General features: G+C 71.3%; 53 protein-coding genes, 3 tRNA genes and 1 pseudogene (2 of these 57 cut by a window edge). 24 read left to right on the top strand and 33 right to left on the bottom strand.

Features of this window, described 5'->3' with window-relative positions:
* The 6 genes from OG285_RS23270 to OG285_RS23245 all read left to right on the top strand — a co-directional run.
* Positions 1 to 994, top strand: the 3' portion of a protein-coding gene (locus OG285_RS23270) for a hypothetical protein (protein ID WP_371792094.1). The gene continues 227 nt to the left of window position 1, outside the view; only the last 994 of its 1,221 coding nucleotides appear in the window; its start codon lies off the left edge, out of view; it ends in the stop codon at positions 992 to 994.
* Complete coding sequence (locus OG285_RS23265) at positions 985 to 2,586, top strand: hypothetical protein (RefSeq protein ID WP_371792093.1); 1,602 nt, start codon at positions 985 to 987, stop codon at positions 2,584 to 2,586. Before OG285_RS23270 ends, OG285_RS23265 begins: the two co-directional genes overlap by 10 nt.
* Positions 2,583 to 3,911, top strand: a complete 1,329-nt coding sequence (locus tag OG285_RS23260) for an AAA family ATPase (RefSeq protein ID WP_371792092.1) — start codon at positions 2,583 to 2,585, stop codon at positions 3,909 to 3,911. The genes OG285_RS23265 and OG285_RS23260 overlap by 4 nt, the downstream gene beginning before the upstream one ends.
* 278 nt (positions 3,912 to 4,189) lie before the next feature.
* Positions 4,190 to 4,528 (top strand): hypothetical protein, encoded by a 339-nt coding sequence (locus OG285_RS23255; RefSeq protein WP_356833696.1) that lies wholly within the window; start codon positions 4,190 to 4,192, stop codon positions 4,526 to 4,528.
* A 212-nt stretch (positions 4,529 to 4,740) separates the two neighbouring features.
* Positions 4,741 to 5,475, top strand: coding sequence for a bifunctional DNA primase/polymerase (locus OG285_RS23250; RefSeq protein ID WP_371792091.1), 735 nt, complete (start codon positions 4,741 to 4,743; stop codon positions 5,473 to 5,475).
* Positions 5,466 to 5,539 (top strand) — tRNA-Lys (locus OG285_RS23245). Before OG285_RS23250 ends, OG285_RS23245 begins: the two co-directional genes overlap by 10 nt.
* A gap of 88 nt (positions 5,540 to 5,627) precedes the next feature.
* Here the strand turns inward: OG285_RS23245 and OG285_RS23240 are convergent.
* Complete coding sequence (locus OG285_RS23240; RefSeq protein ID WP_371792090.1) at positions 5,628 to 6,851, bottom strand: M6 family metalloprotease domain-containing protein; 1,224 nt, start codon at positions 6,849 to 6,851, stop codon at positions 5,628 to 5,630.
* 375 nt (positions 6,852 to 7,226) lie between these two features.
* On the opposite strand from OG285_RS23240, the gene OG285_RS23235 reads away from it, so the two are divergent.
* A complete protein-coding gene (locus tag OG285_RS23235; protein WP_371792089.1) occupies positions 7,227 to 9,038 on the top strand; it encodes a putative bifunctional diguanylate cyclase/phosphodiesterase in 1,812 nt (603 codons plus the stop codon).
* A 74-nt stretch (positions 9,039 to 9,112) separates the two neighbouring features.
* Here the strand turns inward: OG285_RS23235 and OG285_RS23230 are convergent, their stop codons facing one another.
* From OG285_RS23230 to OG285_RS23220, 3 genes are all read right to left on the bottom strand, one after another.
* Complete coding sequence (locus OG285_RS23230; RefSeq protein WP_356833391.1) at positions 9,113 to 10,171, bottom strand: LLM class flavin-dependent oxidoreductase; 1,059 nt, start codon at positions 10,169 to 10,171, stop codon at positions 9,113 to 9,115.
* Positions 10,172 to 10,315: 144 nt separating this feature from the next.
* Positions 10,316 to 11,035 (bottom strand): decarboxylase, encoded by a 720-nt coding sequence (locus tag OG285_RS23225; RefSeq protein ID WP_356833389.1) that lies wholly within the window; start codon positions 11,033 to 11,035, stop codon positions 10,316 to 10,318.
* Positions 11,032 to 11,856, bottom strand: coding sequence for a decarboxylase (locus OG285_RS23220; RefSeq protein ID WP_356833387.1), 825 nt, complete (start codon positions 11,854 to 11,856; stop codon positions 11,032 to 11,034). The genes OG285_RS23225 and OG285_RS23220 overlap by 4 nt, the downstream gene beginning before the upstream one ends.
* 151 nt (positions 11,857 to 12,007) lie before the next feature.
* Here OG285_RS23220 and OG285_RS23215 point away from each other — a divergent pair, with 151 nt between their 5' ends.
* Together OG285_RS23215 and OG285_RS23210 are read left to right on the top strand one after the other, a co-directional pair.
* The gene (locus OG285_RS23215) at positions 12,008 to 12,979 is read left to right on the top strand and encodes a D-2-hydroxyacid dehydrogenase (RefSeq protein ID WP_371792088.1); all 972 of its coding nucleotides are present in this window, start codon (positions 12,008 to 12,010) and stop codon (positions 12,977 to 12,979) included.
* Complete coding sequence (locus OG285_RS23210; RefSeq protein ID WP_371792087.1) at positions 12,972 to 14,381, top strand: amidase; 1,410 nt, start codon at positions 12,972 to 12,974, stop codon at positions 14,379 to 14,381. Before OG285_RS23215 ends, OG285_RS23210 begins: the two co-directional genes overlap by 8 nt.
* Positions 14,382 to 14,423: 42 nt before the next feature.
* Here OG285_RS23210 and OG285_RS23205 read toward each other — a convergent pair whose 3' ends face one another.
* Complete coding sequence (locus tag OG285_RS23205; RefSeq protein ID WP_356833381.1) at positions 14,424 to 14,924, bottom strand: DUF3830 family protein; 501 nt, start codon at positions 14,922 to 14,924, stop codon at positions 14,424 to 14,426.
* A gap of 200 nt (positions 14,925 to 15,124) precedes the next feature.
* On the opposite strand from OG285_RS23205, the gene ehuB reads away from it, so the two are divergent.
* The 6 genes from ehuB (at position 15,125) to OG285_RS23175 (ending at position 19,217) form a co-directional block, all read left to right on the top strand.
* Entirely contained in the window at positions 15,125 to 15,952 is an 828-nt protein-coding gene (gene ehuB / locus OG285_RS23200) for an ectoine/hydroxyectoine ABC transporter substrate-binding protein EhuB (protein WP_356833379.1), read from the top strand.
* A complete protein-coding gene (gene ehuC, locus OG285_RS23195) occupies positions 15,949 to 16,620 on the top strand; it encodes an ectoine/hydroxyectoine ABC transporter permease subunit EhuC (protein WP_356833377.1) in 672 nt (223 codons plus the stop codon). The genes ehuB and ehuC overlap by 4 nt, the downstream gene beginning before the upstream one ends.
* Positions 16,617 to 17,270: an ectoine/hydroxyectoine ABC transporter permease subunit EhuD gene (ehuD, locus tag OG285_RS23190; RefSeq protein ID WP_356833375.1), complete on the top strand. Its 654-nt coding sequence runs from the start codon at positions 16,617 to 16,619 to the stop codon at positions 17,268 to 17,270. The genes ehuC and ehuD overlap by 4 nt, the downstream gene beginning before the upstream one ends.
* A 109-nt stretch (positions 17,271 to 17,379) precedes the next feature.
* Complete coding sequence (gene ehuA / locus OG285_RS23185) at positions 17,380 to 18,147, top strand: ectoine/hydroxyectoine ABC transporter ATP-binding protein EhuA (protein WP_356833399.1); 768 nt, start codon at positions 17,380 to 17,382, stop codon at positions 18,145 to 18,147.
* 164 nt (positions 18,148 to 18,311) lie between these two features.
* Entirely contained in the window at positions 18,312 to 19,070 is a 759-nt protein-coding gene (locus tag OG285_RS23180) for an IclR family transcriptional regulator (RefSeq protein WP_371792086.1), read from the top strand.
* 73 nt (positions 19,071 to 19,143) lie between these two features.
* Positions 19,144 to 19,217: transfer RNA gene (locus OG285_RS23175), tRNA-Lys, on the top strand.
* A gap of 109 nt (positions 19,218 to 19,326) precedes the next feature.
* Here the strand turns inward: OG285_RS23175 and OG285_RS23170 are convergent.
* A pseudogene (locus OG285_RS23170) lies at positions 19,327 to 19,410 on the bottom strand (DNA-binding response regulator); the annotation flags it as partial.
* Between the two features lie 170 nt (positions 19,411 to 19,580).
* Positions 19,581 to 20,339, bottom strand: a complete 759-nt coding sequence (locus OG285_RS23165) for an SDR family oxidoreductase (RefSeq protein WP_356833371.1) — start codon at positions 20,337 to 20,339, stop codon at positions 19,581 to 19,583.
* A 147-nt stretch (positions 20,340 to 20,486) separates the two neighbouring features.
* Here OG285_RS23165 and OG285_RS23160 point away from each other — a divergent pair, with 147 nt between their 5' ends.
* The 3 genes from OG285_RS23160 to OG285_RS23150 all read left to right on the top strand — a co-directional run bounded on the left by OG285_RS23160 (position 20,487) and on the right by OG285_RS23150 (position 24,984).
* Positions 20,487 to 21,122 carry a TetR/AcrR family transcriptional regulator gene (locus tag OG285_RS23160; protein ID WP_371792085.1) on the top strand — a complete coding sequence of 212 codons (636 nt, stop codon included), beginning with the start codon at positions 20,487 to 20,489 and terminating at the stop codon, positions 21,120 to 21,122.
* A gap of 296 nt (positions 21,123 to 21,418) precedes the next feature.
* Complete coding sequence (locus OG285_RS23155) at positions 21,419 to 22,975, top strand: MFS transporter (protein WP_371792084.1); 1,557 nt, start codon at positions 21,419 to 21,421, stop codon at positions 22,973 to 22,975.
* Positions 22,976 to 23,067: 92 nt separating this feature from the next.
* On the top strand, positions 23,068 to 24,984 hold the full coding sequence (locus tag OG285_RS23150; protein ID WP_371792083.1) for an SMI1/KNR4 family protein: 1,917 nt from the start codon (positions 23,068 to 23,070) through the stop codon (positions 24,982 to 24,984).
* Positions 24,985 to 25,064: 80 nt separating this feature from the next.
* Here the strand turns inward: OG285_RS23150 and OG285_RS23145 are convergent, their stop codons facing one another.
* From OG285_RS23145 to OG285_RS23130, 4 genes are all read right to left on the bottom strand, one after another.
* A complete protein-coding gene (locus OG285_RS23145) occupies positions 25,065 to 26,723 on the bottom strand; it encodes an AMP-binding protein (RefSeq protein ID WP_371792082.1) in 1,659 nt (552 codons plus the stop codon).
* Between the two features lie 78 nt (positions 26,724 to 26,801).
* Positions 26,802 to 27,401: a lytic polysaccharide monooxygenase gene (locus OG285_RS23140; protein ID WP_356833363.1), complete on the bottom strand. Its 600-nt coding sequence runs from the start codon at positions 27,399 to 27,401 to the stop codon at positions 26,802 to 26,804.
* A gap of 161 nt (positions 27,402 to 27,562) precedes the next feature.
* Positions 27,563 to 28,651 (bottom strand): SPFH domain-containing protein, encoded by a 1,089-nt coding sequence (locus OG285_RS23135; protein WP_371792081.1) that lies wholly within the window; start codon positions 28,649 to 28,651, stop codon positions 27,563 to 27,565.
* A gap of 176 nt (positions 28,652 to 28,827) precedes the next feature.
* Positions 28,828 to 30,342 (bottom strand): peptidoglycan-binding protein, encoded by a 1,515-nt coding sequence (locus OG285_RS23130; RefSeq protein WP_371792080.1) that lies wholly within the window; start codon positions 30,340 to 30,342, stop codon positions 28,828 to 28,830.
* Between the two features lie 176 nt (positions 30,343 to 30,518).
* On the opposite strand from OG285_RS23130, the gene OG285_RS23125 reads away from it, so the two are divergent.
* A tRNA-Lys gene (locus tag OG285_RS23125) sits at positions 30,519 to 30,592 on the top strand.
* Between the two features lie 366 nt (positions 30,593 to 30,958).
* On the opposite strand, the gene OG285_RS23120 is transcribed toward OG285_RS23125, so the two are convergent.
* Both OG285_RS23120 and OG285_RS23115 read right to left on the bottom strand, forming a co-directional pair.
* The gene (locus OG285_RS23120) at positions 30,959 to 31,627 is read right to left on the bottom strand and encodes a class F sortase (RefSeq protein ID WP_356833358.1); all 669 of its coding nucleotides are present in this window, start codon (positions 31,625 to 31,627) and stop codon (positions 30,959 to 30,961) included.
* A 1-nt stretch (position 31,628) separates the two neighbouring features.
* Complete coding sequence (locus tag OG285_RS23115) at positions 31,629 to 32,171, bottom strand: hypothetical protein (RefSeq protein ID WP_356833356.1); 543 nt, start codon at positions 32,169 to 32,171, stop codon at positions 31,629 to 31,631.
* Positions 32,172 to 32,455: 284 nt separating this feature from the next.
* On the opposite strand from OG285_RS23115, the gene OG285_RS23110 reads away from it, so the two are divergent.
* Positions 32,456 to 33,235 (top strand): HAD-IIA family hydrolase, encoded by a 780-nt coding sequence (locus OG285_RS23110; RefSeq protein WP_356833354.1) that lies wholly within the window; start codon positions 32,456 to 32,458, stop codon positions 33,233 to 33,235.
* Positions 33,236 to 33,302: 67 nt separating this feature from the next.
* On the opposite strand, the gene OG285_RS23105 is transcribed toward OG285_RS23110, so the two are convergent.
* The 10 genes from OG285_RS23105 to OG285_RS23060 form a co-directional block, all read right to left on the bottom strand.
* Entirely contained in the window at positions 33,303 to 34,796 is a 1,494-nt protein-coding gene (locus OG285_RS23105; protein WP_356833352.1) for an alkaline phosphatase family protein, read from the bottom strand.
* A 180-nt stretch (positions 34,797 to 34,976) separates the two neighbouring features.
* Positions 34,977 to 36,038: a 2-aminoethylphosphonate ABC transporter substrate-binding protein gene (locus tag OG285_RS23100; RefSeq protein WP_371792079.1), complete on the bottom strand. Its 1,062-nt coding sequence runs from the start codon at positions 36,036 to 36,038 to the stop codon at positions 34,977 to 34,979.
* A gap of 53 nt (positions 36,039 to 36,091) precedes the next feature.
* Positions 36,092 to 36,889 (bottom strand): ABC transporter permease, encoded by a 798-nt coding sequence (locus OG285_RS23095; RefSeq protein ID WP_371792078.1) that lies wholly within the window; start codon positions 36,887 to 36,889, stop codon positions 36,092 to 36,094.
* Entirely contained in the window at positions 36,876 to 37,751 is an 876-nt protein-coding gene (locus OG285_RS23090) for a 2-aminoethylphosphonate ABC transporter permease subunit (RefSeq protein ID WP_371792077.1), read from the bottom strand. The genes OG285_RS23095 and OG285_RS23090 overlap by 14 nt, the downstream gene beginning before the upstream one ends.
* Positions 37,744 to 38,898, bottom strand: coding sequence for an ABC transporter ATP-binding protein (locus tag OG285_RS23085; protein ID WP_371792076.1), 1,155 nt, complete (start codon positions 38,896 to 38,898; stop codon positions 37,744 to 37,746). The genes OG285_RS23090 and OG285_RS23085 overlap by 8 nt, the downstream gene beginning before the upstream one ends.
* Entirely contained in the window at positions 38,895 to 39,584 is a 690-nt protein-coding gene (locus OG285_RS23080) for a phosphonatase-like hydrolase (RefSeq protein ID WP_371792075.1), read from the bottom strand. Before OG285_RS23080 ends, OG285_RS23085 begins: the two co-directional genes overlap by 4 nt.
* 11 nt (positions 39,585 to 39,595) lie before the next feature.
* Positions 39,596 to 40,717 (bottom strand): TIGR03364 family FAD-dependent oxidoreductase, encoded by a 1,122-nt coding sequence (locus OG285_RS23075; RefSeq protein ID WP_371792074.1) that lies wholly within the window; start codon positions 40,715 to 40,717, stop codon positions 39,596 to 39,598.
* A gap of 148 nt (positions 40,718 to 40,865) precedes the next feature.
* Positions 40,866 to 41,627 carry a GntR family transcriptional regulator gene (locus OG285_RS23070; protein ID WP_371792073.1) on the bottom strand — a complete coding sequence of 254 codons (762 nt, stop codon included), beginning with the start codon at positions 41,625 to 41,627 and terminating at the stop codon, positions 40,866 to 40,868.
* A 46-nt stretch (positions 41,628 to 41,673) separates the two neighbouring features.
* Complete coding sequence (locus OG285_RS23065) at positions 41,674 to 42,684, bottom strand: hypothetical protein (protein ID WP_371792072.1); 1,011 nt, start codon at positions 42,682 to 42,684, stop codon at positions 41,674 to 41,676.
* A 130-nt stretch (positions 42,685 to 42,814) separates the two neighbouring features.
* The gene (locus tag OG285_RS23060; RefSeq protein ID WP_371792071.1) at positions 42,815 to 43,966 is read right to left on the bottom strand and encodes an ROK family transcriptional regulator; all 1,152 of its coding nucleotides are present in this window, start codon (positions 43,964 to 43,966) and stop codon (positions 42,815 to 42,817) included.
* Between the two features lie 56 nt (positions 43,967 to 44,022).
* Between OG285_RS23060 and OG285_RS23055 the strand changes: the two genes are divergently transcribed.
* Both OG285_RS23055 and OG285_RS23050 read left to right on the top strand, forming a co-directional pair.
* The gene (locus OG285_RS23055) at positions 44,023 to 45,096 is read left to right on the top strand and encodes a Gfo/Idh/MocA family oxidoreductase (protein ID WP_356833331.1); all 1,074 of its coding nucleotides are present in this window, start codon (positions 44,023 to 44,025) and stop codon (positions 45,094 to 45,096) included.
* Positions 45,093 to 45,575, top strand: a complete 483-nt coding sequence (locus OG285_RS23050) for a heme-degrading domain-containing protein (RefSeq protein ID WP_371792070.1) — start codon at positions 45,093 to 45,095, stop codon at positions 45,573 to 45,575. The genes OG285_RS23055 and OG285_RS23050 overlap by 4 nt, the downstream gene beginning before the upstream one ends.
* 28 nt (positions 45,576 to 45,603) lie before the next feature.
* On the opposite strand, the gene OG285_RS23045 is transcribed toward OG285_RS23050, so the two are convergent.
* The 7 genes from OG285_RS23045 to OG285_RS23015 all read right to left on the bottom strand — a co-directional run bounded on the left by OG285_RS23045 (position 45,604) and on the right by OG285_RS23015 (position 51,728).
* Positions 45,604 to 46,281 (bottom strand): TetR/AcrR family transcriptional regulator, encoded by a 678-nt coding sequence (locus OG285_RS23045; protein WP_371792069.1) that lies wholly within the window; start codon positions 46,279 to 46,281, stop codon positions 45,604 to 45,606.
* 256 nt (positions 46,282 to 46,537) lie between these two features.
* The gene (locus OG285_RS23040; protein WP_356833325.1) at positions 46,538 to 47,395 is read right to left on the bottom strand and encodes a fumarylacetoacetate hydrolase family protein; all 858 of its coding nucleotides are present in this window, start codon (positions 47,393 to 47,395) and stop codon (positions 46,538 to 46,540) included.
* A gap of 156 nt (positions 47,396 to 47,551) precedes the next feature.
* Positions 47,552 to 48,319, bottom strand: coding sequence for a YidC/Oxa1 family membrane protein insertase (locus OG285_RS23035; protein WP_356833323.1), 768 nt, complete (start codon positions 48,317 to 48,319; stop codon positions 47,552 to 47,554).
* A gap of 101 nt (positions 48,320 to 48,420) precedes the next feature.
* Positions 48,421 to 48,735, bottom strand: a complete 315-nt coding sequence (locus tag OG285_RS23030) for a DUF6412 domain-containing protein (RefSeq protein ID WP_356833321.1) — start codon at positions 48,733 to 48,735, stop codon at positions 48,421 to 48,423.
* Between the two features lie 300 nt (positions 48,736 to 49,035).
* Positions 49,036 to 50,583, bottom strand: coding sequence for a sodium:solute symporter (locus OG285_RS23025; protein WP_371792068.1), 1,548 nt, complete (start codon positions 50,581 to 50,583; stop codon positions 49,036 to 49,038).
* Positions 50,580 to 50,807 carry a DUF3311 domain-containing protein gene (locus tag OG285_RS23020; RefSeq protein ID WP_371792067.1) on the bottom strand — a complete coding sequence of 76 codons (228 nt, stop codon included), beginning with the start codon at positions 50,805 to 50,807 and terminating at the stop codon, positions 50,580 to 50,582. The genes OG285_RS23025 and OG285_RS23020 overlap by 4 nt, the downstream gene beginning before the upstream one ends.
* Positions 50,808 to 50,891: 84 nt before the next feature.
* On the bottom strand, positions 50,892 to 51,728 hold the full coding sequence (locus OG285_RS23015; protein WP_371792066.1) for a class E sortase: 837 nt from the start codon (positions 51,726 to 51,728) through the stop codon (positions 50,892 to 50,894).
* 65 nt (positions 51,729 to 51,793) lie between these two features.
* On the opposite strand from OG285_RS23015, the gene OG285_RS23010 reads away from it, so the two are divergent.
* The gene (locus tag OG285_RS23010; protein ID WP_371792065.1) at positions 51,794 to 52,789 is read left to right on the top strand and encodes a hypothetical protein; all 996 of its coding nucleotides are present in this window, start codon (positions 51,794 to 51,796) and stop codon (positions 52,787 to 52,789) included.
* Positions 52,790 to 52,914: 125 nt separating this feature from the next.
* Positions 52,915 to 53,394 (top strand): very short patch repair endonuclease, encoded by a 480-nt coding sequence (locus OG285_RS23005; RefSeq protein WP_371792064.1) that lies wholly within the window; start codon positions 52,915 to 52,917, stop codon positions 53,392 to 53,394.
* Here OG285_RS23005 and OG285_RS23000 read toward each other — a convergent pair.
* The 3 genes from OG285_RS23000 to OG285_RS22990 form a co-directional block, all read right to left on the bottom strand.
* Positions 53,332 to 54,543 carry a DNA cytosine methyltransferase gene (locus tag OG285_RS23000; RefSeq protein ID WP_371792063.1) on the bottom strand — a complete coding sequence of 404 codons (1,212 nt, stop codon included), beginning with the start codon at positions 54,541 to 54,543 and terminating at the stop codon, positions 53,332 to 53,334. The two genes, OG285_RS23005 and OG285_RS23000, sit on opposite strands and share 63 nt — an antisense overlap.
* A 92-nt stretch (positions 54,544 to 54,635) precedes the next feature.
* On the bottom strand, positions 54,636 to 55,274 hold the full coding sequence (locus tag OG285_RS22995; RefSeq protein WP_371793591.1) for a protein NO VEIN domain-containing protein: 639 nt from the start codon (positions 55,272 to 55,274) through the stop codon (positions 54,636 to 54,638).
* A 181-nt stretch (positions 55,275 to 55,455) separates the two neighbouring features.
* A protein-coding gene (locus OG285_RS22990; RefSeq protein WP_371792062.1) for a DEAD/DEAH box helicase crosses the window boundary here: on the bottom strand, positions 55,456 to 56,042 show its end. 1,237 nt of this gene lie beyond the right edge of the window; the window shows 587 of its 1,824 coding nt (coding positions 1,238–1,824); the start codon falls outside the window, past its right edge — the gene reads right to left on this strand; it ends in the stop codon at positions 55,456 to 55,458.

Here is a 56,042-nt window from a genome sequence, read left to right as displayed (position 1 = left end):
CGGCTCCCCCTCGGCCTTCGGCCAGTCCCAGTTCGCCTTCATGCGGGGCAACGCCTTCGAGGCGAGGGTCAAGGCAGACGGCGGCGCCGATCTGATGCGGCTGCTCGCGGAGCACATGGGCACGGCCGATCCGGTGGACGTCACGGTCCCCGATCTCACGGCGGCGGGCCCCGAGGGCCGCGCGGCCCGCACGGCGCTGGCCCTGCGCGAGGCGACGGAGGCCGGCGGGTGGACCCTGTTCGACCACCCGATGCTGGCGCTGGAGGTGGCGGGCTCGCCCGCCTATCTGGAGCCGGACGCGGTGGTGGTGGATCCGGCCGGGCGCTGGACGGTGATCGAGATCAAGTCGTTCCCGATGATCGACGCGTCGGCGGACGCGGCCAAGGTGGGGGCGGCAGCCCGCCAGTCCGCGGTGTACGTGCTGGCGCTGGAGCGGATCGCGGCACACATCAACAGCGCGGACAGCGCGGACAGCGCGACGGTGCACGACCGGATCCTCCTCGTCTGCCCGAAGGACTTCTCCAACCTGCCGACGGCCTCGGCCGTCGACGTGCGCAAGCAGCTCGCGGTGACCCGCCGTCAGCTGGCCCGGCTGACCCGTGTCGAGGACATCGCGGCGGCCCTGCCCGAAGGCACCACCTTCGACCCCGGTCTGCCGGCCGCCGAGCTCACGGCGGCGGTCGAATCGGTCGGTGCGGCGTACGCACCGGAGTGCCTGGCCGCATGCGAACTGGCCTTCCACTGCCGCGGCCGGGCCCGTGACGCGGGCGCGGTGGAGGCGCTGGGCCGGGGAGCCCGCGGCGAGCTGGGCGGGCTGACGACGGTCGACGCGGTGCTGGCCGCGGCACACGGCGAGGAGGGCGACCCGTCGGACCCGACGGTGGCCGCGCTGCGCAGGGCCGCGGTGCTGCGGGCGGAGGCGCTGGCGTCGGCATCGGCATCGGCATCGGCATCGGCATCGGCATCGGCGGGAGGAGCACCGGCATGTCGCTGATCAGCACGCTCGCCCGGCTGGAAGCCGTGCGGTCCGGCCGCGCGGAGCCCACCGCCACCGTCCGCCACCGGCACCTCTCCGCGCACCCGCTCGTGTTCGTCCCGCTCACCACGGCGGGCGAGGCCGGCGCCCCGCTCGGGGCGCTCGTCGGGACCGACCCCGGCGCGCCGAGGCTGCTGGTCGTCGCCCAGCCGCGCGACCGGGATCTGCGGTTCGCGTTCCTCGCCGAGCTGGCCGAGGCCGTCCTGCCCCACCTCGACGGGTACGCCGACGACGTGGAGGTCGCCGAGCGCTCCGAGACCGACCCGGAGACCAAGAAGAAGGTCAAGGTCGAGACCGAGCTGTGCGCGGACGCACCGCAGCTGATCGTGCCGGGCCGCGCGGGCATCGACTTCGTCCGGCTCCTCGGGCGGTCGATGCGCTTCCGGCGTACGGCGGAGGAGGACCCGGAGACGCCCTATCCGGCACCGCCCCGCGTGCCGCTGCTCGGCCGCTGGCTGACGCACTACGGTGAGCGCGCCCGGGTCCCCGGGTCCTCACTGCTGCTGGCCGCGACCGACCTGCTGAACCGTCACTGGGCCACCGGCCAGAGCAGCCTGGAGGACCAGCACCTCGGCGCACTGCTCGCCTGGATCGACCCGGCCGAGGGGGCGTCCGGCGCCGAGGCCGCGCTCCGGGCCGAGCTGGGGCGCGACCGGGACGGGCAGCTGCTCTGCCCGCCTGCCGGGCCCGCCACCGATCCGGCCTTCGACAACAGGCTGCTGGCCCCGGCGGTGGAGCGGTACGACGCGGCCCGTTCGGCACTGTCCGCCGCCGAGGACGGACCGGCGGCCGACGACCGGCTCGGTGAACTGACCACGGCCGAGCGGGAGATCCGCCGGCTCCTTGCCGGGCAGCTGCGCCCCACCTGGGACGCGGTGTGGCACGCGATCGGGCTGCTGCGCGAGCTGCCCGAGGGAGCCAGGGCCGGCGAGCGGTGGACCCGGGACCGCTGGTCGTTCACCGGCCACCGGGACCGGGTGCGGGCGGGCGAGCCGCCGCAGCCGCGCCGGGACGACGCGGTGACGGCGGCCCAGAAACTGGCCACCCGCGAGACCGCGCAGACCCAGCTGGAGGCGCAGGAGGCCCTGGACGACCCGCTGGTGATGGCCGGGCGGCGGCTCGCGGGCGAGGCGTTCGCCGGTGAGGTGACGGATGTGGTGATGGCGTGGAGCGAGTCGAAGCGCCCGAGCCCGCGCCCCCTGGTGACGCTCCGCACCGATGACACCCCGCACATCGGGGAGCGGGTCAAGGTCCACCGCGCGCTCCCGGGCGACCCGCCGAAGGCGCAGACGGCCGAGTTCGTCCGGTACGAGGAGGACGGCTCGCTGGTACTGCGGCTGACCAACGGCATGGGCCGCGCCAAGGATCCGGCCCCGGGGACCGTGCCGGAGAAGGGCGACCGGCTGTGCTGGACGCTGTTCGAGCACAGCTCGCGGGGCGGGCCCGAGCTGCCCGCGCAGGAGGACACCCCGTGGACCCACGGCGGGCCGCCGGACACCGCCGCCCCTGCGACACTTCCCGACCCCGTCACCCCCGAGGACCTGCTGTGACCTTCGATCCCGGCGCGGAGGCGGCCCGCGCGACGCGGGCCATCCTCGACGACACCCTGCACGGCACCGCCCCGGGAGTGGTGGTCGACTCCCCGCCGGGCGCGGGCAAGTCGACGCTCGTGGTGCGCGCGGCCCGTGAGCTGGCCGCCGCCGGGCGGCCCCTGATGGTGGTCGCACAGACCAACGCACAGGTGGACGACCTGGTCATCCGCCTTGCCGGGAAGGACCCGGAGCTGCCGGTCGGCCGACTGCACAGCAGCGACCCCGACCCGTACGACAGAGCCCTGGACGACCTGCCGAACGTCCGCAAGTCCGCCAAGGCGGCGGATCTCGCCGGGCTCGACGTGGTGATCTCGACGGCCGCGAAATGGGCGCATGTGAAAGGTGTCGAGCCCTGGCGGCACGCGATCGTGGACGAGGCGTACCAGATGCGCTCGGACGCGTTGCTGGCCGTGGCCGGCCTGTTCGAACGGGCGTTGTTCGTGGGCGATCCCGGCCAGCTCGACCCGTTCAGCGTGGTCGGCGCCGAGCAGTGGGCGGGGCTGGCTTACGACCCGTCGTCCAGCGCGGTCTCCACCCTGCTCGCGCACAATCCGGAGCTGCCGCAACACCGGCTGCCGGTCTCCTGGCGGCTGCCCGCTTCGGCGGCGCCGCTGGTCTCGGACGCTTTCTACCCGTACACGCCGTTCCGCAGCGGTACGGACCACGGCGACCGGCGGCTGACCTTCGGGGTGGCGTCGGACGGTTCGGGCCCCGACCGGGTACTGGACGAGGCGGCGGAGGCGGGCTGGGGCCTGCTGGAACTGCCCGCCCGGCACACACCGCGTACGGACCCGGAGGCGGTACGGGCGGTGGCCCTGGTCGTCCGGCGGCTGCTCGACCGCGGCGGTGCGGCGGTGAGCGAGCAGTCGCCGGATCCGGTGCCGCTGACGGCGGACCGTATCGCGGTCGGTACGGCCCATCGCGATCAGGCAGCCGCGGTACGGGCGGCGCTCGCGGAGCTCGGGGTGACGGGCGTCGCGGTCGATACGGCCAACCGTCTCCAGGGCCGGGAGTTCGACGTCACGGTGGTGCTGCACCCGCTGTCGGGCCGCCCGGACGCGACGGCCTTCCACCTGGAGACGGGCAGGCTCTGCGTCCTGGCATCGCGGCACCGGCATGCCTGCGTCGTGGTGTGCCGGGAGGGGGTGACCGAGCTGCTGGACGAACACCCGTCGACCGAGCCGGTGCAGCTGGGCGTGACGGTGAAGTTCCCTGACGGCTGGGAGGCGAACCACGCGGTACTGGCCCACCTCGCCGAACACCGGGTGCCATGGACCCCGTGAACGCCGGACGGAGTCCGGCACACCGCCGCAGGCGGCCAACAGACACAGCCCCGACGGCTGGGAGGCGAACCACGCGGTACTGGCCCACCTCGCCGAACACCGGGTGCCGTACCGGCTGTGACGCGGTGCGGCCGTCGCCGTGGGCGGCCTCTTGCGTGGGGCGGGACAATGGACGGTGGCCGGAATCCCGCGGCGGGGAACCGACCGCCGCACACCGCCCGGAGACCGGACCCGCCGGACCTCCGGGGAGACGCAGAACGGCACAGCAGGAGGCACACATGGCGGAGCCCGAACAGCGCGAGCGGAAGCCGCGGCCGGCGCCGCTGCTCTTCGAGCCTTCCGACGCCGCCGCCGATCCCGAGCACTTCTTCGACCTGGAGTCGATCGACGACCCGGCGGCGCTGCTCACCCGCGCCACCGAGCTGACACTGGCCTTCCGCGCGGCGACGGACCGGGCGGTCGAGTTCCAGGCGATCGCCGCCGCCCAGCTCGCCGACCCGCGCCGCTTCGACCGGTTGACGGCGGCGGACATCGCCGGGCGCGCGCAGTGGACCGAGGACTACGCGAAGAAGATGGTCGAGTTCGGCCGGGACCTGCTGCGCGGGCAGCCGACCTGACGCCCTGCCGACCTGTTGACGAGTTGGCCTGGTGAGGCTGTGCCCGTCCTGTCCGGGCCGCCCGCCCGTCCACTCCGGCCCGTCCGGCATATGCCGATGGGCAGGGCTCTTCGGCAAAGCCGGTGGGCAAGATACGCCTCCCCGCCCCCACCTGTCCCGGTTTCCACCAACCCAGCGGAGTGGTTCCCTCACTCCGGGTAGACCTGGTCGGCATGAGTGCATGGCAGCGAATCGACGACAGCGCGGGAATCCCCTCCGGCAGAAGCTCCGGCACCCGGGGCGCGGGCATCTGGAGCTCCGGCGTCCAGGGCTCGACCGTCCGCACCCCGGGTGCCTCTTCCCCCGCAGGGCTCAGCCGGATCCCCGACGAGCAGGACGGGCAGCACGCGACGGCGGTCACTCCGGCCGGCGCGGGGTGGCTCGCCTCCGCATCCCGGTATCCGCGCAGTGCGCTCTCGCTCTGGGAGTCCCGGCCCACCGCCCCGACCGTGCTGGACTGCGGCTCGGTCTTCGACGTGGTCAACGTGCCCGCGATCTTCGGCCGCCGGATGCTGGACACCCTGTGGTCGGAGGGCCCCGGATCGGGCCCGGTCGCGGGCCACCGGGGCCGGATGCTGCTCTTCGCCGCCCCCGGCACCGCCCAGCGGCTGCCGTCCCTGCTGCACTGGGAGGAGTGGGGCGACGCGGTGCCGCCGCTGCTCTGCCACGGCACCGGCGACGCGGTGACCGTACCGTCGCCGGCCTCCTCCGTTCCCCCGTCGGGCCCGCGCTGGCTGGTGGCCCCCGACACCCGACACCCCTGGCTCCCGGGCCCCGAGGTCATGCTCTGGGCCTGTGTCCGGGCGGCGCGTGCGGCGGCGGCCCCGGCGGCGAGGGCGGGCGGCTTATCGATTTTTCCCCGCGCCGATCAGGGTGCTAAGGTCTACGACGTCAGCAGGCGCCGCTAGCTCAGTTGGTTAGAGCAGCTGACTCTTAATCAGCGGGTCCGGGGTTCGAGTCCCTGGCGGCGCACAGACGGAAGAAGCCCCTCGCGGAAGCGGGGGGCTTCTTCGTCGTCCGTATCGGGCTTGTCCGGACCGGGCTTGTCCGGACCGGTCCCTCACACGACCGGCGTGATCTTGACCGTCCAGGCTCCCGACTGCGTACGGTCCGCCACCTCCACCTTCGTCCCGTTCCCGGGAACGGTGAACGTCTCCCCGACCCCGAGCGGCGCGTCGGCCAGCGGCGGGTAGACCGACTGCCCCCAGCAGCCCGAGCTGTGCGGATGGGTGTCGACCACCCGGACCGGTCCGTCCCCGGAGGCCAGCTCCGACTTCACCCGGTAGATGAGGATCCCCTCCGAACAGGTCGACGTGTCGTTGCCGGCCGCCGTGCGCGCCTCCATGACGAGGGCGCTCTCCAGCCCGGTCCGCAGGACGACGAGCCGGGTCCCTGCTGTGTCGCTGCCGCGTGGCGGGACCTCCTCCAGCGGTTCCAGCGTGAACATCTGGGCCCCGGTGCCGCGCAGACAGCCGATCTGCCGCCGGTCCAGCCAGCCCAGCTTCCACTTGTGCCAGCCGAAGAAGTCGGGGGCGAGCCCGAACTGGCTGCCCATGACGTCCCAGTCCCCCACATAGGTGTCCCAGTCGCCCTTGTCGTCCGACGGGCGGTGGTAGAGATCCGGCAGGTCGAAGACGTGCCCGGTCTCGTGGGCCAGCACATCCCGGTCCGGCGGATGCCGCTCGAAGCCGGTGACGAAGCGCCGGATCTCCGTACCGTCGGCGTGCAGCGGGGCATCCAGGTTGACCACCTTCGTGGCGTCCGAGTCGACGCCCGGGGCGTCCGGGTCGGCGATCAGATAGACGAGGTCGTACTTGCTGAAGTCCACCGAAGGATCGGCCGCGGCCACCGCGTCCCGCAGATACGCGTCGCGCTCGCCCGCGCTCCAGTCACGCCGTATCGCGTACGCGGAGGCCGGTTTCGGCATCATGGTCCAGTGCCGCATCGGATGCGGCCGCAGCGTGAACTTCCCGTACGAGGCACGCCGGAAGAAGGTACTGGTCGAGGGGAAGTAATCAGCCGTCAGCTCCCGCGGGGTGGTGTCCGGCGCGGCCCCCGGGAAGGACAGGAAGATCATGACCGCGTCGAGCGTCCCGACCGGCCGGGGGTAGGCGGAGTTCCAGCTGTCGAGACCGACCGAGTGGTGGACGTCGGCGCGTGGCAGCGCGCACGGCCCGGCGCCGCCCACGGTGGCCACGGCGGGCCCCGCCACCAGGGACGTCGTGGTGAGCGCCATGAACGACACGAAGATGGCGGCGGTCTGCCGCAGACGGCGTCGGTCCACTCGCCCGGGTGCCTGCGGACGCTGCACGTGGACCTCCGGGTTCGGGATGCGGGACACCCCACCCACCCTGGGCCGATTTATGTGTTTATGCCCTGTCCAGCTGCACCAGGCGAGTGATCGGCCCGACACCCCGGACCTTTACGGAAAGTCACAACCGATCACGTTGGAAAGACCCTGGACCACAGCCGCGCAGAAACGATCACCCTTGGGCGCGGGAGCGACCACCGTGCGCCAACGAGGCTGGAACGGTCCTTGCTTCAACCTCTATGATCGGCACACTTTCCCATGTGGACACGCGCACCGCCGTCCCTCCACCGCCCGCCCGACGAGCCCCGACCCCACCTGTTCGAGACGACTGCACCGCGGGAGCCAGCCGTGAACGGAACCCCTGAAGGACCGGCTCCGGTGCCGGGATCCGTCCGGCCACCGGTCACAGAGCGTCAGACCGTCGGCCGTACCGCAGCCGAGCTGCACGACTACCGCGCCGCCTTCAACACCGCACGGCTCGGCATGGCTGTCGTCGACCGCGAGGGACTGGTCGTCTCCGCCAACGCCGCACTCGGCGAACTGCTCGGCACCGAACCCGCCGCGCTGGCCCGGCAGACCGCGGCCTGCCTCGTGGACCTCGCGGCGGACACCCGCTCCTGGTACGCGTACCGCGAGGTGCTCCGGGGCCGCCGCTCCAGCTTCCGCTGCACCCGCCGCCTCAAGCACGCCGACGGCCACTCGCTCTGGGCCGAGGTCAGCGTCGCCCCCTTCCCGGACAGCTCGCAGGTGCTGCTGTCGGTCGCCGACGTCAGCGACCGGCGCGAACTCCGGGCCAGGCTGCGGCACCTCCAGATGCACGACCCGGTGACCCGGCTGCCCAACCGCACCCTGTTCTTCGAGCGGCTGTCGGCGGCGCTCGACCCGTCGGCGTGCGACCAGCAGGGCACCGGCCGGATCGGGCTCTGCTATCTGGACCTCGACGGTTTCAAGGCGGTCAACGACACGCTCGGCCACCGCTTCGGCGACCGGCTGCTCGGAGTCGTCGCGGCCCGGCTGACCCACTGCGCCGACCAGTCCGGTTACGGACGGGGCAGCGGCCATCTGGTGGCCAGGCTCGGCGGGGACGAATTCGCCCTGCTGGTCGAGGACTCGACCGGTACGGACCAGCTCGCCGATCTGGCGGCCGCCGTACTGGCCGCGCTCCAGGAACCGTTCGACCTCGGCGGCCAGCGGCTCTCGGTGTCCGCGTCGATCGGGGTGGTGGAGCGGCTCGCCGACGGCACCAGCGCCACCGGCCTCATGCAGGACGCCGACACCACGCTGTACTGGGCGAAGGCGGACGGCAAGGCTCGCTGGACGCTCTTCGACCCGGAGCGCAACGCGCACCGGATGACCCGGCAGGCGCTCTCGTCCACCCTGCGGCCCGCCGTGGACAACGGTGAATTCGTGCTGGAGTACCAGCCGTTGGTGGATCTGGCGGACGGCGAACCCAAGGGGGTGGAGGCGCTGGTGCGCTGGGACCACCCGCAGTTCGGCCGGCTGGCGCCGAACCGGTTCATCGGGCTGGCCGAGGAGGACGGCTCGATCGTCCAGCTCGGCGCGTGGGTGCTGCGCACCGCCTGCCGCCAGGCACGAGCCTGGCAGCTCGAACACCCCTCCCGCCCACCGCTGTTCGTGAGCGTCAACATCGCCGTACGGCAGGTGTGGGACTCGGATCTGGTCGCCGATGTCGCCGGGATCCTCGCCGAGACGGGCCTCGCGCCCGACCTCCTCCAGCTGGAGCTCACCGAGTCGGCGGTGATGGGTTCGGCCGGGCGCCCCCTCCAGGCGCTCCAGGACCTCAGCGACATGGGCGTGCGGATCGCGATCGACGACTTCGGCACCGGCTACTCGAACCTCGCGTATCTGAGCAGGCTGCCGGTGTCCGTACTGAAGCTGGACGGGTCGTTCGTGCGCGGATTCCGCTACGACGCGGGCGTGCACCCCAATCCGGCCGACGAGATGATCGTCGAGGCTCTGGTGCAGCTCGCGCACCGGCTGGGGCTCACGGTCACGGCGGAGTGCGTGGAGACGGCGGGGCAGGCAACGCGGCTGCGCAGGATCGGCTGCGACACCGGGCAGGGTTATCTGTACTCACGGGCGGTGGCCCCGGAGGAGATCGGCGCGCTGCTCGCGGGTCCGGCCGCACTGCGGAGCTGACCGCCGGGCGGACGCCGGGAGGGCGGGTGGCGGCCGGTCCGGCCGCCACCCGCCCTCCCGGCGGTTCCGCCGTACTATCCGGGCAGCCCGTAGGCGTCGGCGATCAGCTCGTACGAGCGCAGCCGCGCCTCGCCGCCGTGCGCGTTGGCGGTGATCATCAGCTCGTCGGCGCCGGTGCGCTTCTGGAGGTCGTCGAGGCCGGAGCGGACCTCGTCGGCGGTCCCGGTGATGATGTTGCTGAGCCAGCCGTCGACGAACTCCCGCTCCATCGGGCTGAATGCGTAGGCCGCGGCCTCTTCGGGTGTCGGGACGAGCCCGGGCCGCCCGGTGCGCAGCCGGACCATCGACAGCGCGCCGCTGAGGATCTGCCGGTGGGCCTCCTTCTCGTCGTCGGCCGCGAGTGCGGCGACGCCGATCACGGCGTACGGGCTGTCGAGCACCGCCGACGGCCGGAAGGACTCACGGTAGAGGTCGAGGGCCGGGATGGTGTTCTGCGCCGAGAAGTGGTGCGCGAAGGCGAACGGCAGCCCGAGGGTGCCCGCGAGGCGCGCGCTGAAGCCGGACGAACCGAGCAGCCACACCGGCGGCCGGCCGGCCGGGCCCTGGACCGGTCCCGGTACGGCGTGGATCCGGGCGTACCGGTGGCCGTCCGGGAAGCTGTCGTCCAGGAACCGGATCAACTCGGCCAGTTGCTGCGGGAATTCGTCGGCGCCCTCATGGAGCCGGTCGGAGCGGCGGAGCGCGGCCGCGGTGGCCCCGTCGGTGCCGGGGGCGCGGCCGAGGCCCAGGTCGACCCGGCCGGGGGCCATCGCCTCCAGCGTGCCGAACTGCTCGGCGATCACCAGCGGCGCGTGGTTGGGCAGCATCACACCGCCGGAGCCGAGCCGGATGCGGTCGGTGTGGGCGGCGAGGTGCGCGAGCAGCACGGCGGGTGAGGAGGATGCGACCCCGGGCATGGAGTGGTGCTCGGCCACCCAGTACCGGTGGAAACCGCGCCGCTCGGCGAGCTTCGCGATCTCCACTCCGGTACGGATGGCCTGGGTGGCGGTGCGCCCCTCCCCCACGGTCACCAGGTCCAGTACGGACAGGGGTACGGGGGCGGTTCCGGCCGCCTTGCCTTGAATCGGGTCCACCGCGCTCGGCCTTTCTGGTTGTCGGCCAGGTACAGCGTCGGCAACAGGGGACCGTCTCCGGTTATTCCCGCACCGCTCCCGGGCGGGTCGCACCCGCCGGGGACGGGGCCACGCCCGCCGGGGCCGCGCCCGCCCTGGTCACGGTCACGCCCGCCGGGCGAAGAGCTTTCCGAGCCGGTCCCCGGGGACCTTCCGGTCAGCCAGCCGCAGCCCCTCCCACACGGACACCTGGTTCGCCGTGAGTACCGGCTTCCCCAGGACCTGCTCCAGCTCCTGCACGTACGCCGCCGTGTGCAGCGCGGTGTCCGGCAGCAGCAGCACATCGGCGGAGGGGTGGTCTCCCGAAAGGGCCAGCTCGATGACCTCGTCCCGGCCCCAGGTGCCGACCTCGGCCGCGGTGATGACGCCGCTGCCGCGGGTCGCCGTCACCTCCACACCCGCCGACTTGAGGAACGCGGCGAAGTAGGCCGCCACGTCCTCCGGATAGGTCGCGGCGATGGCGACCTTCTCCGCGCCGAGGTACTGGATCGCGTGCGCGAAGGCGAAGGATGTACTGGACGCGGGCATTCCGGCCGTGCGTGCCAGGTCCCTGATCTGTTCCTGCGCGCCGTCCCAGCCGTAGACGAAGCTGCCGCTCGTGCACGCCCACACCACTGCCTCGGCCCCGGCGAGCCGCAGCTCCTCGACGCCTGCCGCGAGCCGGTCCGCCGCGCCCATCTCGATGAGCGCGTCCACCCGGTGCGCGTCCTCGCCGATGTCGGTGTGGACGACGGACAGTCTCACGTCGGACGCCAGGAGCTGCTCGATGCGCTCGTAGTCGTCCTCCGCTGAATGCCCCGGGTAAAGGAACCCGACCGCTGTCATGTCCAGCCTCCCTGCTCTTCGGGCGGATCTTCTGCCAGTGCGCTGGCGGGCTCCGGCTCGGGCAGGGGTGCCGGTTCGGGTACGGGCGCCGAGTCGATCAGCAGCCGCTGGTACGGACCGACGGCGAGGGCGCCGATACATCGCAGCGCCGCCCACATCGTGACCTGGTTCGCCGAAAGCACCGGCATCCGCAGCTCCGCTTCGAGCTGCGGGATCACGTCGTACGTCGGAAGGTTGGTACAGCTGATGAAGAGCGCGTCCGCCGAACCGACCACCGCCTGTCGAGCCATGTCCACCACATCGCGGTACGGGACCTTCCAGATGTGCCTGGTGAGGCCGAGAAAGGCCCGCCCGGTGACGACTGTCCCCGCTTCGCCGAGGTATTCCTCCAGGGAGGACGTCACAGATTCAGTGTAGGGCGTGACCAGCGCGATCCGCCGGACCCCGAGCTCCCGGAACGCCTCCAGCAGAGCGCCCGACGTGGTGATCGACGGCAGGTCGCTGGCCGCGGTCATCGCGGTGCACATGGCCCGTTCACCGGCGACCCCGCCGACGAAGCTGCCGCTGGTGCAGGCGTACGCCACGACCTGCGGCGCGACCGCGCCCAGGGCCCGGACCGCCTCGCGGAGCGTCTCGTGTTCACTGACCAGCCGGGCGAGATCCAGGGAGACTTCGACCGGTACGAAGGGGGTACGCGTCAGATGGAGCGACACGTCGTCCGGCACCCAGCGCCACAGCTCTCTGTCGAGAGCGAAGTCAAAAGGGGCGACGACTCCCACACCGCGTTGTGGCTGTGGTCCGCCGAGGAAGGAGATGTCCATGACTGCCCCCCAAGTGATGTGGGTGAGGCCGCTGTGTTTCTGCTGTCGACGGTAGGGTCACCGAGCGAGCCCGGTCAATCCGTACATGTCAGACGTTGCAATGTGCTTACTCCGACGAAACCCGGCCGACCCCAGTCGAAGGACCGCGCGCATGTCCGAACCCGCTGAACAGAGCGCTGAACCCACCGTTCTCGTACTGGATGCCGCCCCTCCTCCCCGTCTCGGACGACTCACCGGACGGGCGCATGTCGTGCACGCGGACGCACACACACTCGGCGATCAACTCCCTTACGCCGACGTCCTGCTGGTCTGGGACTTCCTCTCCGACGCGGTCCGCAGAACGTGGCCGGGCGAGGGCCCGCGCCCCCGCTGGGTGCATACCGCGAGCGCCGGGGTGGACCACCTCCTCAGCCCAGAGCTGGCCGCTTCGGACACCGTGGTGACCAACGCCCGCGGAATCTTCGACCAGCCGATCGCGGAGTACGTCGCGGGCCTCGTCATGGCCTTCGCCAAGGACCTCCCCGGCACCCTGGAGCTCCAGCGCCAGCGGCGCTGGCAGCACCGCGAGACCCGTCGCGTCGCCGGGACACGGGCGGTGGTCGTCGGGTCGGGGCCCATCGGCCGGGCGATCGGCGCCACGCTGACGGCGCTCGGTGTGCGGGTGGCGCTGGTCGGACGGACCGCGCGCGGTGAGGTGCACGGCGCGGACGAGCTCGACGGGCTGCTGCCCCACGCCGACTGGGTCGTCTGCGCCGCGCCGCTCACCGACGCCACCCGCGGCATGTTCGACGCGCGCGCCTTCGCCGCCATGCAGCCGTCCGCGCACTTCATCAATGTGGGGCGCGGGGCGCTCGTCGTCGAGACCGACCTCGCCGGGGCGCTCCGGGGACGCCGGCTGGCCGGCGCTGCGCTCGATGTCTTCGCGGAGGAGCCGCTGCCCCCGGGCAGCCCGCTCTGGGACGTGCCCGATCTGGTGATCTCACCGCACATGAGCGGCGACACCATCGGCTGGCGCGACGACCTCGGCGAGCAGTTCCTCGATCTGTACGACAAGTGGGCGAACGGCGAGCCCCTGCCGAACGTGGTCGACAAGAAACGTGGGTACGTCCACAGCCATGACTGAGCTCTGCGACCTCACCGCCCTTCACCTTCTGGCCGGCTACCGGAAGGGCAGCTTCACCCCGGTCGACGTGGCCCGCGCCGTGCTGCACAGGGCCGAGGCGGTGCAGCCCCGGGTGAACGCCTTCGTCCGGATCGACTCCGCCGCGGCCCTGCGGCAGGCCGGGGCATCGGCGGAGCGCTGGCGCGCGGGTGAGCCGCAGGGGCTGCTGGACGGGGTGCCGGTCACGGTCAAGGACATCCTGCTGCTGCGCGGGGAGCCGACGCTGCGCGGGTCGCGGACCGTACGGCAGGACGCCAGCTGGGACCAGGACGCCCCGTCGGTGGCCCGGCTGCGGGAGCACGGCGCGGTCTTCGTCGGCAAGACGACGACACCCGAGTTCGGATGGAAGGGCGTCACCGACTCCCCCCGGCACGGGGTGACCCGCAATCCGCACGACACCGCCCGCACATCGGGCGGCTCCAGCGGCGGGACCGCGGCGGCGGTGGCGCTCGGGGCCGGGCCGCTGGGGCTGGGGACCGACGGCGGGGGTTCGGTCCGCATCCCGGCGTCGTTCTGCGGGATCTTCGGGCTGAAGCCGACGTACGGGCGGGTCCCGCTCTTTCCGGCGAGCGCCTTCGGGACGCTCGCGCACATCGGGCCGATGACCCGGGACGCGGCGGACGCGGCCCTGATGATGGACGTGATCAGCGGCCCGGACCCGCGCGACTGGTCGCAGCTGGCACCGCCCGAAGGCAGCTTCCGTACCGGCCTCGACGGCGGGGTGAAGGGACTGCGGATCGCGTACTCACCGAGCTTCGGCGGCCAGGTCGCGGTCGAGCCCGCGGTGGCGGCCGCGGTCCGGCGGGCGGTGGAGCGCCTCGCGGAGCTGGGTGCGTACATCGAGGAGACGGATCCCGACCTCACCGATCCGGTCGCCGCCTTCCACACGCTGTGGTTCAGCGGGGCGGCCCGGGTGGCGGAGCATCTCGGCCACGAACAGCGCGAACTGCTGGACCCCGGGCTGCGGGAGGTCGTCGCGGAGGGCGAGCGGTACTCGGCGCTCGACTATCTGGCGGCCGTGGACGTACGGATGGAGCTGGGCCGGCGCATGGGCCTCTTCCACCAGCGGTACGACCTGCTGGTCACCCCGACCCTGCCGATCACCGCCTTCGAGGCGGGGCGGGAGGCCCCCCGGGGCTCGGGGCACCGGCGCTGGACCGGGTGGACCCCGTTCACGTACCCGTTCAACCTGACCCAGCAGCCCGCGGCCTCGGTGCCCTGCGGGGCGGACGCGGCGGGACTGCCCGTCGGCGTGCAGCTGGTGGGGGCACGGCATGCGGACGCGATGGTGCTGCGGGCCGCGCACGCGCTGTACGAGGCGGGGGTGGCCCCGACCGGCCCGGCCGGCCCGTCGGGCCTTTGAGCTGCCGGACCTTTGAGCTGAGGGCCGGGATCCGGAAAGGAACTACGCCCGGCGGAAGTTGAGGGTCTCGCCCGTGGCGCCCGAACGCCAGAGGTCCTGGCAGGCCTCCGCCATCCGGTCGAGCCCCTCCACCACCGTGCCCCACACGATCCCCGGTACCCACCCCGTGTCCCCGTTGATGAGCAGGTTGTTCCGCTCGTAGAACAGGGCCAGGTCGACCACCGTCGTACGCCCCCGGTGGTCGGCCGCCGTCTCGTATCCGTACGAGTCCGTCCCCAACACCGTCTCGGAGAAGGTGAAATAGCAGAGGTCCCCCGGAATGGGGGTGACCGTCGGGTTCTCCAGGGGCGGCTCCTGCGGCGCGAAGCCGGGGACCAGGGCGTAGATCTCGTTGCGCGCGTACTTCGCGTGGTAGACGTCGCCGCCCAGTGGCAGCGCGTCCCAGACGGCCGCACAGGTCACCGGCGCCTTGTCGTCGAGGAGCTTCGCCGTGCAGCTCACACCGCGCTTGTCGAGGGACAGTTCCACGAATCGATCGCTCATCCCCCCATGGTTTCCCCCGGAGCCCCCACACGGTCAAGGCCGCCCCTCCGTACAAGGGGCTGAAATTGACCGGCATACACCGGCTGTTGTCGGGTAGCCGCGCGCCCATGGCTTCACCACCAGGGAACGACTCAGGAAGCACCACAAGACGCCCCATTCGGCCCATCGAGTCCATACGCCGCCGTTCGGTCCTGCTCGGCATGGCGGGTCTGGGCGCCGCGGGGGCGCTCGGGGCGGCCGGCTGCAGCCGGGTACCGACCGGCGACACACTCGCCAGGCTCACGTCGCAGGGCACGGTCAGGCTCGGCATCGCGGGTGAGGTGCCGTACGGGTACATCAATGAGCAGGGGGACTTCACCGGCGAGGCCGTGGAACTCGCGAAGATAATCTTCAAACGGCTCGGTGTCGGCCATGTCCAGCCGGTGGCCACCGACTTCGCTTCTCTGATACCCGGGCTCAACTCGCAGCAGTTCGACTGCGTTTCGGCCGGGATGTACATCAACCACGACCGCTGCCAGCAGGTCATCTTCGCCGACCCCGAGTACCAGATGCTGGACGCCTTCATCGTCCGCAAGGGCAACCCGAAGAACCTGCACAACTACCAGGACTGTGTGAAGGCCAGGGCGAAGTTCGCCACCGGCACCGCGTACGCCGAGATCGCCTACGCCGTAGCGGCCGGATACAAGGAGAAGGACATCGTCATTCTCCAGGACCAGGTGGCGGGCCTGAACGCCGTCGAGTCCGGCCGGGTCGACGTCTTCGCCGGTACCTCGCTGACCGTTCGCGAGGTGGTGAAGAAGAGCCGCAAGGCCGAGGCCACCAAGGCCTTCGCGACCACGATCGACGGCAAGAAGAAGATCGACGGCGGCGGGTTCACCTTCCGCCGCACCGACACCTCACTCCGTGACGCCTTCAACGTCGAGATCCACAAGATGAAGAAGAGCGGCGAACTCTTCCGGGTGCTCAGTCGGTTCGGGTTCACCAAGGACGAGATGACCACGCTGACGGCCAAGGAGCTGTGCGCATGACGTCCGGACTGTGGCAGCACTGGGTGCTTCCGGGCATCTGGATCACCATCCAACTCACCCTCTACAGTGCCGCGCTGGCCGTCGTCGTGGCCTTCGGCATCGGCATGGCCAGGGCGCACCGCTCCCGCGTGGTGCGGTTCCTGGCGGGTTTCTACACGGAGATCTTCCGCGGCACCTCGTCCCTCGTGCTGATGTTCTGGATCTTCTTCGTGCTGCCGAACCTGTTCGGCTGGGCGCTGGTGCCGATGTGGGCCGCGGTGCTCGCCCTGGGTCTCTCGTACGGGGCGTACGGGGCCGAGATCGTCCGCGGCGCGCTGAACGCGGTCGCGCCCGCGCAGCGCGAGGCGGGTGTCGCGCTCAACTTCACCCCGTGGCAGCGGATGCGGCTGATCCTGCTGCCGCAGGCGATACCCGAGATGATGCCGCCGTTCTCGAACCTGCTGATCGAGCTGCTCAAGGGCACGGCGCTGGTCTCGCTGCTCGGCGTCGGAGACGTGTCGTTCGCCGCCTACCTGGTGCGGCTCGCCACTCAGGAGAGCTCCAAGATCTACTCCGTGGTCCTGGTCATCTACTTCGTCATCGCGTTCGTACTCACCCGTGGAATGCGGGCACTTGAGCGCAAGACCCGGGCCAATCTCGGCCTCACGGCCACCGGAGGTGCCCGATGAACAGCTGGGACTGGTCCGCGGTCGCGGACTTCATGCCACGTTTCTGGGACGGGCTGCTCACCACCCTCCAGATCCTGGTGCTCGGCTCGGTGCTCTCCTTCACGCTGGGTCTGGTCTGGGCGCTCGGCTACCGCGTGAAGACGCGTTTCGTACGGTGGCCGGTGAACTTCATCACCGAGTTCATCCGCAACACCCCCTTGCTGGTGCAGCTGTTCTTCCTGTTCTTCGTGCTTCCCGAGTGGGGCATCCAGTTCTCCGCGCTGACCACCGGCACGGTCGCGATCGGCGTGCACTACTCGACGTACACCGCCCAGGTCTACCGGGCCGGCATCGACGCGGTGCCGGTCGGACAGTGGGAGGCGGCCACCGCGCTCTCCCTGCCCCGCAGCCGCACCTGGACCGCGGTGATCCTGCCGCAGGCGATCCGCCGGGTGCTTCCCGCACTCGGCAACTACGTCATCGCGATGCTGAAGGACACTCCCCTGGTCGTCGCGATCAGTGTGCTGGACCTGCTGGGTCAGGCCCGCCTGGAGGGCGGCATGACCTTCCAGTACAACGAGGCGCTCACCGTCGTCGGCGTCGCCTTCATCGTCATCGCCTATCCGGCATCTCTTCTTGTACGAGCCCTGGAGCGCCGCCTTGTCCGCTGACGCGAACCCCCACAACACCGCGAAGCCCAACAACACCGAGCCCGCCGTACCCGCCGAGCACACGGAGCACACCGGCAGCCCCGAGAGCACCACCACGGCGGCCGAGGTCATCAAGACCCCGGCGAAGCCGGTCACCGCGAACGAACTGATCCGCTTCGACAACGTCACGAAGCGGTTCGGTGAGAACACCGTGCTCGACAATCTCTGCTTCTCGGTCCAGCCGGGCAAGCACGTCACCCTCATCGGCCCTTCCGGTTCCGGGAAGACGACGATCCTCAGACTCCTGATGACGTTGCTCAAGCCGGACGAAGGGGTGATCACCGTCAACGGCGACCAGCTCTTCCCGTCGAACGGCGAGAAGCAGATACGCGAGGTGCGCAAGAACATCGGCATGGTGTTCCAGCAGTTCAACCTGTTCCCGAACATGTCGGTGCTGCGCAACATCACCGAGGCTCCGGTCCGGGTCCTCGGGATGTCCAAGGACGAGGCTTCCGAGCGCGCCAAGGGCCTGCTCGACCTGGTCGGACTCGGTGACCGCGCGGACGCCAAGCCGAACCAGCTCTCCGGCGGCCAGCAGCAGCGCGTCGCCATCGCCCGCGCACTCGCGATGCGCCCGCAGGTGCTGCTCCTCGACGAGGTCACATCGGCGCTCGACCCGGAGCTGGTGGCCGGGGTGCTGGACGTGCTGCGCGACATCGCCCGCACGACCGACATCACCATGCTGTGCGTCACCCACGAGATGAACTTCGCCCGGGACATCTCCGACGACGTCCTGATGTTCGATTCCGGGAAGGTGATCGAGTCCGGTTCTCCGGAAAAAATCTTCAGCGACCCGGAGCACGAACGTACACGCGAGTTCCTCAGCGCAGTGCTCTGACCTCAGCCTCCCGTCCAGAATCATGACTCTGGCATATGCCACGGTGGCGCGCCCCAGCTTGACGGCGCGGGGCGCGCCAGCAAGTCGTCAACAGGCCCCCCACAACGGGTCCTTGACGGCTATCGTGGTACGCGAGCAAACGGTCACAACCTGTAGGGGGAACCGTGGCGCTGAAGCCCGAGCCGACCGCGCCGTTCCATTCGGTGCAGTACGCACTGCGCGTGCTGGAGACCGTCTCCAAGTACGGCGGCGGCGTGACCGACGCCGACATCGCACGTGAGACCGGCCTGCCCACCTTCCACCTCTCCGCACTGCTGCTGATGCTGCGCCGCGAGGGGTACGTCGAGCAGGTCAGTGACGGCGCGTACATCATCGGCGACTCGCTGGTCCTGCTCGGCTCCGGCGCCACCCGCGAGACGGCGCTCCAGGCCAAGCTCCAGAACACCCTGGACCAGCTGCGGGACTCGGTGGGTGCCGCCGTCTACATCAGCCGGTACATCGACGGCGAAATGAAGATCACCCAGGTCGCCGACGGCCCGCTGACGCCCGCGGTCCAGGAGTGGGTGGACTTCCGCTCGTCGGCGCACGCCAGCGCGGCGGGCAAGTGCCTGCTGAACCAGCTCGACCAGAACGCCCGCCGCGACCACATCTCGCGCCACAAGATCGCCCGGCTCACCTCGAAGACGATCACCAACGAGCGGGTCCTCTTCTCCAAGCTGGACTCCCAGCCGGCCACGGTTCCGGTGCTGGACATCCAGGAGTACGCGGTGGGCACGGTCTGCGCCGCGGTGCCGCTCACCGCGGGATCCACCGTCGGGTGCCTGGCCCTTTCGCTGCCGATCGAGCATGCCCACCGGCTGCGCGCGGCGGCGGATTCACTGAACCGGCAGGCCGCGCCCGTGGTGCTCTCGCTCGCCCTCTGAGGCCGGTTCCGGGGGTGATCTTGACCTGGTTTGGAGCACCCCGTCGGACCAGCTACTATTTCCGAGTCAGCAGGCGCCGCTAGCTCAGTTGGTTAGAGCAGCTGACTCTTAATCAGCGGGTCCGGGGTTCGAGTCCCTGGCGGCGCACAGACGGAAGAAGCCCCTCGCGGAAGCGGGGGGCTTCTTCGTGTGCGGGCAGGGGCGACCGGTCCTGGCGTCGGCCGCAGGACATGGCCCACGCCTTGAGGAAGGCGAGGGCGACCGCCGCGTCCGGCTTGCCCTCGGCCACCAGGGCCAGCACTTCGCGTGCGCGCGGAGTGAGCTTCTCCAGCGGGTCACGGCTACAGCCTCACCGCCATCCTTCCGGCCGCCGGCGCCCCGCGCCCGCTTCGGGACCCTGCCGCGCCAGAGCCGGACGAGGATGAGGACGAGTCGGTCGGCTCGGAGTCGGAGCGGGGCGGCGCCGTCACTGCCTGCTTCCCTAGCTTCCCTACCGACCGTCGCCCGGCGTCACAGGAGGGCGCCGCCGGAGACCTCGATGCGCTGGGCGGTGACCCAGCGCAATCCCTCGGAGGCCAGCGTAGCGATGGCGTCGCCGATCTCCTCAGGTTCGCCGACGCGGCCGAGCGCGGTCTGCCCGGCCAGAACCTGCCGCATTCCGGCGTCGTCCCGCATCGCCCCGCCGTTGAAGTCGGTGGCGGTCGGCCCCGGGGCGATGGAGTTGACCCGGATACCGCGAGGTCCGAGCTCTGCGGCGAGGGTGCGGCTCAGAGCTTCGACGGCGGCCTTCGAGGCGGAGTAGGCCGAGGTGGCAGGGCTGGTGTGGCGGGTCAGTGACGTCGAGACGTTGATGACCTGGCCACCCTGGGCCAGCAGTGGCACGAGCGACTGGATGAGGAAGAAGGTGCCCCGGACGTTGGTGCCCATCACCGTGTCGAAGTCGTCGATCGTGACAGTCTCCAGCGGCCCGAAGACTCCCACTCCCGCGTTGTTGACCAGGATGTCGAACCGCGAAGCACCCCATCGCTCCAGCTGCGCGCCCAGTTCGGAGGTGAAGGACGCGAAGGAGGAGACGTCGCTGATGTCGAGCCGGAGAACTGCGGCAGTCCCGCCCACGGCCCGGACCTGTTCCGCCGTTTTCTCGGCCCCGGCCACATCGCCGCGGTGGGTGACCACGACCCGCACTCCGCGTGTGGCCAGGGCGATGGCCGCGCTGCGCCCGAGGCCGCGATTCGCCCCGGTCACCAAAGCGATCTTGTCGATTGTCATGAACTTCCTCCACCGTGCGACGACCAGGATCCGCGCAGGTGCCACAGACCCGAGGCGAGTCACTCGACTCGCCTTGCTGGTGCACCGTAGGCGGGCCCGCCGAGGCGAGTCAAGTGACTCGCCTCGGGGCTACGGCATACTCTCCGCATGGCAGCAGAACTCACCGCGCATCACCGCAGGCTCGCCCAGCAGAAGCGCGAGGCGATCACCTCCGCGGCCACAGAACTGTTCTTGGACCGTGGCTACGACGGCACCTCCCTCGCCCGGATCGCCGAAGCGGCCGGAGTCTCGAAGTCCACCCTGTTCAAGCAGTTCCCCACCAAGGCGGCCCTCTTCGAGGCCATCGTCACCGAGTCCTGGCAGCGCGACGCCGGCGATACCGCCGCCCGGCCACAGGCGGGAGATCTGCGCTCCGGGCTGACAGCCATCGGCCACCGCTACGCCGACCTGATCGGCCAGCCCCGCATGTCAGGCCTGTTCCGGATCGTCATCGCCGAACTGCCTCGCTTCCCGGAGCTGGGACGGATGCAGTTCCAGCTCGGCAAACTGCCCTACTTCGCCTCCGTCCAGCACTACCTGGAATCCGAACATGAGGCGGGCAACGCTGATGTGCCCGATGCCGAGAGCGCCGCGAACCAGTTCCTCGGCATGATCGCCAACTACGTCCTGTGGCCCCGCATGCTGCTGACCGGCTGGAACCCCGCAGCCTCCGACATCCACAACGCCGTCGAACAGGCCGTCCAGACCATGCTCGCCAGATACACCCCCGACCCGCCGGCCTGACCCGAAGCCGACCCACGACGGACTGCGCGTGCACGACGGACTGCGCGTGTACGGCGAGGCCGGGCCACACCCTGCGCGTCAGCGCCGTTCCTCCGTTCCTCCGTGCACCGTCAGCTCCTTGCCCGCTCTTGCCCGCTGCCGGCCGCTCGACGGCGGCCAGGGCGTCCCGGCGGTCCCGGCCCGGCGCAAGGCCCGCCGCGAGTACGGGGACCGGGTCGGCGCGCTCGCGCCCTGACCATGATCGTTCTCAGCGCCGACCGCTGTACCGATGTCCCCCGAGGCCGTTCTCGCTGGTCGTGGACGCAGAGGCAAGCGGCACGCGGCTCGGCCCCACCGGCCCGGCGGGCCTGGCCGCCCGCGCCGGGCGCAAGGAGTGGACCGCCTTCGTCGTCCTGCTGCTGCCGCTCCTGCTGGTTTCGATGGATGTGTCCGTCCTGTTCTTCGCCATCCCGTCCATCACCCGGGAGCTCGACCCGAGCAGCACCCAGCAGCTCTGGATCTTCGACATCTACGCCTTCGCGCTGGCCGGGCTGCTCATCACGATGGGCTCGCTGGGCGACCGGATCGGCCGCCGGAAGCTGCTGCTGTTCGGGGCCGCGGCCTTCGGCGTGGCGTCCGTCGGGGCCGCGTACGCGCAGAGCGCCGAGATGCTCATCGCCGCACGGGCCGTGCTCGGCATCGGCGGGGCGACGCTGATGCCCTCCACCATGGCCCTGATCCGCACCATGTTCACCGACACGAAGCAGCGCTCAAGGGCGGTCGGCGTCTGGTCGGGTGCCATGGCCGGTGGGATCGCGCTCGGTTCGGTGATGAGCGGCGTCATGCTGGAGCACTTCTGGTGGGGCTCGGTCTTCCTCATCAACGTGCCCGCGATGGTGTTGCTGCTGGTCCTGGTCCCCTTCCTGGTGCCGGAGTTCAAGGACCCGCGCCCCGGCAGATTCGATCTGCTGAGCGTGCCGCTGTCGATGGGGGCCGTGCTTCCGGTGATCTACGGCGTCAAGGAGATGGCGGCGCACGGCTTCGGTGTCCCGATGCTGCTGTGCGTCCTGGCGGGGCCGGCCGTGGGCACGGTCTTCGTACGGCGGCAGCGCTCGGGCCGCTCCACGATGATCAGTCGTGCGCTGTTCCGCGAGCGCGGGTTCGGCGCCGGGATCACGCTCAACGCGCTGGCCGCGTTCGCCATGATGGGGTCCGCGTACTTCACCACGCAGTACCTCCAGTCGGTGCTGGGGATGAGCACGATGGAGGCCGCCCTCTGGTCCATGGCCCCCTCGGTCGCGGTGGGGATCGCCGCGCCGGCCGCCACCGCGGTCGCGCAGCGGGTGCGGCGGTCCTCTGTGGTGGCCGCCGGTTTCGTCATCGCGGCGGCCGGGTTCGCTGTACTGGATCTCACCGGTACGGATTCGCTGTGGCTGCTGCTGGCCGGTGCAGCCGTCAGCAGCTGCGGCATCGTGACCGTGATGGCGCTGGTCGCCGACATGGCACTCGCCACGGCCCCCGCGGAGAAGGCGGGTTCGGCTGCGTCGCTCCTGGAGACGGGGCAGGAATTCGGCGGGGCGATGGGGATGGCGGTACTCGGCTCGATCGGCACGGCGGTCTACCGCGCCGGCATTCCGGCGTCGGCGCCCGGCCAGGCACGGCAGACGCTGGGCGGGGCCCGCGCCGCGGGGGGCCCGGGTCTGGTGGATCTGGCAAGGGCGGCCTTCGTGCACGGGATGCACTTCGCCGCGGCGGGCGGCGCGGTGCTGCTGCTGGCGGGGGCGGTGCTGACCGTGGTGCTGCTGCGGGACCGGAGGAACGCGGTGGGGCACGAGGCCGCTGTGGCAGCGGCGCCGGCGGCTCAGAGGTCCTGACAGAAGTCGCCCGACGATGTGGCCGGCGGCCTGGCCCACCCGGACCTTGCTGGTCAGGGCGGCTGTCAGTGCCGGGTGCCAGGATCACCGGCATGAACGCGGAGACTTTCGACTGGCGGCGCTTCCTCACCCGGTGGAGCGAGGAATGGGCCGATGCCCAGGGCGACTTCGGGGAGCTGAGCCCGGACGATGCCGAGGACCGGCAGCGCAGATGGCTCGGCGTCGCCCCCGCCACGGGGGCGGACATCGCCGCCATGGAGGCACGGCTCGGGTATGAAATGCCGCCGTCCTACCGGGAGTTCCTGCGGGTCAGTGACGGCTGGCGGCACGCGGGCGGTTTCGTCTGGACGCTGGCCGGCACACGCGAGGCACGCTGGCACGAGGACACGAGCGGCCTCGGTGAAGACTTCGACGAGCTCTGGGGCGACGAGGACGGTCCGGAGGAGGTCCGGGCGCAGGTCGGACTCTGGTCCCGCGGGCTCCAGTTGGACGTCGAGTCGGACGCCACCTACGTACTGCTCGACCCGGAGGACGTGGGACCGGACGGCGAGTGGGCGGTGCGGGTGTGGGCGCACTGGCGGGCCTCCGACCCCGAGCGGTACCCGTCGTTCGCGGCGTTCATGGTCGCCATGCACCAGGAGTTCCACCAACTGGAGAGCGGCCGGGACGGGCAGGACGGCGCCCCCGCGTTCGTCAACGAGACGACCCGCGCGCAGGACGCCGCCGTGGACACGGCCCGGACGGCGGCGCTGCGCGGCCGTCACGAAGAGGCGGCCCGGCTCCTGGAAGAGGCCCAGAAGTACGGCCGGCCGCACGCCAGCGAGCTCCTGCACCAGATCGGGCAGCTGGGCGGGCGACACGCGAATGGCAGGCAGCTCCCGCACCCGGACAACCCCCGTTTCCTCACCGAGCTGCTCCCCCTGCACGCCACTGCTCACCCGGGCGGCGGCCGCCCCATGGATGGCCGGCACTTCGCCGACCCCGAGCTCTTCCCCGACACCGCGCAGGCAGCGGCGGACATCCTGCGCGAGGTGAGCGAGGGGACGTACCGCTACCGGCCCGGTGGCGGGTTCGGCGAGGCGGTCGACGAGGCGCGCGAGCTGGCCCGTTGGGGCGACACCGATGGCGCCTGGCGGATCCTGCGCGCCGCGGTCCCGGTGTGGAAGCCGCTCGGCCCCGACCACATCGCCCCGGTGGGCCTGCTCGCCGACCCTGTGCTCGCCCCACTGCTCACCACCCGGCGGCGCCTGGAACTGCTGGCGACCCCGCGCGGCGGCGAACGGGGCCCGGCCCCGGCCCCTGCCTGCGACAAGGACCCGGGCGGCCTGTCCTGGCTCGCACGGCCCGGAGGGCTGCGACCCGGCCAGTCATCACCCGGCGACTACCGGATGGTCCTGGTCGAGGGGGTCGCCCCGGAGGAACTGCCCGCCCTCCTCGGATCGGCACCCGGCACAGCCCTCTCTCCGCCACTGCGGCGCTGGGACGTCAGCCGTCACCACCGCCCCGGCCGGCGGAGTTCCTCCAGCTACGACGACAAGGCGCTGCTCAGCGTCGGACGGGCGGGGGCGGGCTGGAGCTTCGGAATCGACGACAGCCCCAACGGGTTCTCCACGGACCGGCTCGTCTCCCCCGCGCGGGCCGCCTCCGCCCGCGGCGGCCGGGCGATCGTGGTGTGGGGCCAGTCGGGCCGGGACACCCCGCTCTTCCATGTGTCGGCCGCCCGGGGCGGGACGCCGCTGTACGCGTTCACGGTGCGGGACGGGATGATCGAGGACAGTTCCGGTGACCTTCCCGCCGAACTGGCCCCGGGCCCGCTCGGTTTCGACTCCCCGGGCACGGCCGCCCACACGGCTGCGGCTGCCCGCGCCCTGGACGCCATCGCCGACCGGTACGGAGTCGCTCTGCCGCGCCTCGCCCTCACCAAGGGCCGGCTGCACTCCTTCGAGTCGATGTCCTGGATACGCCCGCCCGGCCCCGGTGAGCCCTACGTGATCATGGGCATCGGCTGACGCGCACCCGGGGAAGGGTGCGGCGGGCCCGACGTCCCCCCGCTTCCGCCTCCACCCGGCTCCCGGCGCGGCCGGAGCCACTACCGGGCCAGCAGGTCGGCGCGTCCCCGCGCCCCGTACTCCGCCACCAGCCGCTCCACGTCCTGCGCCGTCAGCCGTCCGTACGCGCCGTCCACCGCCCGCCACACCGGATCGCCGCAGCGGAACCCCTCCCTGCGCAGGCCCACACGGTGCACCTTGTTCGTCGCCGTGACCGGCATCGCGGGGACGATCCGTACGTAGGCGGGCGCCATCTTCGTTCCCAGGTCGGGCTGTTCGCCCAGGAAGTCCGCGAAGGCCACCGGGTCGAAAGCGGCTCCCTCGCGCAGGGCCAGCGCAGCCATCACCTGGTCGCCCGCCACCGGGTCGGGCACCGCGTACACCGCGACCGCCACCGCGTCCGTCCAGCGGGCGAGGATGTTCTCGATCATGGCGGCGGCCAGGTTCTCGCTGTCGACCCGCAGCCGGTCGTCCGTACGGCCCGCGAAGTAGAGGAAGCCCGCGGTGTCGCGGTAGAAGAGGTCGCCCGTCCAGTACCAGCCACCGCGCCTGCGGTCGGCGTCGGCGGCCTCGTTGCGCCAGTACCCCTCGAAGGGGTTGGGCCCCCGGTTGACCAACTCCCCTATCGCATCGGTCCCGTTGGTGAGTCGGCCGCGCTCGTCGAAGACGGCGCGGGGCCGCTCGCCGAGCGTGTCCGGGTCGACCACCGCCAGGTCGTCACCCGGCGCCGACCGGCCGATCGCGCCCGGGGGTGTGTCGGGGGTGCGCTGGACGGCCGCGCCGCCCTCCGACGATCCGTACCCCTCGACCAGCCGCACACCGAACCGTTCGGCGAAGCGTGCCGCGTCCACCGCCCCCGCCTCCGTACCGAAACCTGTCCGCAGTGGGTGCACCCGGTCGTCGGGGCGCTCGGGGGTGGCCAGCAGGTACTGCACGGCGCGGCCGACGTAGGTGAAGTACGTGGCGCCGTGGGCCCGTACGTCGTCCAGGAAGCGGGAGGCCGAGAACCGGGGGCGCAGCGCGACGGCCGCGCCGCCCGCCACGGCGGGGGCCCAGTTGGCGATCACCGCGTTGCCGTGGAACAGCGGCATGCAGATGTAGTGGACATCGTCCCGGTCGGTTCCGAAGTGGCCGACCAGGGACTGTCCGGCCGCCGCCAGCCGGCCCTGGGTGCAGATCGCGGCCTTGGGAGCGCCCGTGGAGCCCGAGGTGAAGTAGAGGAGCATCCGCGCGGCCGGGGAGACCGGCGCCGCGACGGCTTCGCCGGGGACGGCGTCCGCGTACGGGGCGAGCAGTTCGCGGTACGCGTCGGAGTCGGTGACCAGCATCCGTACGCCCGGCAGGTCCAGACCGTCGAGCAGCGGCAGCAGCTCCCGCGAGGTGATCAGCACGCGGCACTCGGTGTGCACGATGTCGCGGGCCAGTTCGGCCCCGCGCCGGGTGGGGTTGATCCCGGCGACGGCGGCCCCCGCGAGGGCCGCCGCGCTCAGCCAGAGCGGGAATTCCGGGGTGTTGTGGAGCAGCACCCCGATGTGGGGCTCGGCTCCGGCCGGGAGCAGGTCCACGAGAAGCGCGGCCCGCGCGGCAGCACCCGAGGCGATGCGATGGTGGCTCAGGACCAGGTCACCGGAGCTCAACCCGGGTCGCTGATCGCCCCATTGACGCTGTACGAGCTCCGCGAAGGTATCTGCGCTCCTCATGGCGCCGCAGGTTAACTGACTAACCGTCAGAACTGAACGGTCCGGAGCAGTCAGAAACACACGGTCGGAAACACACCGTCAGAAGCTGACGTCCGAGCAGGCATAGAACGCGTTGCCCGTGTCGGCGATGTTCCACACGGCCAGGATCATGTGGTGGCCGGTCTTCTGAGTGGGGATGGTGCCCTGCTGCGAGACGGTGCCGGGCGGCTGCCGATTGCCGTACGGGACCGTCATGAACGGCTGCGGGTCGAGGTCGGCCCGGGTGAGCGGCTTGGAGTCGTCCCAGCCGTTCTTGGTGATGAAGTACTCGAAGTCGGTCGTGGCGTGCCGGGCGGTGAACTGCCACCGGAAGGTGTACGCCTGACCACCCGTGAGCTTGGTGGTGGGCCAGGCGCCGCCGTTCGGTGCCTTCGCACCGTCGAGCTGGGCGAAGTCGTCGTGGGCGCCGGAGCAGATCTTGCCGTCGGCGGGCCCGGCGCCGGGGAACCCCTTGGGGCCCTCGACGCTCTGCGGTTCGTACTGGATGGCACCGCAGTTGGTCACGGTGCCGTTGGCACAGAGCTTCTGGCGGCTGATGGGCTGGTCGGTGTATCCGTGGCTGCTGGCGCTGCCGGTGGCGAGCAGAGAGACGCCCGCCACGGCGAGGCCGACCACGGCCGCACCTATTTTCTTGCGCATGCTGCACTCCTCGGAACGTGGGGAGTTCGGTGTGCCGAGCTGCGGTCTAGACCAAGGCTCAGAGTATGGACGTCAGTTCGCCGTGTCCATATCAAACACAGGTCTGCACCAATTCCAGGAGAAGTGCAGGGGTTCCCCGGCAGGAGGCTCAGGAAGAAGGCTCAGGAAGAAGTGCCGCCGCGCCCCGCGTAGAAGGCGACCGTCAGATCCCTGACGAGCGCGTTGCGCTCGTAGACGTCCAGCTCGACCAGGCCGCGCGTGGTCAGCCGGGTCACCGTGTCGTCCACCGCGTCCACCACCGAGGTCAGCACGGTGTCCCGGTGCCGGGCGTCGATCGCGGCGACCCGGCTCCGCTGCATCGCGCCCGCGACCTCAGGGGCGTACTCGATCCGGGTCGGCTGCGCCGAGAACACCTCGATGCCCACCGGGAACGCCTCCGCCTTCAGCATCCGGGTCAGCGCGTCACCGACCGCCTCGCTGTCGCGCAGCGTCGGCCCGTCCTCATGGAAGGCGTCGGCCGGCAGCTGGGAGAGGACCCGGGCCATCGCGGCCTCCACCAGCTCGCACAGATACGCCTCGTGGTTCTCCACCCCGTACGCGGCCCGTGCCGTGTCCTTGATCCGCCACACCACCAGGACGACGGCGCGCAGGGCCGTGCCGTCGGCGTCGACAGCGGGCAGCGGCTCGCTGCGCCAGTGCCGCAGCCGTACGTCGACCCGGCGGCGCAGCGCCAGCGGACTCGTCCACACCAGCCCGGTCCGCCGCACGCTCCCCCGGTAGTCACCGAAGAGCGAGAGGACCCACGCGTGGCCGACTCGTCCGCGCCCGAGCCCGCCGAAGGCGAGGAGCGCCAGCGCACCGAGCACGGCGAGCACCGCGCCCACCTCCGGCCCGATCCCGTCGTACGGCACCGCGTCCAGCCGCAGCAGTGCGGACACCGGCGCCGGAACCGCCCCGGCCCTCCAGAGCACCACCGCGAAACCGACGAGCGCGACGGCGCCGCCGAGCAGCGCGGCGGCGCCGGGCAGCGAGGCCCCGGGGCGCTCGGCCAGCCCGGGGTCGGCGGACGGCGCGGACCTGCCGGAGCCCTGGACGCGGCTGTCCGTCCGGGTCGGCTGCCGCTTCCGGCCGGCCGGACCCCCCGGGTGGCCGGCGGGCCGGCCGACCGTCCGGGCCGGTGTCGCCACGGCCCCGGGGGCATCGTCACGGAACAACAGGTGAACCGGGATCTCGGTCGTGGACTCGTTCATGATGACCGCGGTCCTGCGCATCGCCGGCCGGTCCCCGGCCGGCTCCCCGAACCACGTCGTCCCGGCCGGCTCGACGGGCTCGACCGGTGCAACCGGCCCCCTGGGAACGTCCGTTGGTCCGGCCGGTCCCGTCTGCCCCCCGAGCTCGGTGTGCCCACCGGCTGCTGTCGTCTCGGTCATGCGAAGAGTCGCCTCCATGTCTCGGGGCCGGGATATCCGTCGGCCGCCCTGCCGGTCCATCCCTGGGCCCGCTGGAACGCCTGGACATTGCGCCGGTCCGCCTCGGTCCACCGGGATCCGGGGCCGGCCGTGTAGTACTTGCCGAAGCCCTTCTTCACCAGCTGCTTGCCGAGCTGCTCCACGTGGGGGCCGGACCGCCCCGGCTTGAAGAACGCGGCACCGGGATAGGCAGGTGTGCTCACCGTGGTACGCGCCCCGGCACTGCTCGGGCCGGCGGTGCTGCCTGTACTGGCGGTGCTGGCGGTGCTGCTCGTACTGGCGGGACGGTGGTGAGCGTTGTGACTGCTGACCCCGACGCGACCGGCCGGGCCGCTCGTACCGGCCGGGCTGCCCGTACCCGCCGGGCTGCTGGTGCTGCTGGCGGTGGTGGCGGCACCGGCAGCAACGGCGGTACTGGTCGGGCCCGCCGCACCGCTGCCGCCGGTGGCACGGCCGCCACTCGCGCCGGTCCTGCCACCCGTGCCGGTCCTGCCACCCGTGGTGCCACTCTTCCCCCCGCCCGGGATGTTCTTGCCGCCGCCCGTCACGAGCAGAGCCCAGGTGGCGGGGCCGGGCCGCCCGTCCGCGTCGGAGCCGGTCCACCCCTGGGCCCGCTGGAACGCCTGCGTGGCCAGGCGGTCCGCCTCGCCCCAGCGCGGGCCGGGGCCCTGCCGGTAGAACCGGCTGCCGCCGCGTGCGACGAGCATCCGGCCGAGCCGGGTGACGTTCGCGTTCTTCGCACCCTTCCCGAAGGACTTCGCCCCGGGGTAGGCGGTGGCCGACCGGGAACCGCCGCTGCCGGTCCTGAGCCCCTTGTAGCGGTAGGGCACGTAGCGGCTGGAGTGGGACCAGTAGGCGTACGGAGTGGACTGCACGCGGGTGTGCGGCCGTGTCTGTTCGTACGCCCGGTAATAGGTGTGGGCCGAGTTGGTCCAGCCATCGAAGATGGTGACGTGGGAGCCCTTGTTGGGGTTCGCCGGGTTGTGGAACAGCAGGATGTCGCCGGGCTGGAGATCACTTTTGTCTATCCGCACCCCGTACTGGGCCAGGTTTCCGGTCCATTCGCTGCCCTCCAGACCCCAGGCCATCGAGACGAAGCCGGAGCAGTCCTGCCGGTATCCGTCCTTCCACTTCTTGTTCATGCGGTACGGGACCTTCGCCGCCACCCACTTCGCGGCGCGGCTGATGATCGCCGACCTGGTGGTGGCGGGCAGCTGCGTGGGCTCGACCGGCGCCGCGGACGGCTCCTGGCCCTGGCCGCCGGGGTCCGGCACGGCGGCGGCCGCCGTCCCCCCGCCGAGTACCACCCCGGCGGCGGTCGCCAGCACGAGCGCGCGCCGCGCGCCGTGGGCCGCCGGGTGGCCGCCCTCTCTCAGCGAGAGAGGGCGGGAGGCCGCGCGGCGGCGCTCGATGCACCCCGCACAGCCGCAGTCGTTCGCAGGCTCGTACTCCTCGAAGACCGGAAGCGTCATACCTGTCCCCTCCGTGTTGCTGAAGTTCTGGAAAGGCGCATCTGCATGACCGTCAGCTTCTCAACTATGGGGACACATCGCATTTTGACGTATTGAATGGGGAGAAAACGAACATATGACCCACCGTGAGGTTCGGAACACCTCCCCCCGTCCGGTAAAGTTCTCCAGGTCAGCAGGCGCCGCTAGCTCAGTTGGTTAGAGCAGCTGACTCTTAATCAGCGGGTCCGGGGTTCGAGTCCCTGGCGGCGCACGCGATACCGAAGCCCCGCACCTCACGGTGCGGGGCTTCGGTCGTTTCCCCCCTCCCCCGCCACCCCCTGCCCCCTCCCCCCCCTCGCCCCGGGCCCCCTTCATCTCGTGTGAAGGAAAAGGGAGTTGAGGCCGGAGCCGTTCCCTCACGCACCCCTGCCGCCCTCCCCCGGCCGGCCGCCGCACCGAGTACGCGAGAGGGGCGCCCGGCAGGGCGCCCCTCTGACCGGTCCCCCACGGGGGACCTCAGGTGGATCAGGCGAAACAATTCGGATGAGTAGGTCAAACAGGTCACGGAGCCCGGGCCGACCGGACGGCTCCAGACCGCACGGCCCATCCCCTCACCCCATCCCCTCACCTCATCCGCTCACGCCTTCGGCACACCCGTGAGGTACGCCGAGACCACCACATTCGCGCTGTACGCCCGCGTCGTACGGTCGAACGAGCCACCGCAGGTGATCAGCCTCAGCTCCGCGCGGCCGTGCACCCGCTCCCCGTAGACCTTCTTCGCGTTGAAGTGGCTGCGCTGGAAGACCTGGACATCGTCGATGGTGTACTCGCTGACCGAGCCGTCGGAGCCCGTTACCCGCACCTTCTCGCCGGGACGGACCGCACTCAGGCCGTAGAAGACCGCTTTCCTGGTGTTCGTGTCGACGTGGCCGACGAGCAGCGCGGCCCCGACGGCGCCGGGACGGACGCCGCCGCCGAACCAGCCGACCTCGTCCGGAGCCTCGAACGGCGGCGGGTCGACCGCGCCGTGGGCGTCGAGCCCGCGGGGCACGATCGGGGCGTTGATCCCCACCGAGGGGATCTGCACCCGCCGCGGCCGCACCCCGGCGAGCGGGTCATGGGCCGGTGGCAGCGTGACGCCCAGCGGGCGGCCCACCGCGGCCACATCACCGGTCTTCGGCCCCGAGCTCCCCTCGGGGCCCTCGGTGATCTGGCGGCCCCAGAGCCACAGCCCGAGCAGCAGTACGGCCCAGGCGACCCCGGTCAGCAGTCGTCCGCTCCCCGATGACGAGCCCTCGGACGACACGTCAGCTGCTGCGCCGGCGGCGGATGCTGCGCCCGGCGACCGCCACGGCGGCGATTCCGGCGAGCACCAGGCCGGCGACGGTGTGCCGGGTGCCCGGAGCGGACTCGTCGGCCGCGACCGTGGCCGTGGCTCCCCCACCCGCGTGAACGGGAGCGGTCGGGGTGATCAGCGGCCTGGGGTGATCGTGGCCGCCGCCTTCCCGTACGACGGTGATCGTGCCGGTGACGACCGTGCGCCCGCACCTGACCTGGACCGAGTAGTCCTTGGACTGGGCGTCGGCGCGGATCCGCGCGGCGGCGTACATGGAGCCCGCGTCGGCGGCGGGTGAGAACTGGGCCTGCGAGTCGAAGGCGTCGGACCTGCCGTAGGGCTTGCCGCTCTTGCAGCTCACTCTCAGGTCCACCTCCTCGCCGGGAGCGATGACGGACGGGCTGACCGTGACCGTCCCCGAGGACCCTTCGGCCGGGGCCGCGATCGCGGCTGCGGGGAACAGGGCAGCCGCGGCCGCCGTTGCGGCACAGAGAGTGATGGGTATGAGACGCATGGTGAACCTCCTGTTACGAAGGTTGCTGCCTGGCGGGCTGTCCCGCATCCCGGAAAGCCGCACATACGTCCGATCGGGGTGCGGCCCGGTCGACGCCGCCGGAACGGTCCCGACGGGCACCCCCGCACAGTCGGCCCGTGCGCGTACCGCCCGTGCGCCCGGGGGCCTCGGTGGACGGCCCATTCCGGCCACCGGACCGGCGTGAATAGGATGGCCGCCTCGGAGCGCCCGTACTGTTCGGATCTCCGGTGATCATCCCGCCGAGCCGCCAGGAGCCAGCCCGCATGACAGAGCGCAAGCCCATCGAATCGTGGCTCACGGACATGGATGGCGTACTGATGCACGAGGGCGTCCCCGTGCCCGGAGCCGATGCCTTCATCAAGAAACTGCGGGACACCGGGAAGCCGTTCCTCGTGCTCACCAACAACTCGATCTACACCCCGCGGGACCTGCACGCGCGGCTGCAGCGGATCGGCCTGGAAGTCCCGGTGGAGAACATCTGGACCTCCGCCCTCGCCACCGCGAAGTTCCTCGACAACCAGCACCCGGGCGGCACCGCGTACGTCATCGGCGAGGCCGGGCTGACGACCGCCCTGCACGACGCCGGATACATCCTGACGGACGCCGACCCCGACTTCGTGATCCTCGGGGAGACCCGGACCTACTCGTTCGAGGCGCTGACGCGGGCGATCCGGCTGATCAACAACGGTGCCCGCTTCATCGCCACCAACCCCGACAACACCGGCCCCTCGCCGGAGGGCGCCCTGCCCGCGACGGGTTCGGTCGCCGCCCTGATCACCAAGGCGACCGGCAAGGACCCGTACTTCGTCGGCAAGCCCAACCCCCTGATGATGCGCACCGGGCTCAACGCGATCGGCGCCCACTCGGAGAGCTCGGCCATGATCGGCGACCGGATGGACACCGACGTACTGGCAGGTCTTGAGGCCGGGATGGAAACCTTCCTGGTGCTCACCGGGCTGACCGGCAAGGACGACATCGGCCGCTACCCGTACCGGCCGACCACGGTCGTGGACTCCATCGCGGATCTGGTCGACCTCGTCTGACCGGTCCCGGCCCGGGGGCGTCCCGGCGGCACAGTTCGGTGCGGCCGGACGCCCCCGGGCCGCCTCTTCACCCCGCGGTGATGCCGACCCCGTCGACCGTCCAGTACCAGTTGTTGCCCCCGGTGTAGCGGAACCGCACCTGGGCGCTGGTGGCCCCGGCCGGGACCTGGAGCGTGAGGTTCTCGACGCGGGACGAGGTGTCCGCGGTGTACGTGCGCACGCTCACCGGGGCCGCGCCGTCGTAGCTGACCAGCACCTCGCCGCGCTGCGGGGCCTCCTGGCGGTAGTACGTCGTGTACGTGAGGGTCGCCGGGCGGCCGCCCCGCACCGGGTAGGCCGGGCTGACCAGGGTCGAGTCGAACGACCCCGTGACGGACTTGTCCGACCACTCGTCCCCGTCGGCGACCGCGAAGACGCCGCGCGCCCGGACATTGGACTCGCGCTGCTGGTCCGGCTCGGCCTTCGTCCAGAACTCGTCGGTGGTGAAGGACCAGCCGCGCCACTCGGTGACCCCGCCGGTGCCCATCGTCGAGTTGTCGACCGACCAGCCGGGCGGCGGGGTGTGGGTGAAGCCGATGACGCCGGCCCCGATGCCGCTCTCGTCGACCGGTCCGGTCAGCCGGGGGCGCAGCGCGTCGAACGCGTCGTCGCCGGGCTGCTGGAGCGGCCTGCCGTCGAGGCCCCAGGCGGGGTCGATGGCGATACCGAGGTGGGCGAGGGCGGAGGCGGCGACGTCCGGCATCCGGATGTCGTACCGCGTCGAACCGGCGCCGATCCCGGTGCCCCGCGCTATCAGGAAGGTCTGGCGCTCCTGCCAGCTGGAGCCGCCGTGACCGCCGGGGTCGGTGTGGCCGTGGTCGGCGGTGACCATGATCAGCCAGTTCTCCGACGCGTACGCCGAGCGGGACTCGACCGCCGCGACGAACTGCCCGACCGAGGTGTCCACGGCGTGGATCGCGTCGAGGTACTGCTGGCTCGCGGCGCCGTGTTCGTGGCCCGCCTCGTCCACCCCGTCGAGCTGGACGAAGTGCGCGTCGGAGTTGCCGGTGGCGAGTTGGGCGACGAGCCGCGAGGTGGTCCCGGTGTCGTACTCGGCGCTCGGGGTGTTGACGCGGGTGTCCACCTTCGAGGAGAAGACCGTCGTGGTGATCGGGTTCCAGGACGCGATGGCGTACGTGCCGAGCGCGGGCTTCGCCTTCTCGACGCGGGTCAGGAAGTCCGGGTACTGGGCGAAGTTCTGCCCGGCGAAGGTGTTGTCCATCACCTTGTGCTTGTCGGGCCAGACCCCGGTGATGATCGTCGACCAGCCGGGGCCGGAGAGCGTGGGGGCGAAGGGGGCGGCGTACAGCGGGCTGGCCGCGGTCAGACCTGCGGCCCGCAGCGCCTTGAGGTGCGGGGCGTCCGCCACTTCGATCTTGCTGAGCAGAGTGCCGTCCAGGCCGATGACCAGGACCTTGGGCTTTCTGGCGGCGGCGCGGGCGACCTGGGCGAGGGGGCCCGCCGCGACGGCGAGGGAGGCGGCGCCGATGAGGAGGGAGCGGCGCGACAGCTGCGAAGACACGTGATCCTCCGGTGAGGGGTGGGGTGGTGCGTTCGGTTCAACGCCCCTGCTCGTGACAGGGGCGTTGACGTCGGGACTAGACCCGTTATCTTTTCGCAATAGATCGTCGGCGACCAGAGGCGTGCGGTGACGTTCTCACCAACACCCGGTTCTCCGGCGGTCCTTCAGCGGTCGGCGTGCTCAGCTGTGGGTGGCCGACTTCCAGTCCTCGACGTACGACGTGAGGTTCTTCGCGATGTCGTCCCAGTCGGGCGCGAAGACCTCGACGCCCTTCATCAGCCCGCGCAGCGCGGTCGCGTTGGCGTCGGTGGCCTTGACGTCCCGGCGGGACGAGAAGCCGCCGCCGATCTCGCTGACCTGCTTCTGGGCCTGCTCGGCGAGCATGAAGTCCAGGAGCTTCCTGCCGTTCGCGGAGTGCGGCGCCTTGCTGACAAGACCGGCCGCGTACGGCAGCGCGAAAGTGGTCGGCCTGCCGCCGCCCGGCGCCGCCGGGAACCAGATGCCGAGGTTCGGCATGGTCTTCGACTGTGCGTAGCTCATCTGGACATCGCCGTTCGCGGCCAGGATCTCGCCCTTGTCGACCTTGGGGGCGAGTTTCCCGGTCGAGGCGGACGGGCCGACGTTGTTCGCCTGGAGCTTCCCCAGGTATGTCATGGCCGCCTTCTTCGAACCGAAGTCGTGCATCGCCTTGATGAGCACGGCGGTGCCGTCGCCCGCGACGCCCGGTGTGGAGTACTGGAGCTTGTTCTTGTACGGGGCGCCGAGCAGCTCGTCCCACGTGGTGGGCGCGGTCTTGAGCTGCTTCTTGTTGTAGATGAAGCCGAAGTAGTTGTTCACCACCGAGGTCCAGGTCCCGTCGGCCCCCTTGTCGGCCGGGGCGACCTGGCCCGAGCCCTTGGGCGCGTACTTCTGGAGCAGCCCCCTGGCGTCGGCCTGCTGGATGAACGGCGGGAGAGTGACGAGGACGTCGGCCTGGGTGTTGGACTTCTCGCGGACCGCGCGCTGCACGACCTCGCCCGAACCGCCCTCCACGTAATTGACCTTGATGCCGGTCTGCTTCTCGAAGTCCTTGAAGACCCGGTCGTACCAGCCGTCGTTGTTCTCGCCCTTGAGGCCGTCGGCGCTGTAGACGGTGACGGCCTTGGCGTCGGAGGCGGCGGAGGATCCGCCGCAGGCGGAGAGGGAGCCGGCGAGGACCAGGGCCCCGGCGACGGCGGCGAGCGGCTTGATGGAGTGGCGCATGACGTTTCGTATCTCCTGGGGATGAGGTGAAGCAGGGTGTCGGAGGCGGGAGTTCAGCGGTAGGACGCCCTGGTCCGGATACGGGAGACCCCGGACAGGACCAGCAGCGTCGCCGCCATGAGGACCACCGCGACCGCGGCGCCGGTGAAGAGCGAGCCCCGGTCGGTGGCGGCGAAGATCTGGACGGGGAGCGGTGTCCAGTCGGGCGGGTAGAGCATCATCGTGGCGCTCAGTTCCCCCATCGACAGGGCGAAGCAGAGCCCGGCCGCCGCTGTCAGGGACGGCAGCAGCAGCGGCAGCCTGACCTTCCACAGGACGTACGAGGGGCGGGCCCCCAGTGAGGCCGCGGCCTGCTCGTACACCGGGTCGAGACGCCGGATGGCGGCCGCGACCGACTGGTGGGCGAACGCCGTGACGAGAACGGTGTGCGCCAGGACCACGATCGTGGAGGTGCCGTTGAGCAGGACCGGCGGCTTGCTGAACGCCACCAGCACGGCGAGACCCACGACCACCGACGGCACCGCGACCGGCAGCATGAACAGCGCGTCCATGAAGCGCCGCCCGCGCTTCCCCAGTGCGGCGCCGGCGAGCGCCGACCAGGTGCCGACCGTCAGCGCGAGCACGCTCGCGCACCCGGCGGTGACCAGGCTGGTGGTCAGGGCCTGGAGGGAGTCCCCGCTGGTGGCCGCCGCGTAGTGGCCGACGGTCGCACCGGACGGGAGGGCGCCCGACCAGTCGGTGGCGAACGAGGCCAGCAGGATCACCAGGAGCGGCAGGGCGAACAGGGGCAGGAAGAGGGCGAAGAAGAGGACCCAGGTGGTCCACTTGCCCGTACGGCTATGCACCAGCACGGCGGGCCACCATCCGGTAGAGGGAGTAGAGCCCGACGGAGATCGCCACGTTGACGACGGCGACCACGCACGCGGCCGGGTAGTCGGATTCGAGGATCGCCTTGCCGTACACGAGCATCGGCAGGGTCGTCACGCCCTTGGCGCCGGTGAAGAGCACGATGCCGAACTCGTTGAGGCACATCACGAGCACCAGGCTGCCGCCCGCGGCCAGCGCGGGCAGCGCCTCGGGCAGGATGATCCGCCGTACGATCCGGGCCGGCCCCGCCCCCAGCGAGGCGGCCACCTCCAGCTGCGCGGTGTCGAGCTGGGAGAAGGCCGCGAGCAGCGGCCGCATCACGAACGGCGTGAAGTAGGTGATCTCCGCGAGGAGTACGCCCCACGGCGTACCGAGGAACTGGAACGGCCCCTGGTGCGCGCCGGTCACATCCGTCCAGGCCCCGTTGGCCATGCCCGCCGAGCCGTAGACGAAGAGCAGCGCGAGCGTGATCAGGAAGGACGGGAAGGAGAGGAAGACGTCGATGAAGCGGGCGACCGCCCTCCCGCCGGGGAAGGGTACGAAGGCGATCACCACGGCGAGCGCGAACCCGAGGACGAGACAGCCGGCGGTGGAGCCGACAGCCAGCCAGACGGTCGTCGTCAGCGCCTGCCGGAAGGCGTCGGATGCGAAGACCTGGGTGTACGGGGCGACCGACGTGCCGCCCGTGTCCGGGGTGAAGGACTGCTGGACCACGAGGGCCAGCGGGTAGAGGAAGACCAGCGCCAGTACGGCGACGGGTGGCAGTGCCCAGATCCACCGCGGCAGCGAACGGGTCGCGGCCGGGGCGGTATCGGCGGTCGCCGCGACCGCGGTGGCGCTAGCCATCGGACGCTCCGGCCAGGGCGCCCGCCGGTGCTTCCGCCCCGGCGCCCGGTGCCGCGGCAGCCGTCACGCCCGCGGTGAGCAGTACGGCGTCCTCGGCGGCGAAGTGCAGCGTCGCCGGGTCACCCAGCGCCGGGGTCTCGCGCAGTTCGCGCACATCGGCCTTGACCCGGTGACCGTCCACATCGACCAGCAGCCGGTGGGTGGAGCCACGCCACTGGACCTCGGCGATCCGGCCGCGCAGGATGTTCGGGCCCTCGCCGAGCCCGACCAGGTGGGGGCGTACGCACAGGGTGGCCGTGGCGCCGTCGGCGGCGCCGTCCGTACCGGTCACGGTCAGTTCCGTGCCGGCGAAGGACACCACGGCGCCGCCGGAGTCCGCTGCCGCGCTCCGTACCGTGACCGGCAGGAGGTTGGCGTTGCCGACGAAGGAGGCGGTGAACTCGGTGCGGGGGCGCCGGTACAGCTCCTGCGGGGTGCCGCAGTCCTGGAGGCGGGCGCGGTCCATCACGGCGATACGGTCCGCCAGGGTGAGCGCCTCGACCTGGTCGTGCGTGACGTACAGGATCGACACCTCCGGCAACTCCCGGTGCAGCCGGGCCAGTTCGGCCAGCATCCCGGAGCGCAGCTGGGCGTCGAGTGCGGAGAGCGGCTCATCGAGGAGCAACACCCCGGGCCGGATGGCCAGGGCCCGCGCGATGGCGACGCGCTGCTGCTGGCCGCCGGAGAGTTCGCGCGGGTAGCGCTTGGCGTAGGACGCCATACCCGTCATCCCGAGCGCCTCGGCGACGCGCTCCGGGATCTCGCCCTTGGGTACCTTCTGCGCCCGCAGGCCGAAGGCGACGTTGTCCTCGACGCGCAGGTGCGGGAAGAGCGCGTACTGCTGGACGACCATGCCGACGCCCCGCCGGTGCGGGGGCAGCCGTGTCACGTCGCGGCCGCCGATGAGGACGCGCCCGGCGACGGGCCGGACGAATCCGGCGACGGCGCGCAGGGCGGTGGTCTTGCCCGATCCCGAGGGGCCGAGCAGGGCCATCACCTCACCGGGCTCGACGGTCAGGTCCAGCGAGTCCAGGACGGTGGTCCCGGCACTCCTGCCCTGTGCGCCGTACGCCACCGAGACCCCGTCGAAGCGGATGCCGCTGCTCATGTCCCCACCGGCGGTGCCAACGCGGCGAGCAGGCCGGGCAGTTCGGCGACCGAGCCCAGGACGTGGGTGGCGCCGTGCTGCTCCAGCCGCCCCCGGTCGTGGGCGCCGGTGAGGACACCGGCCACGACGCGGGCCCCGGACCGTACGCCGCTGAGCATGTCGTACGAGGTGTCGCCCGCGACCGCGAGCTGGTCCACCCCGTCCACGGCCCGGGTCCGCAGGAACGCGGCGAGCACCATGTCCGGGTAGGGCCGTCCGCGGCCTCCGGCGTCGGCCGGGCAGAGCGTCAGCTCGACCAGGTCCTGCCAGCCGAGCGCGGCGAGGATCGCGTCCTGGGTGGCCCGGGCGAAACCGGTGCTCAGGACCACGGTCCGGCCCTCGTCCCGCATCCGCTCGATGGCTTCGCGCGCGCCGGGCACCGGGGCGATGTGCCCGGCGGTGACCAGCTCGCCGTACGCCTCCTCGAAGGCGGTGTTCGCCCGCCGGGCCTTCTCCTCGTCGCCGAAGAGGTGCCGGAAGACGGAGATCTTGGACTCGCCCATGGTGGCGCGCACGTGGTCGAGCATCGAGTCCGGCTCGGCGCCCATCCGCCGCGCGGCGGCGGCGAACGCCCGCTCGACGAGACCGCCGTCGGCGACGGTGGTGCCCGCCATGTCGAGCACCACCAGATTGATCGGTTTGTTCACGGTCAACTCACTCACCATCCAAGGTCGTTCGCGGTCTTTTCGGCTATCGCCGGGGAACAGGTCATGCCGCGCCCGCCGGGCCCGGTGACCAGCCACACGGCGTCGCGCACCTGCTCACGGTGGACGACACGGGTGGTGTCGGTGCACTGCGCGTACACCCCGGCCCAGCGGTGGCGGATCTTCGGCAGCGGCCGGCCGAGGAAGGACTCGGCGACGCGGGCGACGTGCTCGTACGGCTCCTCGCGCACGTCGAAGGCGAAGGGGTGCTCGTACTCATGGGTGTCGCCGATGGTCAGACCGCCGTCCGCGCGCTGCACCATCAGCAGCTGCATCCGGTGTGCGGCGGCCACCGGGTCCTGGGCCTGCCGCGCGTTGAGCGCGTCGAGGGCCCCGGAGGCGTACGCCGGGTAGTAGCGGAAGGAGTCGGCGTCGGCCACGGACGTGGTGAGGCGTTCGCCGAGCGGCTCGGTCTGCATCATCTGGAGGCGGACCCGCCGGACCGGCAGTTCGGGGGCGAGTTCGCGCACCAGACCGCCGAGCCAGGCGCCGGTGCAGAGGACGACGGCGTCCCCGGTGTGCACATCACCGTGGTCGTCGCGCACCGACCGGGCGCCGACGACCTCGCGGACCTCCCGCCCGCCGAGGTAGGTGTATCTCCCGCTCGCCAGCAGGGCCTTCTTCAGCTCCAGCTGGGCGGTGCGCGGCTCCACGGCCGCGTCCTGCCCGCACCACAGGGCCGCCTCGAATGCGCCCCGCAGGGCCGGGTTGGCCTCGCGCGCCTCCTGCGGGGTCAGCAGCCGGTACCCGCGCGCCGCCGCGTCGTCCCGCTTCAGCGCGGCCTCGGCGACGGCTCGTTCCAGTGCGTTCCGTACGGGGGTGAGCGAACCGGTGGCACGGAAGCCGATGCCGGGCACCCGCTTCCCGATCTCCTCCCACAGCTCCCGGGCGCGCAGCGCCGTCGCCAGCTCCTCCCCGCCGGCCCGTCCGCTGACCCACACCTGCCCGAAGTTACGGAGCGAGGCGCCCCGCGCCTCGGTCTCGCGCTCGATCTGTACGACCTCGTGGCCGCGTTCCACTGCGTGCCAGGCGTGCATGGTGCCCACCACGCCGGCTCCTACGACGATGACTCTCACGGCGGCAACGCTGCTGGGGGCGGATGGCCCGGCGCCGACCCGGAGGCAACGGCACGGTGAACAGCCCCGCAAGTCTGGACTAGACCCGTTACGTTTCCGTTACCCAGGCGCCCGGGTCGAGCCGCCCCGGGCGCGCTCCGTTCGCGGCTCAGCCCGCCCCGAGGCGGGTGGTGAAGCTGAACCGGTCGCCCCGGAAGAGGGTCCGTACGCGCTCCAGGGGCAGCCCCTGCGTGTCGCGGGAGACGCGGTGGATCAGGAGCATCGGCAGCGCGGGCGGTGTCCCGATGAGCAGCGCCTCGCGCGGTGTGGCCAGGACCGTCTCGATCCGCTCGTCGGCGTCGCCGAAGCCGATACCCAGCCGGTCGCGGAGGAAGCTGTAGAAGGAGGAGTCGGGATCGAACTCGCTCTCCAGGGACGGGACTCGGGCCACCGCGACATAGGTGCTCTCCAGGCCGACCCGCTCCTCGTCCGCGAGCAGCACCCGCTCCAGATGCCAGACCGGCTCGCCCCGGCCGAGCCCGGTCTCGGCGGCGAGTGCGTCGGGGCAGGGGAAGCGGTCGAGCGAGATGAGATGGCGCCCGGGGGTGCGGCCCTGACGGCGCACCCCCTCGGTGTAACTGGCCAGCGACAGCGGCTGTTCGAGCTTGGGGCCCGCGACGACGGTCCCCCGGCCCTGCCTCCGCAGCCGCCCCTCCAGGACCAGTTCGCGCAGCGCCTGCCGTACGGTCTCGCGGGACACCTCGTACCGTACGGCCAGATCGCGCTCGGTGGGCAGCGCCTCGCCCTCGCCCAACTCCTCCATGAGCAGCGCGACATGAGCCTTGACCGCGTAGTACTTGGGGATGCGGCCGTGCTCCGGGATGCCGGAGCGGATGGGTGCGCCAGGTGCCTGGCTGTGCGGGTAGTCCACGGGGCGATGGTCCCAGACCCGGGTGAACGGACCGGCGGAGCGGTGCCTACCTGCGGCGCTGGATCCTCGGGCGCCGTGATCCCACGACCAGGGCCGCGCCCAGCAGGACACAGGTGCAGGCGACGGTGCCCAGGGTGCGCAGCCGGTGCGAACCGGTCCTGGCGAGCTCATCGGCGAAGCGGTGGGCGCCGTTGCGGGGCCCCACTCCGGGGCCGTCACCGATCCGGCCGCCGACGAGCCCGTCGTGGTCCCGGCCCGGGATGCGCTCCCCGGGGACCCGCTCGCCGGGAACGTCCGTCCTGGTGGGGTCGGCGGGCGGGGTGGCGGTGATGGCGAAGCGGTAGTCGCCGGAGTCCCCGACCCAGTCCCCGTCGTCGCCGTGCCGCCGGACGACGGCCGCGTCGGCGGTGACCTCGTCCGGGGTGGTGCCGTCGGCGAACGCGAGCCGGACCGGGACGGAGACGGTCCGCCCCGCCGGAACGTCGAACCCACCGGCCGCGTCGGCCTCGCCGGACCCCTCAGCCCTGTCGGCCTTGCCGGACCCGTCGGCCCTGCCTGATTCGTCGGCCCTGCCGTCCCCGTCGCCGAACGGACCGATGTGCTCGTCCTCGTCGGTGGTCGTGAAGGGCACGGCCCGCCAGCGGTGTGCGGCGGGGTCGTTGAACTCCAGCCGGATCTGGCGGTCCTGCAACTTCCGGCCCCGGTCGACGATGACGACGACGGGGTGAACGTCCCGGCAGACGCCGTCGGAGGTGTTGGTCAGGTCGAGCGACCAGGTGTCGGGGTCGCCGCCGGGCACGTACGAGGTCGGGCCGCCGTGGATCCGGGCCTCGACCGGGAAGGCGGAGCCGTCCCGGTCGGCGCAGGGGATGACATGCGCCGCGAAGCCGTGGGCGGCGCCGCCCTGCGTGGTGAAGTCCCGGGCTGTGAAGTCCTGCGCCGTGCCGACCCGGGCCGTCGCCGGTGGTGCGGCCATGAGCAGCAGCAGGGAGGCCAGGGCGGCAGAGGTGGCGGCGGCCGGGGCCGCTCCGGTGGCGAGGGCACTGCGCAGTCGCATGGGGACGCCTTTGCTGATCGCGTAGGTCCGGGCTCCGCACACCGAACCGCACCGCCCCGCCCGGCCGGGCCCGCCACGACCGCGTACCGCCGAATGACCGGAGCCTTCCCGCCCGATCAGCCCATTGTCATCAGGGCCGACGGGCGCTGAACGGGGCCGCCGCCCGCCCGAAGTGCCCGAACACCGGGGCGAGCACCAGCTGCGCGGCCCCCTCGGCCACGAGCCGCCGCCCACCGCCCGCAGTGTCCACCGGGACCGCCTCCGGTCCGCCCTCGTGCCGGGCCCGCTCGGCGAGCACGGCGCCCACACCCCGTACGAAGACGTCCGGGGCCGCGTCGACCGTACGGCCGCCGAGCAGCACCCGGTCGACGTCGAGCAGCCGTACGAGATTGGCCGCGCCCACACCGAGGAAGCGTGCGGCTGCCGTGTGATCGCCCCCGGCCACGGCGGCCAGGCAGAGCGCCTCGATACAGCCCCGGCCACCGCAGCCGCACGGCGGGCCGTCGAGCTGCACGGTCTGGTGCCCGAACTCCCCGGCACCGGTGCGCGGCCCCCGGTAGAGCGCGCCCCCGAGTACCAGACCGGCGCCGAGCCCGGTCCCCAGATGCAGATACGCGAACGAATCGCCGGGCCCGCGCAGCGCCAGGCCGAGCGCGGCCGCATTGGTGTCCTTGTCGAGGACGACGGGCAGGCCGAGCCGTGCACGGAGTGCGTCCCGCAGCGGATGGCCGTCCCACTGCGGAAAGCCGGTGACCCGGCGCAGCACCCCGGTGTCGTGGTCGAGCGGGCCGGGGGCCGCGACCCCGACGCCCAGGACCGGCGGCCGGCCGCCGGAAGGACCCTCCTCGCCCGCGTCCGCGACCACGGCGGCCACCGCGTCGGCCGCCGCCGCACCCACCGCGTCCGCGCCCGCCCCGAAGTCCAGCTCCGCGCTCCGCCCGGCGACGACCGCACCCGCCAGGTCCACCAGTACCGCGCCCAGGCGGTCCCGGTCCAGATGCAGCCCGACCGCGTACGCGGCGGCGGGCACCAGCCGCAGCACCGTGCGCGGCTTGCCGCCGGTGGAGGCCCGGCGGCCCGCCTCCGCCGCGAACCCCTCCGCCCGCAGCCGGGCGGTGATCTTGCTGACGGCCTGCGGGGTGAGTCCGGTCCGCTCGGCGAGTTCGAGACGGCTGATTCCGGCCTCCCCCGCCGTACGCAGCAGTTCGAGCACGAGCGCCGCGTTGTGGCTGCGCAGCGCGGGCAGATTGGCGCCGGACCCGGCGGTGTCACTCCTGTTCACGTCCCCATTGTGCGGCACACTTGCACTTTGGCAACACCGTTGCTTAAGTGGTTCGCATGACTGCACACCCGCTCCGCGTCGGACTCGTCGGCTACGGCCTCGCGGGTTCCGTCTTCCACGCACCGCTGATCTCGGCCACCGACGGCCTCGTCCTCGACACGATCGTCACCTCGAACGAGGACCGCCGGGAGCAGGCGCGCGCCGAGTTCCCCGGCGTCCGGTTCGCCGACAGCCCGGACGACCTCTGGCCGCACGCGGACGAGCTGGACCTGATCGTGATCGCGTCCCCGAACCGGACGCATGTGGCGCTCGCGACGGCCGCGCTCACGGCCGGGCTGCCGGTCGTCGTGGACAAGCCGCTCGCGGGCACGGCCGCCGAGGCCCGTGAGCTGGCCGCGCTGGCCGGTGAGCGCGGGCTGCTGCTCTCCGTCTTCCAGAACCGCCGCTGGGACAACGACTTCCTGACCCTGCGGGAGCTCATCGCGGACGGCCGGCTGGGGGACGTCCAGCGCTTCGAGTCCCGTTTCGAGCGGTGGCGGCCTCAGCTCAAGGGCGGCTGGCGCGAGTCCGGCGACCCGTCGGACATCGGCGGGCTCCTCTACGACCTGGGCAGTCACATCGTCGACCAGGCGCTGGTGCTCTTCGGGCCTGCGGTCCGGGTGTACGCGGAGTCGGACGTCCGCCGCCCCGGCGCCCGCGCCGACGACGACACCTTCATCGCGATCACCCATGCGAACGGCGTCCGTTCCCATCTGTACGCCTCCGCCACCACCGCCCAGCTCGGCCCGCGCTTCCGGGTGCTCGGCTCGGCGGCCGGCTATGTGAAGCACGGGCTGGACCCCCAGGAGGCGGCGCTGCGCGAGGGCGCGCGCCCCGCGACCACGGCGGGCTGGGGCGAGGAGCCCGAGTCGCTGTGGGGCCGCATCGGTGCGGGCGAGTCCCCGCTGACGGGTGGCGGTTCACCCGTACCGACCCTGCCCGGCGCCTACCCGGCGTACTACGCGGCTGTCGCAAGGGCCCTGCGCGACGGCACCCGGCCGCCGGTCACGGCGGACGAGGCGGCGGCGACGCTGGACGTCATCGAGGCAGCCCGGACCTCCGCACGCGACGGCGTCACGGTGGAGCTGTGAGCGCCGACCGCCCCGCGCTGCCCGGGGTCGCGGAGCTGGAGGAGCAGGAACGCCGGCTGGTTCTGCGGCAGTTCGGCCCGGACGACGCATGGGCGCTCGGCACCCTGCTGACCGGACTCGCCCGGGAGCGCGGCGCGCCGGTGGCGATCGACATCCGGCACGGCGCGCAGCAGCTGTTCCACTGCGCGCTGCCAGGGGCGAGCGCCGACAACGACGCCTGGATCGAACGCAAGCGCCGGGTCGTGGAACGGTACGCGGCGAGTTCCCTGCTGGTCGGCGCCCGGTTCCGCGCCAAGGGGACGACGTTCGACGACGCGTCCCGGCTGGACCCGGACCGGTACGCGGCGCACGGCGGTTCGTTCCCGCTGACGGTCGCGGGCACCGGCGTGGTCGGTACGGTCACGGTCTCGGGCCTGCCGCAGGCCGAGGACCACGCCCTGGTCGTGGAGGCACTGACCCGCTTCCTCGCGGCCGGCTGATCCGGGCCCGCCCGCCGCCGGGCCCGGATCAGCGGCCGTACGCCCGCAGGAAGACCTGCACCCCGACCGCCGTGATCCGGTCGGTCTCCTCCGGGGGCAGCGGGCTGATGCCCCAGTACGACCGGTGCACAATGTCGGTCGACGTCAGCGCCATGAAGTGCGCGGCGGCCAGGGCCGGGTCGCCGCGCACGTCGATCAGCTCCGCCGCGTCCAGCGCGGCCATCGCGACGGCGAACTGCCGGTTCACCGCGCGCGGCCCCGCCTCCTGCCAGGCGTCCAGGACCTCGGCGGGGACGTGTCCGGCCTCCGCGTAGATGTGCCGCACCAGCGAGAAGTGGTCGCGGAACTCCGCCATCAGGCCGACCAGGGCACGGGCGAGAGCGAGCAGATCCCGCTCCAGGTCCGCCGCGCGTGGCAGCCGGTCCACCTCCAGATACCGTGCCAGCAGGGCCAGTTGGGCGTCCCGCATCTGTCCGGAGCTCCACTGCACCACCGTACGGAAGAGCTCTTCCTTCCCGCCGGGGAAGTGGTTGTAGAGGGTGCGGGTGGAGGCGCCGGCCTCGGCGGCGATCGTGTCGATGCTCGCGCGCGAGTAGCCGTCCCGCCCGAACACCTCACAGGCGGCGTACGAGATCGACGCCGCCTTGTCGGTCCTGGCCCGGCGCGGCGCGGCCGCCGCCTTCCCGCCTGCACCCGTGCTGGTCATCGGCGCTCCTTCGTCATGGGCGTCCCGTGCCGTCGGGGAGCACGGTGCTGAACATCGTCTCCCAGGCCGGTCGGCACACCGGCCGGGACGCCGCTGGACGGCGGGGCACGGGGTTCGCACCCGGTTCATCCCACAGGGCTCAGCGCACCGGGCGCATCGCACGGCGGGGGCCTGCGGGCCGGTGTCCGGACGGTCACCGGCCCGCAGGCTTCGCACGGGCAGCACCCGGGCCCCCGCAAAAGGGCCGTACCGGCCGCTACGCGTCCTTGAGCGGCTGGCGCTGCCGTCCGAGCCCTTCGATCTCCAGCTCCACGACGTCCCCCGCCCGCAGGTACGGCTTGGGGTCGGGCTGTCCCATCGCCACCCCGGCAGGCGTACCGGTGTTGATGACATCGCCCGGGTACAGCGTCATGAACTGGCTCAGGTACCGCACCACCTCGCCGACCGGGAAGATCTGGTCGGCGGTCGTGCCGTCCTGCTTCAGCTCACCGTTCACCCAGAGCTTCAGCGGGAGCGCCTGCGGGTCGGCCACCTCGTCGGCGGTGACCAGCCAGGGGCCGAGCGGGTTGAACGTCTCGCAGTTCTTGCCCTTGTCCCACTGGCCGCCGCGCTCGATCTGGAAGGCACGCTCCGACACGTCGTGCGCGACCGTGTACCCGGCGACGTGGCCGAGCGCCTCCTCCGCCGACCCGAGGTAGCGGGCCGTACGCCCGATGACGACGGCCAGCTCGACCTCCCAGTCGGTCTTCTCGCTGCCGCGCGGTACGAGCACGGTGTCGTCGGGGCCGACGACGGTGTCCGGCGCCTTCATGAAGACGATCGGTTCGGCGGGGATGTCCGCGCCGGTCTCCGTGGCGTGGTCGTGGTAGTTCAGCCCAATACAGACGATCTTGCCGATCCGGCCGACCGGCGGCCCGATGCGCGGCGCCTCGCCGTCGAGGGCGGGCAGCACCCGGGCAGCCGCGGCGGCCCGTATCCGGTCGAGTGCCGCCTCGTCGGCGAGCAGTGTGCCGTCGATGTCCGTGACCAGCGCGGAGAGGTCACGGAGGGTTCCGTCGGCGTCGAGCAGTGCGGGGCGCTCGGCCCCGGCCGTTCCGACACGCAGCAGCTTCATGGTCAGTCTCCCAACGATTGGACCGGTCCGGCCGATGGGTTGCGGCCATCGGGGGATTGGCTGATCCTCCAAGTTCGAGGTCCAGGCCGCAAGACCCCGTTCACAAGCTGGACCACTCGCTCCCTCCGCGGCGCCCCGTGAACCGCAGCTCAGGCGCTAGACGGGGCTGGCGACGGCCGCCGCGGCGGGCAGCGTGTCCCGGTAGAGGAAGGCGCGCTCGACGGCGGTCCAGGTGGTGCTGGTGACGACGTACAGGGCGGCGGCGAGCGGCACGTAGGACACCGTGAGGAGCGTCGCGAACGACATCAGCGGCATCACCTTGGTCATCGCGCCCATCGCTCCGGCGCCGGGCCCCTCGACGGCGGCAGGGGCCGGAGCGGCGGCCATCATCCGCTTGGTGCGGCCGTAGTTGAACGTGGCGACGGCGGCGACGATCACGAAGAGCACCAGGTAGACGACGCCCTGCTCGCCGAAGAGCCCGCCGTGCCCGATCGCGTCCTTCAGCCGGCCGCCGAGGGGGCTGCCCAGGAGGGTGTGACCGAGCAGTGAGTTGGTCGAGCCGCCGATGTGCGTACTGGAGAAGAGGTGGTACGTCACGAAGAACGCGGGCATCTGCAGAAGGCTCGGCAGGCAGCCGCTGAGCGGGGAGATCTTCTCCTCGGCATGCAGCTCCATGATGGCCTTCTGCATCTTCTGCGGGTCCTTGGCGTGCTTCTTGCGCAGTTCGGCCACGCGCGGGGCGAGTTTGGTGCGGGCCTTCTGGCCCCGGGCAGTCGCCCGCGAGAGGGGGTGCACGGCGAGTCGCACGCAGGCGGTGAAGAGGATGATCGCGGCGGCCGTCGCCGAACCGTGGAAGAGCGGCTGGAGCAGGTCGGCGATGTGCGTGACCAGGCTGGCGAAGGCAGCGAAGAAGGAAGAGAACACGGGAAAACCCTCCGGGGGGTCTCGTCGCGGGCCGGACAGGAAGACATGTCGGCGTGACGGCCCGCGGCGGAAACCGGGGGGAAGGTGGTGCGGAGGGTGTCCTACGCGGCCGTCGGGACGGGACGGCCGGGTGCTCGGGGCCTGGGCCTGCCCGAGGCGTCGGGATCGCGTTGCGGCAGGAAGGCCGTACGCCGCTCACGGTCGCGGATGGCCGTACGGATCCGGGTGCGCGGCACGGCCGGCGCGTTGCGCGAGGTGATGAGCGCACACGCGGCGAGCGCGGACCCGACCGCGGCGGTGGCGGCGAGCGCGACGGCGGAGGAGAGCGTGCCGCCCTCGACGAGCAGGGCCTCGGCGAGGAGGAAGAAGAGCAGCGCGATGATGGGCCGGGGCAGACGCATGAGCCGAGCGACCATGTCTTCCACCCCTTTCCGGTGTCTGCTTCTCTCCGGTGCCTGCGTCTGTCTGCGTCGCGTTTCCGGTGGCTGCGTCGCATGGGCACGGCGTGCTCCAGGCTGAAAAACGTACTCCAGCCGTTATACACGACCCGCTTCGATCGGCTCCAGCAGCCTGCGGGGCTCCAGGAGCACGCGGCTGACCGGATTGTCCGGCTCCGGGGCGACCCCGCGGCCGGGCGCATCCCCCCGTCCCCCGGCGGTGCTGCTCCGCCCGCGCCGCCCGCTTCACTGACACGTACCGCCCGAGCCCGCCCGGCTTCAGGCGAGAACGTCCGCTCCCCCGCCGCTACCGGCGCCACCGCCGTCAACCGCACCGTCCGCGGGCCCGATCGGATCGCGGGCGAGCAGCTCCCCGTCCGGCCGTGGGTCGCGGTCGCGCGGCCCCGCGTACGTCACAGCCAGCGCCACCACGAGGTTGGCGCCGAGCGCGACGATGCCCGCGTTCACACCCCACACCGGATCGTGATCGCTGAACACGAAGGCGCACACCACCCCCACCCCGACGACCAGACCACTGCCCGCGCCGAGCAGCGTCAGCCGCCGCCACACCAGCCCGAGCAGCAGCATCGGCAGGAGCTGCGCCATCCCCTCGTACGAGATGAGCGACAGCCGTACCAGTGTGTTGGGCGCGGTGTACGTCAGGACCAGCGCCAGCGCTCCCGCGACGACGACCACACACTGCGAGGCGCCCTTCTGCCGCTCGCGCCAGCGCGGTACGAGAGAGAGCACGCTGCGGCCCCACATCGTGCCGATGACCAGCATGAAGATGGCCATCGGCACGATCGAGGAGAGCGCCGCGGCGACCCCGATGACGCCGACGGCCCAGGCGGGCAGCGAGTCCACCACCAGCTTGAAGAGCGCCAGATTGGAGTCGGCGCCGGTCAGGTGCGGCACCACGAAGAGGGCAGCCAGGCCGAGGAACATCGGGACGAAGAGCAGGATGTTGTACGCGGGCAGCCAGACCGCGTTCTTGCGGAGCACGTCGGCGCTGCGCGCCCCGAGGTACCCGGCGACGGTGGTCGGGAAGATCACCACGGTCAGCGAGTTGAGCAGTGAGGTCGTCACGTACCAGGCCTGGCCGAGCCCGCTGCCGCCCGGCCCGCCGCCCCCGTGACCGGGGAAGGTCAGCCAGTCGCCCTTCTCGGTGACGACGCGGTGCAGGAAGTCCCCGTACCCGTCGAAGTAGTGCAGCGGCACGTAGAACGCGAGGAAGGCGAGGGTGCCGATGACGAGCGCGTCCTTGAGGACGGAGACCCAGGCGCTCCCCCGGAGTCCGCTGATCACGACGAACCCGGTGGTGACGGCGAAGGCCACGAAATAGGCCCAGTTGAGGCTGATCGCCCCGTACGAGATGGTCGAGACGACGACGCCCATGCCGGTGATCTGGAGCTGGATGTACGGCAGCAGGAAGACGGTCGCGAGGACGGCGACCGCCGCACCGAGCCAGGGTCTGCCGTACCGGTGCGCGATCATGTCCGTGATCGAGACGAGGCCGTGCCGCCTGGCGTACGCCCAGAGCGTCGGCCCGACCACGTACCCGAGGGCGTAGCCGCAGGACATGTACGCGACCACGTAGAGCACCGGGGCCCCGTAGTTGTAGCCCCAGCCGGCCGCGCCGAGATAGCTGAAGCTGGTGTAGCCCTCGCCGGCCATCAGGACCCAGATGAAGACCGGGCCGAGACTGCGCCCGCCGACGGACCACTCGGCGAGCCCGCCGGTCCGGCCGCCGCGGACGGCGACCAGGCCGAGAACGACGGTCGCGACCATGAAGACCGCGAAGATCGAGGTGGCGACAGCGGCGTTCACCGGCGACCACCCGGCCGATCCGCGCGCCGGTCCGCGCGATGGTGGTCCGCCCGGTGGGTGAGCCAGACGGCGAGCGGCGTGAGGAGCGTCGCCGCGATCATCCAGAGGAAGAGGAAGGGCAGTCCGAGCAGAACGGGCCGTACGCGATTCACGAACGGCACCGCCCCCAGGAACAGCACAAAGGGCACAAGCAGCCACAACAGCTGAGGACGACGTCTGAGCACGTCAGTGACCTTAGGCGGTGTCGGGGGCGGACCGGGAGGGCGCCGGGCCGGTCGGGAGGGCGGCGGGCCGGTTCCGGTGCGCGCTCAACGGGGGCGCATGGACCGCAGGGTGGCCCAGACGGCGAGCCGGTAGCGGGAGGTGTACTCGGGGGTGCAGGTGGTCAGCGTGAGGTAGTAGCCGGGCGCGCTGTACCCGTACTGCGGCTTGACGGTGCTGCGCGGCACGGCGGCGATCACCCCGCTGTCGCGCGCGGAGGTCTGCGGAAGGCTCTTGTCGACGACGTACGTGTAGACAGCGCTGCCGGTCTCGACGGTGACCGTGTCGCCGTGCCGGAGCCGGTTGATGTAACGGAACGGCTCACCATGGGTGTTGCGGTGCCCGGCGAGCGCGAAGTTCCCCGCCTGGCCGGGCCCGGCAGTCTGTACGTAATGCCCCACATAACCCTTGTTGAGGACATTCTGCTTGCTGACTCCCTGCGCGATCGGCGCGGTGATCCCGATACGCGGGATCCGGATCACCGCGTACGCCTTGTCCCAGACGGGCCCGCGCGCGGCCGGCCGGCCGGCCGCGGAGCCCGACCGGCCACCCGGACCGGCACCGGTACCGGGGCCGCTGTCCGGACCGGGCGACGGACCGGCAGGAGACGGAGTGGCGGGAGTCACATCCCCGTCGCCCGCGCCGCTTCCGCTCCCCCGCCCGCCGTCCCACTTCCGCTCCAGCGCCTGCACTTGACGCGCGGCGCCCTGCCGGGCCTCGCGGTTGGTCCACCACAGCTGCTGCACGACGAACAGCAGCACGATCAGCCCGAGCGTCACGGTCACTTCGGCGCCGGTCCACAGCCCGCGCGCGAGGACGGTACGGCCCCGTGAGGCCGCCCACTGCACCACTACCGGAATCGCGTCCCGCCTCGGCTGCTGCACGGGCGGCACCATAAGCGCTGGATCCGGAAGTCTCCAGAGCCCCGCACGGCAGTACGGTGTGGAGCATGCGCCCCGACACTCCCGCCGATCACATCGCCGAAGCCGAGCGCCTGCTGCGCACGGCCGAGCAGTACCCGGAGGACCAGGAGCCGCTGCTGCTCCAGGCCGCGGCCCACCTGGAACTGGCCGGCGACCGCGCCCGCGCCACGACGCTCTACGACCGGCTGCTGGCAGGCCCGGCCGAGAACCTCGCCCTGATCAAGGCCCTGCAGGCGGCCAACCTCTGGGAGTACGGCCACGAGGCCGAGGCCCGCGCCATGATCGACGGCATCCGCGCCTCGACCCCGCGGGATCCGGCCCCCTGGGCGATCGTCGCGGAGACCCTGGAGGCCCACGACGAACCGGACGCCGCCCACGCCACCTTCACCAAGGCCCTGACCCTGCTGGTCGACCCGGCGGAAGAGGTCCCGTACGCGGCCCAGGCCCTCCTCACGGGCCGCCACCGCGTGAGCAGGGCCCTGGGCAACGAGCACGACGCGTGGGACGCCCTGGCGGACTCCGTCCACACGGGCGACATCAGCCTCGACGAACTCCACGACCCGAACCGCCTGTGGGCGCTCGGCTCGGACGACCCGGCGGTGCTGCGCGCGGAAATCGCCCGCCTCCAGTCGGAGTTGGGCACCTACCGGGCGGCCCTGTCCCGCCCGTTCCCGGTGGCGGTCCTGCACTGGCAGGCCGAGGAACTCACCGAACTCCTGGCGGCGTACCCGGCCCTGGAGGCGGAGTACCCCTCCCACGCGACGCACCTGATCGAAATCGAGTCGGCGCTGCGGGAACTGTCGGCGGCGGGCACGAAGAACCTGGGCATCGTGACGGGAAGCATCCCGTCGTACGAAGCCTTCGCAGCCTCGGAGTCGGCATCCCCATCGGAAACGGCCCTGCTCCCCCAGTACGCGACCACGCTGGCAGCCCGAGGCCGAGCCGTCTCCTGGCCCCCGGCCCGGAACGCGGCGTGCTGGTGCGGGGCGGGGGTGGCTTATCGGGGGTGTCATGGGGCGTAGGGGGCAACGCCCTTGTCCGAAGACTGCCCGGGCCGAACGCCGGGCCCCGCAAGCAGGAAGGTGGTCGCGAAAGCCACCTTCTTCCCGCCTCGCGGTGGGCAGAGGACATCCCGAAGGGCGGAACTGTGCCAGAGGACGAGACCTGGGTACCGCCGGAAGGCTCGTGGGCATCCTCCGCCGCTCGGCGCAGAAACATGCAGGCGATCCGTAGCCGGGACACGAAGCCAGAGCAGTTGGTCAGGCGCTTGGTACACGCGAATGGACTGCGTTACCGGGTAGCCGCGCGGCCTCTGCCAGACCTCCGGCGGACGGCTGACCTCGTCTTCCGCCCTGCAAAAGTAGCGGTCTTCATCGACGGCTGCTACTGGCACGGGTGCCCTGAGCACTATCAGGCACCAAGGACGAATCCGGGCTACTGGTCAGAGAAGGTCGCGGGCAACATGGCCCGCGACCGGGACACCGATCTACGCCTCAATCAGGCAGGCTGGACCGTGCTCCGGTTTTGGGAGCACGAGCCGCCCGAAGAATGTGCTGGAACGGTCTCACGCGTTGTCGCCGACCGCCGGAGAGCTCTCCTCAAGAGGAAGTTGAGGGGCAACGAGTGACGGGTCCTGTTCGGGCTCGAAATCGGGCGTGGGGTCCTCCACCAGAGGGCCCTTGCGCAGCAACGCTTCCCTGATTTTCGCTCCGACCGCCTCAGCGACTGGCGGTGGAAATGCGTTGCCCACCTGTCGGTAACGAGCTGTCTTGCCCCCGGTGAACTCCCATTTCCCCTCGGGGAACCCTTGGATGATGGCAGCCTGCGCTACCGTAAGTTTTGGGCCGCGGCCCAAAACCCCCAAGTCCCGGTCGGGGTCCACCATCTTGTCCTCGTCGTTTGCTACACCCATGCCATCTACACCAAGGAAGCCCCAGGCTTTCTTGGCCCGCGTCGGGCCGAGGTCGGCACCGCCATGCTTCTTTGATCCCCCGACAAGGGTGGGCGCGACGGGACTTGACTTCGACTTCTTTTCCCACTGCTCATATAGTTCCGACTCCAAGCCGCCGAGTCGTCGCTCCATGGAGGACTGGAGCTTCTCGTGAACTGTTACCACTTGATCGTGTGGTGCAGGCCAGTCGAACCCCCGGTACGAGTCCTTCCGGATAGCCACGAGAATCGCACGGGGCCGAAGTTGGGGAACCCCGAAGCTCTCAGCATGGAGGACTCGCCAATCGCAGATCACATAACCAGCTTTGCGAAGACGATTCTTGATGTGGTTCCTGTAGTACCGAAACTTCTCAAATGGCTCCACGAGACCGCGCACATTCTCAATCATCACTGCACGCGGGTTGAGATCCTCCACCAGGTCCAGCATCGCCGGGAAAAGGTCTCGCTCGTCATCGCGACCGAGCTGTTTTCCTGCGGCAGAGAATGGGGGGCAGGGAACACCGCCCGCAAGGAGATCAAGCTTGCCCCGCTTGAGCATGGGATACTGCTTTCCCGGCTTTCGCTCGGAGACCCCCGGGGCTTCCGGAGCGAAAACTTGTTCAAGCGCGTCGAAACCCTTGACGTCTCCCTCGTGGATCAGGCAGTGCTCTTTCTCCCATTCCCACTCAGGACGAAGCTTGACGTTGTGCCTGAGCGTCGCAGCCGCGTGCTTGTCGATCTCGACCAGCGCAAGGTGCCGGAAACCCGCCGCATGCAGTCCGAGAGCTTGTCCGCCAGCACCCGCGCAAATCTCGATCGAGGTCAGTTGACGGCCGACGGTACCCATCGGTTCCTCCTGGTGCGGTGCGTGCGGACACGCAAGTGTCGCATCCCATCGGCCCAGGAGAAGCATGACCGTCCACCTGTCTCTGCGGGCTGTCAACTCCCCAGCAGTCCCACCAGGTCACGAGCCCCGTCGCAACAGGTACCGGGCGGGCCGAGGCCGCTGATACCGGGGACCACTTCACAGTCCGGAATGACAAGGCGTACGGATTCCCAGCGGCCACCCCCGTCCCTGTCCATCGGAACCGCCTGGGCGATCCACTCGCGGCTTACCGTCGCGACGTCCTGAACCTGATCGTGACCGTCAAGCCGGACAGCGATCATCCTCCAGCTCGGATCCGCACACATGATGTGGAACTCGTGGCGGGAGAGGTGGACCACGTATCCCCTGATCGCCGTTGTGGACTTCACTTCAAGATGTAGCTCTCCTCCGGCTACGTCAGTGGCCGCGATGTCATAGCCAAAGCCGTCCGCCTCCAGCGAGACCTGCCGCGCCGACCAACCCCCCTGCCTGAGCATCTGTAAGAGCCCCGCCTCCCCAGCCTCACCGGTCCGCACCCTCCTCTCCAGGTCAATCTTGCCGCTCACGGTCATCACTGCCGCCTCGGGATTGTCGCCCCCAAGCCCGAAAACCTGGCCGGCGGCCAGTACTTCAGCAAGCGCAGCCTCCACGCGACCGGGCCGCATGCGCTCGGCAGCATCCAGGAAGATCTGAAACGCCGATTCCGGGTCCATCGGCACCAGACGGTCTCCACGCCCAAGCAGGCCTGTCTCCCGAAGCCAGATCAGTCCACTCAGATACTGCGCGGGAGCGAGGTCAGCGAAGCGCGGATGGTTAGTGAAGAGCGCGAGCGCCCTCGGCGCGTCTGCTCGCTGCAGGTACGTGACCCACCGCAGTGCTGCGCGGAGAGTCGCGCTACCGATCGCCATCGATGTGCTTCAACAGAGCACGAATGTCCGCCATGTCCATTCCTCCAGCTACAGGAGCCTCCTCCTGCAGGTCTGCTAGTTGCTGCACTGACGGATCATCGAGAATCTTTCCCATGAATTCCAGCTTCTCCTCCAGCCTCAGCGCGACGATCTCATCAATCGTCCCGACCGAGGCGAGAACAGTGACGTTGGTTTCCGTACCCGGAGCGAGGCCGAGGCGGTGGATTCGGTCAAGGCTCTGCAGGAATCGCCCAGCCATGAAGTCCCGGTCCACGTAGACAGCGTCATGGCAGACTTGATGGAGGCTGATGCCTTCACCCAGTGTCGCAGGGTTAGAGATCAAGACCGCGCAATCCGGGTCTTCTCGGAATCTGCGAAGTTCCTCTTCCCTGTCCGGTGTCGCACCATGGACGACTGCCGGCCTATACGCAGCGAACATCCGCTGCATAGTGGTAATGCTGCGGACGAATGTTGTCCACACCAGTGTCTTACGGCCTTGGGCTGCGTTACCCGCGATAATACTGAGCGCTTCCTGGTATTTCGGAGACCACTCGTAATCGGGGAGGTCTTTCA

The organism is Streptomyces sp. NBC_01471 (assembly GCF_041438865.1).
Classification (GTDB): domain Bacteria; phylum Actinomycetota; class Actinomycetes; order Streptomycetales; family Streptomycetaceae; genus Streptomyces.
This window is presented reverse-complemented; position numbering and strand designations above follow the sequence as displayed.

What these genes read in the sequence shown, in the direction of transcription:
- OG285_RS23265 (WP_371792093.1), top strand. Translation starts at nt 985, where the DNA reads ATGTCGCTGATCAGCACGCTCGCCCGGCTGGAAGCCGTGCGGTCCGGC.
- OG285_RS23255 (WP_356833696.1), top strand. Translation starts at nt 4,190, where the DNA reads ATGGCGGAGCCCGAACAGCGCGAGCGGAAGCCGCGGCCGGCGCCGCTG.
- OG285_RS23250 (WP_371792091.1), top strand. Translation starts at nt 4,741, where the DNA reads ATGAGTGCATGGCAGCGAATCGACGACAGCGCGGGAATCCCCTCCGGC.
- OG285_RS23225 (WP_356833389.1), bottom strand. Translation starts at nt 11,035, where the DNA reads ATGACAGCGGTCGGGTTCCTTTACCCGGGGCATTCAGCGGAGGACGAC.
- OG285_RS23220 (WP_356833387.1), bottom strand. Translation starts at nt 11,856, where the DNA reads ATGGACATCTCCTTCCTCGGCGGACCACAGCCACAACGCGGTGTGGGA.
- OG285_RS23215 (WP_371792088.1), top strand. Translation starts at nt 12,008, where the DNA reads ATGTCCGAACCCGCTGAACAGAGCGCTGAACCCACCGTTCTCGTACTG.
- OG285_RS23210 (WP_371792087.1), top strand. Translation starts at nt 12,972, where the DNA reads ATGACTGAGCTCTGCGACCTCACCGCCCTTCACCTTCTGGCCGGCTAC.
- OG285_RS23205 (WP_356833381.1), bottom strand. Translation starts at nt 14,924, where the DNA reads ATGAGCGATCGATTCGTGGAACTGTCCCTCGACAAGCGCGGTGTGAGC.
- ehuB (WP_356833379.1), top strand. Translation starts at nt 15,125, where the DNA reads ATGGCGGGTCTGGGCGCCGCGGGGGCGCTCGGGGCGGCCGGCTGCAGC.
- ehuC (WP_356833377.1), top strand. Translation starts at nt 15,949, where the DNA reads ATGACGTCCGGACTGTGGCAGCACTGGGTGCTTCCGGGCATCTGGATC.
- ehuD (WP_356833375.1), top strand. Translation starts at nt 16,617, where the DNA reads ATGAACAGCTGGGACTGGTCCGCGGTCGCGGACTTCATGCCACGTTTC.
- OG285_RS23165 (WP_356833371.1), bottom strand. Translation starts at nt 20,339, where the DNA reads ATGACAATCGACAAGATCGCTTTGGTGACCGGGGCGAATCGCGGCCTC.
- OG285_RS23160 (WP_371792085.1), top strand. Translation starts at nt 20,487, where the DNA reads ATGGCAGCAGAACTCACCGCGCATCACCGCAGGCTCGCCCAGCAGAAG.
- OG285_RS23150 (WP_371792083.1), top strand. Translation starts at nt 23,068, where the DNA reads ATGAACGCGGAGACTTTCGACTGGCGGCGCTTCCTCACCCGGTGGAGC.
- OG285_RS23145 (WP_371792082.1), bottom strand. Translation starts at nt 26,723, where the DNA reads ATGAGGAGCGCAGATACCTTCGCGGAGCTCGTACAGCGTCAATGGGGC.
- OG285_RS23140 (WP_356833363.1), bottom strand. Translation starts at nt 27,401, where the DNA reads ATGCGCAAGAAAATAGGTGCGGCCGTGGTCGGCCTCGCCGTGGCGGGC.
- OG285_RS23135 (WP_371792081.1), bottom strand. Translation starts at nt 28,651, where the DNA reads ATGAACGAGTCCACGACCGAGATCCCGGTTCACCTGTTGTTCCGTGAC.
- OG285_RS23130 (WP_371792080.1), bottom strand. Translation starts at nt 30,342, where the DNA reads ATGACGCTTCCGGTCTTCGAGGAGTACGAGCCTGCGAACGACTGCGGC.
- OG285_RS23115 (WP_356833356.1), bottom strand. Translation starts at nt 32,171, where the DNA reads ATGCGTCTCATACCCATCACTCTCTGTGCCGCAACGGCGGCCGCGGCT.
- OG285_RS23110 (WP_356833354.1), top strand. Translation starts at nt 32,456, where the DNA reads ATGACAGAGCGCAAGCCCATCGAATCGTGGCTCACGGACATGGATGGC.
- OG285_RS23100 (WP_371792079.1), bottom strand. Translation starts at nt 36,038, where the DNA reads ATGCGCCACTCCATCAAGCCGCTCGCCGCCGTCGCCGGGGCCCTGGTC.
- OG285_RS23090 (WP_371792077.1), bottom strand. Translation starts at nt 37,751, where the DNA reads ATGGCTAGCGCCACCGCGGTCGCGGCGACCGCCGATACCGCCCCGGCC.
- OG285_RS23085 (WP_371792076.1), bottom strand. Translation starts at nt 38,898, where the DNA reads ATGAGCAGCGGCATCCGCTTCGACGGGGTCTCGGTGGCGTACGGCGCA.
- OG285_RS23065 (WP_371792072.1), bottom strand. Translation starts at nt 42,684, where the DNA reads ATGCGACTGCGCAGTGCCCTCGCCACCGGAGCGGCCCCGGCCGCCGCC.
- OG285_RS23055 (WP_356833331.1), top strand. Translation starts at nt 44,023, where the DNA reads ATGACTGCACACCCGCTCCGCGTCGGACTCGTCGGCTACGGCCTCGCG.
- OG285_RS23045 (WP_371792069.1), bottom strand. Translation starts at nt 46,281, where the DNA reads ATGACCAGCACGGGTGCAGGCGGGAAGGCGGCGGCCGCGCCGCGCCGG.
- OG285_RS23040 (WP_356833325.1), bottom strand. Translation starts at nt 47,395, where the DNA reads ATGAAGCTGCTGCGTGTCGGAACGGCCGGGGCCGAGCGCCCCGCACTG.
- OG285_RS23030 (WP_356833321.1), bottom strand. Translation starts at nt 48,735, where the DNA reads ATGGTCGCTCGGCTCATGCGTCTGCCCCGGCCCATCATCGCGCTGCTC.
- OG285_RS23010 (WP_371792065.1), top strand. Translation starts at nt 51,794, where the DNA reads ATGCGCCCCGACACTCCCGCCGATCACATCGCCGAAGCCGAGCGCCTG.
- OG285_RS23000 (WP_371792063.1), bottom strand. Translation starts at nt 54,543, where the DNA reads ATGGGTACCGTCGGCCGTCAACTGACCTCGATCGAGATTTGCGCGGGT.
- OG285_RS22995 (WP_371793591.1), bottom strand. Translation starts at nt 55,274, where the DNA reads ATGGACCCGGAATCGGCGTTTCAGATCTTCCTGGATGCTGCCGAGCGC.